Below are 57,671 nucleotides of genomic sequence, written 5' to 3' on the forward strand. Positions count from 1 at the left end.
ATTGGACATTGGAAGTATCTGACATGCAGACGGTGCCGGCGTAGCGGCGATCGTGGTCTTGAGTCAGTATCGATCTCAAAACCCGATTGCCGGTATCGGAAAGGAGTGTTTGCCGACCGCCGTCGATTGAGCGCCTCTTGCGACGAACGAATGGTCGCCTACTGAGCAAGACCCGACAGTCAAATGTCGGACTCACTCTGAGCCAGAACGACGCCTCATGGCCGATTGCGGCGTCCTAATGCCCGATACAGAATACGTTCGACAATAGAGGAGCGCAGGTTCTCCCGCGTTCCGCCATCAGTCTTTCCCGGTAGTCCGACTAGCGAAGCTTTCTACCAAACTTGGCAAAAAATTGTTCGTTCAGAAGGCCAAATGCCTGCAGTTGCGCATGGATATTGTCAGGTGTTGCGAAGAGCGGCCCCTCCTGAGCGACCTTATTCAGGAACTGTACAAGCGCCGTCCCGATCTTTTGACAGTCTTCTCCGGTGACGATCCGTGTCCCTTCCGGGTACAACGCATCATGGTCCAGTTCCGTGACCTTCGCTATGACGACTGGTTGAATTTTGTCAGCGTACTGGGGATAGTGTCGCTTCACCCATTCCACACTGACAAGCATCTGTCCTGCATCCTTCTTGTGAAGCGATTTCTGGTTCTCATTCTTGGCTTCGATGACGTAAGCCGCTCCATTAAGCAGCCAGAGGCAGTCAGGTCCTTCACTGAATTCCGAGTCAGGCGCGCTCGCATCCGCGCCGATCAGCCTCCCCAGTTCGAGGAATCCCGCCTCGACGGTGCGGAAGTTTCCTCCCAAATCGAGCTTGGCGACGATCCGCTGAGCTTCGACGACAGCGGCAGTAAGCGGGTTGAACTGCGAAACCCAGAGCGCCACCTTCTGCGCAGTCGTTTTGCTTCCCGCAGAAAGGACTTGGCGTGGAAGCTCCGGCGGCATCGAAGTGGCGTAGTTTTTGAGACGTGCAGATTGCTGGAGCTTCATCGATTCGCCCGGGTCAATCTGATAGGTAATCCTAGCGAGCCGCTGCAGGTAGATGCCCAGTTCCTCCTCTTGCAGTGCAACGTCGTTCATGGCTTTATGCAGACGGGTCTTGCCATCCATCGCGCGATTGGTTGCCGCCAGAACATATGCGTCGCGCTCCGCCAGCGCCAGCGCAAGGCGTGACTCGTCCGCCTTAAACGGAGCGTGAGCGACATTGCGGATCCTCTGGTTGTAGAATTTTTTCCAACCGTCGTTCCGCTCGACGCATTGCAACACCAGCGAGCGAACCGTCGCGCCTGGATCTGCATGCTCCTTGCGCGCGATTTCCGCCAATTCGACTGAAAGCTTCAGTTGGTTACGCGTGTCGGCCGTCATCGCTTCAAGCGCATCCTGCCGCCCGACGAGCGCTGTAAGATCGGCGCCCGCGAGGAGGACCGCGGCGAAATCCTTGTGTGAGCGCACCGCACGCCCCATCCCTTGCTCAATACGGTAGATGGTCCGGTTTCGCGCACCGCGTGCACTTCCGGTCATGCGGGCATCCATTTTGTCCGCGAGGCTTTCTCCATAAGGCGTTCCATCTATCACAAGAACACGGCACGAATCGTCAGGCAGATCGACGCCATCGTAGCGCTGCGCGAAAACTGCGAAACGCATGCCGGAGCTCTTGCTCTGCAGTTTCTGGACTCCATCCGAAAACTGTTCGTTCGGGAAAAATGTGGCGCCAACGTTAATCCAGTCTTTCGCAAGGCGATCACTGGACGTCAAAACGACCACGTTGTACGACTTGGACAGATCGGCACACAATTTCATTACATAGGCTCGATCCAGGGAGGGATCGACGAGCGAGGGAGCGAGCACCATCCGCTCGCCGAGGCCGCGATCTGATGGCGGCATGATCGGTAGTTGTGCAGCTTTCGCATCCACGCCGATCTCACGCACCAAAACGGAATCGTCCGCAAGCGTTGCGGACATGAAAAGCCGATGCGCGGCCTTGTCGTACGGCCGAACCATATCGACGGGTGGAACTTCTGGAACGATTTCCGCTCCATGGTTTGAGAGAATGCAGCGGCAAAGTGGCAGACGGTCCCGCAAAAACGGCCACACCAGCGCGAACTCGTCTGTGGCGGCAAACGAGCTTAATGCCTCCACGAGTTGCTGCCGTGCATCCGACCAGATCCAATGCGGCACCTCCAGTAGAGCGGGGGTTTCCCCCTGCAAATCAGCCCAGATGCTTTCGTGGTAGGCCTTACACCGGGTCTCAAGGATCCGCTTGAGCTCCACGAAGGCCTTGTCCCTGATCTTCAGGGTGAACTGTTTGCGAATCGCCTCGACACCGGCATGTGCGTCGTCAAGAACAACGGCGTTTGCGACGAGGTTCACGTCCTGACGCATAAATGTAGTTCTGGCATTGAACATCTTTTCATACGTGCATACGATGATCGCATCTCCGCGTACGCACTCAGGCGCAGGGATGGGCGCGCCACCACCGTAATGGCGCGCCTCAATACCAAGACGCTGGGCTTCCGCGAGGACTTGGCTGACGAGTTGAGTCGTCGGGCACAAGTAGACGGAAGGCAACTTCGAAATCTTCATGTGGCCGTAAAGGAACAACAGGCCGACAGTGGTCTTGCCTGCGCCCGTACTGATCTTCAACACGATGTCCCGCTCGGCGTGGCGGATCGTGAGATCCCTCAACGCCTCCCGCTGCGCTGGTCGTGGCTCAGTGTGGGTGCCCTTTGCATCCAGTCCCGCGTAGAACGCCTCTAGATCGAAGTTGATCTCGTCTTCTTTCTTATTCAAATAATCTGTGAAATCAACCATTTTTTTACCTTTTGCTCGGCTCGCGTCACGACGATAGCGCGCGGACAGTCTTGGATGAATGGGAAGCGTGATTCAAATCGACTTGAAGCTCCCCGCCAACAGGCACGAATCTATCAAAACCGAGAGGCTTCGTGTTAGCTGGCTTGTTGTCAAATTAATCTTTAGTTTGCCGGCTGTGGCTCAGTGCTCGCTCGACCGTGACGCAAGTACGCCGCGACGACGGCGCGCCCCGTTAGCCCCGAAGAGGAACGGATGAGCTCGCGAACTCGTGCGCTGGTTGATGGGTTGCCTGCAGCCATTCAAACGGCAGGGTTTCCAGATGGCCGAATGGCGGATTGTGGCCCGGACTGCGCCTGACGGCGGGCGGTCGCCGTCGGTAATCGCGTGGCTGGTTTTGCTGTCGGTGTTACGTCAACCCGGTCAGTACCGGCCTAGCGTACCTGCATAAGCGCCGGCGATCTAAGGTCAACCAGACGTGGTACTTTGAATTGGGTGTGCGGGACTCGAACCCGAACACATCCTTGCTGCATAAGGCCCTGCGGGTGCAGTACGCAAAAAACTGTCATTCGTGGGCATGGGATGGATTACGATTACACTCGCTGCGCCTGATGGGGGGATAGCTCAGACGGGAGAGCTCGGCGTTCGCAACGCCGAGGTCGAGAGTTCGACCATCCTTCCACCACCAAACACGGTTCATGACCATAGGCCCCGAACTGGCTGAAGAACTGCGGCGGATGGCCCTTATCAAAGCCGACCAGCGACGGCAGAAAGCCATCTGGCAGGAGCTGCGCGAGCTGCGTGCCAAGCTGCGCCCGATTGATCGCGCGTGGTCCGATACGCGGCTCGCCCTAAAACAATATGAGTGGGACTACACGCACGTGGTCCCGCAACTTCAGGAGCGAGAGGCCCAGCTGTTGGATGCGATACGCCCGTTCCTCCGGCAGATTGACGCTCTGGAGAAGGAGGCCCGGCGGCTGGACCGCAAGATACGCAAAGCGCAGGCAGGTCCGGCCGGATCGAGCACACATACGCCTGCAAGCCCTTGAGCTTGTCTATTTGCCGTTGGTCATCCGGCAACCCCGAAAACGCGGCTCGCAACCGGTCCGTCGAGGTCTGTATAGGCGGGGGCCATCAGCCACGCCCTGTTTTATCAATAGCTCTCGCGGCGAGAAAGCGAGGCGCACCGGCTACGAAGAACGGGTGCGCCCGTGTCCCTGTGAATCTATTTCATCTTCGGCTTGCTTGACGTCGCGCCCTTACGTTGCACGAGATCAGAGGCGGCGACCTGCTAGTCCAGAAAACGGTGGTTTTCTATACACGTCAAAAATACTCATGCCGGGCTATCGCAACCGCAATCATCTCGTTAATATACTCGTCAACTTTTCAACGTCCCGGTTGTGTCAATGAATCAGCGGATCGGCTACGCGCGGGTCTCAACGGAGGACCAGCATTTAGACCTGCAGCGTGATGCGCTTCAGCAAGCTGGTTGCCGTGTCATTTATGAGGAGGCGGCGAGTGGCAAGAGCGCTGCGCGCCTTGAGCTGGAGCAATGCCGCAAAGCCCTGCGCAGCGGCGACACGCTGGTGGTATGGCGTCTGGATCGGCTCGGGCGCAGCCTGCCTGATCTCGTGCAGATCGTCGCCGAGCTGGAACGTTCGGGAATTGGCTTCGAGAGCCTCACCGAGCAGATTGAAACGAACAGCGCTGCGGGCAAGCTGGTCTTCCACGTCTTCGCAGCTCTTGCAGAGTTCGAGCGCGGTCTGATCCGTGAGCGCACCCATGCCGGGCTTGCGGCAGCGCGTGCCAGAGGCCGCTCAGGCGGTCGCAAGCCCAAGCTAGGGGAGAAGCAGGTGCGCGAGATCAAGGCGCTGCTACGTGACCCGGAAATACATGTTGCCGACGTGGCCCGACGCTACGGCGTTTCCCGTACCACGCTCTACAAGCATGTCGGCGTCGTTGCCCCGCGGCACCCATGACCATCTTTGCGCATAATCACTTGGTAATGGACTGGGGGAAACGTTGGATTCGTTGAACTTCGGTTTCTTGGGACCGCACAATAAACAATTAGTGACCCTCGGTGGCCTTGCGGAGAGCTACTTCCCTAGCGATCCCTCTACAGCGATCGTCAAGCTGCGCCAGTTTGCTGAATTGATGGCGAAGCTAGTCGCTGCCCATCACGCTGTTTATCGTGATGAGCGTGAAACATTCGAAGAAACTTTGCGGCGTTTGTCATATGACCGCCTGATACCAAAAGAAGCCGCTGATATTTTTCATGCCCTGCGGAAGGCCGGCAACAGCGCCGTGCATGAAGCGACGGGCGACCACTCTACCGCTCTTACCACGCTGAAGCTCGCTTGGTCGCTCGGCATCTGGTTTCACCGGACCTATGGCCGCGCTGCGAACTTTCGGTCGGGTGCCTTTGTGCCGCCGCGCCAGCCCGTCGATGCGACGGTTGCGCTGCGCGAAGAGATTGAAAAGCTCAGGCAAAGAGTAGCGGAAACTGAGGGAGATGCGGCTCGCGCTCGCCTTGAAGCCGAGGAACAGGCTCACGCACGTGAGGCGGTAGAAGAGAGATTGGTGCGCGAGGCGGGGGAGCGTGCCGTTTGGGAGAAGATCGCCCAGGACATTGATGCCGAGAAGGCAGAGGTCACAAGCAAGCTCGCCGCACTCCAAGCCGAGGCGGAAACCGCCCCTCGCGCCGAGGTTGCTCAATTGGTGGAACGGGGTGAAAAGGCTGCGGTAAAGATCGACCTCGACGAGGCGGAAACGCGCTCGCTCATAGACCAGCAACTGCGCGACCGCGGATGGGAGGTAGATACTCGCGACCTTCGATACAGCAATGGTGTTCGCCCAGCCAAAGGCCGTAATCTCGGCATCGCGGAATGGCCGACGGTTAATGGTCCAGCTGATTACGCCCTGTTTGTCGGCACCACCCTAGTCGGCGTTGTGGAGGCGAAGCGGCAGCGGAAGAACGTGTCCGCTGCGATCGACCAGGCTGAGCGCTATTCAAACGGTATCAACGACAGCGTCGATTTCAGTTATGCCGGTGGCCCCTGGGATAAGCACAAGGTGCCATTTGTGTTCAGCGCGAATGGACGATCCTATCTCAAGCAGATTGAGACTGAGAGCGGCATCTGGTTTCGCGATACTCGCCGCGCCGCAAACCATCGCCGTGCATTGGTCGACTGGCCGACACCGGAAGGCCTGATCGGTCAGCTTGAAGTCGATCAGGATGCTGCCCACGCCGCCCTGCAAGCTCAGCCATTCGAGTTCGGATTTCCGCTTCGCCATTATCAGGAAAGTGCGATCCGCTCGGTCGAAGCAGCCTTGTCTGCTGAGCAACGCGCTGTCCTGGTCGCGATGGCAACCGGCACCGGAAAGACCAAGCTCGCCATCGCCATGCTGTACCGCTTGCTGTCGGCTAAGCGCTTCCGGCGCATCTGCTTCGTGGTCGATCGCAGCGCCCTTGGCGATCAGACTGAGGGAGAGTTTTCGACTACCAAAGTCGTATCCGGCAAGACGTTCGCGGAAATATTCGGCCTCAAGGGTCTGGGAGACGTGACGCCAGACGTGGAAACCAAAGTCCACATCTGCACGATCCAAGGCCTAGTGAAGCGCGTGCTGTTCGCTGCCGATGGAACATCGGTGCCACCCGTTGACCAATATGACCTGATGGTCATTGATGAATGCCATCGTGGCTATCTACTCGATCGCGAAATGTCCGATGCCGAGCTGAGCTTCCGGGGGCAGGACGATTACGTCTCTAAATATAGGCGTGTGCTGGACTATTTCGACGCGGTAAAGATCGGCCTGACCGCCACTCCCGCGCTCCATACCACCGATATTTTCGGCGATCCGGTGTTCACCTATTCCTATCGCGAGGCAGTGGTCGATGGCTTTCTGATCGACCACGAGCCGCCGATCCGCATCGAAACCGCGCTGGCGCGTGCCGGTATCAAGTTCGAGAAGGACGAGGAGCTGGAGCGGCTCAACACCCGGACGGGCGAAGTCGATCTGGCTCATGCGCCAGACGAAATCCGTTTCGAGGTCGAGGCATTCAACCGGCAGGTCATTACCCCGGAGTTCAATCGCGTCGTCGCGGAGGAGCTGACGCGGCACATTGATCCGGCGCTACCCGGCAAAACGCTGATTTTCGCCGCCACCGATGCCCATGCGGACATGGTGGTCAGCGCCATCAAAACCGCATTCGCCGAGGCCTATGGGGAGATTGACGACGCGGCTGTGAAGAAAATCACTGGCAGCGTGGACAAGGTGAAGAACTGGATTCGCTCGTTCCGCAATGATGCCAATCCGCAAATCGTGGTGACGGTCGATCTGCTCACCACCGGCATCGATGTGCCGAAGATCACAAACCTCGTGTTCCTGCGCCGGGTGAACAGCCGCATCCTGTATGAACAGATGATCGGCCGTGCGACGCGGCAGTGTCCGGAAATAGGCAAAGAGGTCTTCCGGATTTTCGACGCCGTCGATCTCTATCCGCACCTCCAGAACATGACCGACATGAAGCCTGTCGTCGTCAACCCGTCGATCAGCTTCGCCCAGCTTGTCCGGGAAATGACGGAAGCTGAGAACGATGAGCAGCGGGAGGCCATTCGCGAACAGCTCGCCGTGAAGCTGCGGCGCCGGATCAAGAAGCTGGCCGACGAAGCAAGGCAGCAGTTCGAGGCTGAAGCGGGTGAAACGCCAGAGGCTTTGCTACAACGGGTCATGTCCAGCGATACATCGAGCCTTGCCGCCTGGCTGAAGGGCCGCGCCGCGATCGGCCCGATCCTCGATTGGCAGGCTGACAGCGGTTATTCCGGCTATGTCCCGATTTCCAAGCACGCGGATCAGGTCGTCGATGTGTCGCGCGGTTATGGGAGTGCCGCTAAGCCAGAGGATTTTCTGGACAGTTTCGCCGCTTTCGTGCGCGACAATATCAACACTATCGCCGCGCTGAAACTCGTCGTGCAGCGCCCTCGTGATCTGACCCGCACCGATCTGAAGGAATTGCGCCTTGCCCTCGACTCCAAGGGTTTTTCCGACGCCAATTTGCGACGTGCTTGGGCCGATGCGCGCAATGAGGAAATCGCCGCCTCGGTCATCGGCTTCGTCCGGCAGGCCGCGCTGGGGGACGCCCTAATTCCATATGAAGACCGCGTGCGGGACGCGATGCGTGCGATCATGGCGAGCCGCGCATGGACAGATCCGCAGAAACGCTGGCTCAAGCGGATCGGTGAACAGATCGAAAAAGAAATCGTGGTGGACCGGGCCGCCATCGACAAGGAGCCGTTCATCGCCGATGGCGGCTTCAATCGCCTTAATAAAGTGTTCGGCGGCGAGCTGGAAAGCATCCTCGCCGGGATTAATGAACAATTGTGGAAGAAGATCGCGTAAATGAGCACCACCACTGATATTGTCGCCAAGCTCTGGGGCCTGTGCCACGTCCTGCGTGACGATGGTGTCACATATAACGAATATGTGACGGAGCTGACCTACCTGCTGTTCCTCAAGATGCTGGAGGAAACCGGCAAGGAGGAGCGTCTGCCGGAAGGGTGGCGCTGGGGCCTGCTCGCCAAACGCGAGGGCTTGGAACAGCTCGATTACTACAAGGCGATGCTGCTCGAACTCGGCAAGGCGAAGGACAAGCTGGTCAGCGCGATATTCATCGACGCCCAGACCCGTCTGCGCAAGCCGACTAACCTCAAGGCGCTGACGTCGAATATCGATCAGCTCGACTGGTTTTCCGCCCGTGAAGAGGGGCTGGGCAATCTTTATGAAGGCCTGTTAGAAAAGAACGCGGCCGACAAGAAATCCGGTGCGGGGCAGTATTTCACGCCGCGCCCGCTGATCGACTGCATCGTGCGCCTGATGCAGCCGCAGCCGGGCGAAGTGATCCAGGATCCCGCAGGGGGAACGGCGGGGTTCCTCGTCGCCGCCGATCGCTATATCAAGGACCATACCGACGACCTGTACAGGCTGACCGAGCAACAGGCCTTCTTCCAGCGGCACAACGCCTTTTCCGGCGCGGAACTGGTGCCCGACACCCATCGCCTGAGCATGATGAACCTGCTGCTACATGGCATCGAAGGCGGGATGGAGAATATCGACACGCTCTCGCCCGATGGTGAGGCGCTGCCCAAGGCCAATCTGATACTGACTAATCCGCCGTTCGGCACCAAGAAGGGGGGCGGTCGTCCGACCCGTTCCGATTTCTCGATCACGGCTGATACGTCCAACAAGCAGCTTGCCTTCGTCGAACATATCGTGCGCGCATTGGCCCCTGGCGGCCGCGCCGCCGTGGTCATTCCCGATAATGTGCTGTTTGAGGATAACACCGGCCGCCGCCTGCGCACCTGGCTGATGGACCTATGCGACCTACACACCATCCTTCGCCTGCCGACCGGCATTTTCTACGCGCAGGGCGTCAAGACCAACGTGCTGTTCTTTCAGCGCGGCAAGGGTGATAAGGGCAACACCAAGACCGTCTGGGTCTATGACATGCGGGCGAACATGCCCGCCTATGGCAAAACCCGCCCGCTTACGCTTGGGGACTTCGCAGATTTCGAGGCCGCCTATGGCACTGATTTCAATGGCAAAGCCGAGCGGCAGGATCAGGGCGAAGACAGCCGCTGGCGCAAGTTCGACCGTGCGGCTGTTGCCGGTCGCAACGATAATCTGGACATAAGCTGGCTTCGGGATACCGAAGCAGAGGCAGAAGAGGCGCTGACCGAACCGGAGGACATTGCTGCCGCCATCATTGGCCACTTGAAAGCGGCGTTGGAGGAGATCGAAACGGTTTCGGAAGAGTTGGAGCCGGATAGTACCGAAGAGGTTGCTTCAATTGCGGAGACGGCGGAATGAGTTTTTCTGCATCGATCGAAGAATTGGTGACAAATTCCAATTCAGGACTTTTGGGACTAGCCGCTCATTGGTCGCGTATCGCATTAGAAGATGTAGCAGCTATTCTAAATGGTTATCCGTGGAAATCTTCCGGGTTCAACACGGAAATTGGCGAGCCCGTCATCCGTATCAGGGATGTAACCGCAGGGCAAACCAAGACCCGTTACCTCGGTGACGTAGTCAAAGGCTACTGGATCGAGAATGGTGACTTTTTAGTCGGCATGGATGGCGACTTCAACTGCCGCATTTGGGCGGGTGGTCGTGCTCTGCTAAATCAGCGAGTGTGCCGCATCTCGCCAGATGAGCGGTATTATCTAAAGTCATTTCTTTCCTATGCCCTGCCTGGCTACCTTAAGCTCATCAACGATGAGACACACTCAATCACTGTCAAACATCTCTCGTCACGCACTCTGGGAGAAATTCCGCTCCCGCTGCCATCGCTCCCTGAACAGCGGCGGATCGTGGCGAAGATCGACAGTCTCACCGGTAAATCCGGACGCGCCCGCGACCACCTCGAGCACATCCCCCGCCTCGTCGAGAAATACAAACAGGCCATTCTCGCCGCCGCCTTCCAGGGCGATTTGACGCGTGAATGGCGAGAGGAACAAGGTTTGCCAGAGCCACGCAGTATCATGCTTGGCGACGTGGCCGAGGGGTTCAACTATGGCTCAGCCGCGAAATCTGCAAAAGTGGGGCGCGTGCCGGTTCTCCGCATGGGGAACATTCAGGACGGCAAACTCGACTGGGCGGACCTCGTTTTCACTGACGACGCTGCCGAGATCACGAAATACAGGCTGAAAGAAGGCGATGTGCTGTTCAATCGCACCAATAGCCCGGCGCTGGTCGGCAAAACCGCGCTATTTAGCGGTGAACGCGAGGCCATATATGCTGGCTATCTCATCAAGGTGCGGTGTAAGTCGGAACTGCTACCAGCGTTCCTGACATATTGCCTCAATGCGCCAAACGGCCGCGCCTATAGCTGGGAGGTCAAAACTGACGGCGTGAGTCAATCGAATATCAATGCCAAGAAGTTGGCCGCATTCCGCTTCGATCTTCCCTCAACGGAAGAGCAGGCGGAAATCGTTCGGCGTATCGAAGTAGCCTTGTCTTGGGTCAGTCGCATCACGGTTGACGCTACGAGCGCCCGCAAGCTAGTCGATCGCCTCGACCAAGCGTTGTTGGCTAAGGCCTTTAAGGGCGAACTGGTTCCGCAAAACCCAACCGACGAACCCGCTAGCGCTTTGCTCGAACGCGTACGGGCAAAACGTGCTGCTGCGCCGAAAGCCAAGCGCGGCCGCAAGGAGTCCGCCTGATTCCATGGCCATTCCCGATTACCAGACCTTGATGCTGCCGGTGCTGCGCCTCGCTGCCATTAGTGAACAGCGTGTGGCCGATGCCGCCGAACGTATTGCTGAAGATATCGGCCTCACTGCCGCCGAACGCGAAGAAATGCTGCCCAGTGGGCGGCAACGCCTGCTCCACAACCGCATCCATTGGGCAAAATTCTACATGTCCAAGGCGGGCCTTGTTGCCTCGCCGAAACGCGGACGCTTCATCGCGACCGATGCGGGCCGGGCGCTCCTCGCATCCAATCCTGCGCGGATCGGTGTGAACGAGCTGAAGGACTATGAGCGCTTCCGCGAATTTTACGGCGCGCAGAAATCGGCCGATGACGATGCCCCGCCTGCTGCCATCGTCCCGTCAGCCGAAACCGGGACGCCTGAGGAGCAGATTGAGGCGGCCCATCAGGCCGTGCAATCAGCCCTTCGCGCTGAACTGCTGGAACGCATCGTCCAGAACAGCCCGGAGTTTTTTTAGCAACTGATCGTCGATCTGCTGATCGCCATGGGCTATGGAGGATCCCATAAAAATGCGGCCACCCAGCTCGGCCGTTCTGGCGATGGCGGCGTGGACGGCGTCATCAACGAGGACAGGCTGGGGCTTGACCGGGTCTATGTGCAGGCCAAACGCTATGCCGACGCGACAGTTGGCCGCCCCGATGTGCAGGCCTTCGTCGGCAGCCTTGTCGGCCACGGCGCCACTAAGGGCGTGTTCGTCACCACCTCCACCTTCAGCAGCCAGGCGCGCGACTATGTCAAACATCTCGCTCAGGGCTTGATCCTGATCGACGGGGAGCGGTTGACCGATCTGATGATCGAATATGGGGTTGGCGTCCGCGTCAGCCGTAGGATCGAGTTCAAGCGGCTAGACGAGTATTTCTTCGCGGAAGAATAGCCCGGCAGTACACATTCGAAAGAGCTTCCGAAAGTGAGGCCCAATGAGCAATGACGCCATGGAAGCTGCTGTTGCGGTTACGATAGTTTCTTTGCTAGATCCTCGGCTCGCGGATGGTAGTAACGCATCAACATGCGTGGGTCTTTGTGACCAGTTATCTTCGTTAGTTCGTGCATGGGGAAGATCGACGCCAAGCGGGAAGTCGCCTCGTGTCGCAGGTCGTGAAAGCGAAGGTCGGTCAAAAACTTGCCATCCGGCTTTAGTTTGGCCGTCCGGCACTCATCAACGTAAATTTTGCGGGCGCGTGTCACTGCGCGCTCGAAGGCTCTGGTAACGGCGTCGCTTCGAATCTCGAACACCCGGTCGGCGTCGCTTCCGCCGTCTTCGGTGGAATTATCCTTGGTGTCGTAAGAGCCTTTCAATGCTTGGAGCACTCCAATGGCGCGCGAAGACAGCGGCACGTCGCGCGCGTTCCCGTTCTTCGTTGACGGTAGATGCACAACACAGCGATTGAGGTCGACGTGCATCCACAACAGCGACACAATCTCGCCTCGGCGCATCGCAGTTTCGACGGCTAGCCAAATGATGAGCGGTAGCAGCGCCGAGCCACTAGCCCTCGCCACGCGTTCAAGCTCACCGTCTTGCGCGCCGCGTTCCGACTCAGGCTGCTCCCCGCTAGGTGCAACAGCAAGCGGGCCGTCGGCAGCGATGCGGCGAGTGCGCGCGTTGTTAGGCTGTGGCTTTCGCACGAGCTCGACCGGATTCGATAGGCTTTCCATGCCCCATTCCTTTCGGGCGATGTTGAACACATGAGACAGGACCGCTAAGCGGCGTAGCGCGGTCGCGGGCTTGTAGTTCTTCAGCCATTCGTCGCGCAGCTTCGCTATGTCTGCGCTCCGGACCGTGGCTAGCGGCCGCTTCGCTAGATCAATTGCCTGGCAGGCCTTGATAATGGAAGATTCCTGCGCAGCGCCCTTCTTTAGTAGCGAGACTTCTTCCTCATAGCGTTTCAAGGCCTCGAACAGCGTCGTCGCCTCAGCCTCGCTGCGGCTGACCCATATACCGCGCGACATTTCCGATTCGATCATGTTGGCCCAGGCTTCCGCCTCGGCTTTGGTATTGAAGGTCTTGCTTTGCGCCGGGTAGCCGCGTCGGCGTACTTGCGCCTCCCATTGGTATTGCCCGCGCTTTCGGATAGTCGGCATTTTTCGATGCTCGCTCAAATGATCTGTGGCAAGATTGTGGCAAATAATCAAATTGAATGCTAGAAGCCTTTTGTTTTATGATCATATTTTTACATTCGCAATGCGAAGGTCGGGAGTTCGATCCTCCTCCTCCCACCACCGCACAAACCCAAAACCGGCCTAGCGCCGGTTTTGTCTTTTTCCACGCCCCGCCACAACACAACACCCCCCAAAAAAAGAACAGCGGGTCCATGTCTTTCAACACGGCCCGCTGGTTTTATTATGGACATTTACCCACTGTCCTTCGCTCCCTGCTGCTACGACCCCCGGTGCCGTCCTTTCGGACATCATGCGAAGCGGGCCATCTGAAGCGCGATTTCTCACGCTTGCAACCAGACCGCCTCATTCGTCGCCGCCTCAAACCCCATCAACCCCAAACCCCTCAAAACCGATCCCACCCATCATCGCTAGCGCCCACTCCGGCTCCAGCGTGAACCATCGACGTGCCCACCTCGTGCCCCATCGCAGGCCGCTTCAACACCGGCTTCTGCGCAGACTTCGGCGCCGCCTTCAAAGCCGGCCTAACCCCACCCGCAACCCCCGCAACCCCCGCAACCCCCGCGACCTTCACAGCACGCGCACCAACTGCCTCAACCCCACCCTTCGACTCAACCACAAAAAACCCAACCACCTCGTTCAGCTGATACCCCTGTTCCTCCATCGAGCGCGACGCCGCCGCCGCTTCCTCGACCAGCGCCGCATTCTGCTGCGTCACCGTATCCATCTGCGCGACGGCCAGGTTGATCTGGTCGATGCCGCGACTTTGCTCCGTAGATGCCGCCGCGATCTGCTCCATGATTCCGGTCACGCGTGACACCGCCTGCGTGACTTCGGCCATCGTCTTGCCCGCTTCGCCTGCGAGCGACGAGCCGTCCTGAATCTTCTGCACCGACGACGCGATCAGGTCCTTGATCTCCTTCGCCGCGCTCGACGAGCGTTGCGCCAGCGACCGCACTTCGCTCGCCACCACCGCAAAGCCGCGTCCCTGTTCGCCCGCACGCGCCGCTTCGACCGCTGCATTCAGCGCGAGAATATTGGTCTGGAAAGCAATGCCTTCGATGATGCCGGTGATCTCGGCGATCTTGCCCGAGCTGTCGCTGATGTCCTGCATCGTGTGGACGACCTGGCCCACCACCGTGCTGCCCTTGTCGGCAACCGCGGAGGCGTTCGCCGCCAGCATGCTGCCCTGATGCGCGTTCTCGGCGTTCTGGCGAACCGTCGAGGTCAGCTCTTCCATGCTCGCGGCCGTCTGTTGCAACGACGCCGCCTGCTGTTCGGTGCGCTGGCTCAGATCCATGTTGCCAGTCGCGATTTCGCGTGCGGCGCCGCCGATGCTCGCGCTGCTGTCGCGCACCCGTCCGACGATCGACGTCAACCGGTCGTTCATGTCGCGCAATGCGGCTAGCAGCTTGCTGGTTTCATCATGTCCATCGACGACGATGCGTGTGCGCAAATCGCCGTTCGACACGGTGCGCGCAACGTCGATTGCGAATTCCAGCGGCTTCGTCACCGAGCGCGTAATCAACCAGCACGCGCCGATCGCCAGCACCATCGCGGCGAGACAGATCGCGATCAGCACGTTGCGCTCGAACTCGTAATGCGCGGCGTAGCTCTCGATCATCGCTTCCTGACGGCTGCGCGTGTAGTCGGCATACGCGTCGGTGGCGCGGATCAGCGCGGCCAGCAACGGACGGCACTGATCGTCCATTTTCACGATCGCTTCGTCGCGATGATTCGTCAGCAAGAGGTTCACGATATCGGTGGCGACCACACCGTAAGACTGTTCGATGCGATCGATATCGCCGACCAGTTGACGGGCTTTGTCGCTGGTGTCGGTCGCGCTGGCAATCGCGTCCTTCAGCTTTTTCAGATTCGTTTGAACGTCCTCGTGCGCGCGGAGAACATCGGCCTTTTCCAGATCGATATCGGACTGTTTGGTCACGAGCACGAGATTGCGGGCGGCGATCGCGCGACGGTCAACCGAACTTCGCACCGACGCGGCCAGTTCGCCGCGCGCGGCGATGCCGTGGACGTAATGCGAAAAGCCGTCGGTCGAGTCGCTCAGCGACTTCAACGACATCGCGGACACGCCGACCACGATCAGCGCGAGCGTGCCAAAGCCGGCGATCAGCTTGTTCTTGATAGTCAACTTATTAAAGCTCAAGGTTTTCTCCCAGAGTGCGCGCGGAGTTCCCAACGCCCGCCACGTTTCGGAAATCTCCACTCCCGGATGGGCAACGGCTGCATCTTTCTGCCGTGCCCTCGGATAAGGCGGCGCGCGCATGCTCGTCGTCGTGCGATGCAGTGACATGCCCTCGGCATGCCGGTTTAATGGGCTGCATCCACGAAACTGGTTTCCTATCCCCTGGTTATCGGACGGCACAGTTAATCTCTGAAGGTTTTTTTAATCGCGTCAGGGTATTTCCTCCACTGGGGGGGTGGGATCGGCACAATTCGGAACAAATAACCGGAAGGGCCGTCCTGTAAGGCTTTCGGAAAGTAAGCGGACAATGAATTTATTTTCAGCTTCAGCGTGCCGTTAATAAAAAAACATTCTGCGAACGGTGACATTCGATTTTCCGATCCGGAATAAAAGACCGATTCCGGAGCAAACGTTCGTGCTAAAAAATCAACGTGTCGACGGGCTCCGATCCCGAAAAACGCGGCCGGATCACGCCCGTGACGCGCAATCCTGAGTAAGCTGTGTCATATGAGGAATCGATGACAGGTATCGCTAACACGCAAATCGATTCGTCCCCGTATCTGCTACGCTGTGCTCACAGATGCGTGCTGCGCCCGGGTCGTCTGCCTGAACCGGCTGACTGCCGGACCGCGCGCATGCCGTCACAACCGTGTTCGTCTGCACGACCGGAGACTTGCCGTTGCTGCGCCGTCTAAACCCTGTGATTGCCGTCAGCCTCGTGCTTGCCGGCGCGATCCTAGCGATTGCGGTCTGGCTGCTCGCGCAGATGCGCGACGACGCGCTGCGGCGCGCGCAGGACGCGGCGAACAACGTCACCTTGCTCGCGCAACGCGACGTCACGCGTAATCTCGAACTCTACGACCTGTCGCTGCGCGCGGTGATCGACGGCTTGAACCAGCCCGGCGTCATGCAACTGCCGCCGGTGCTGCGTCAGATGCTGCTGTTCGACGGCTCGGCGAGCGGCCGCGATCTCGGCTCGATCTTCGTGCTCGACGCAACCGGCAACGTGATCCTCGAATCGCGTTCCGCCAACGCGCGCCACATCTACCTCGGCGATCGCGATTACTTCACGGTCCATCGTCAATCCGCGGATCGCGGGCTGTTCGTCAGCGGGCCGTTCGTCCCTACGCAAACCGGCCGCGATGTCAGCATCGCGCTCAGCCGGCGCCTGTCGAACCCCGACGGCAGCTTCGCGGGCGTGGTGGTCGGTATGTTGCGGGTGTCCTACTTCGAGCGTCTGTTCGCCGGGATGAACCTCGGCGCGAGCGGATCGATGGCGCTGTTGCTGACCGACGGCACGCTGATCATGCGTCGCCCGTTCGATCCCAAACTGATCGGCATGAACCTGAAAGGCACCGCGAATTACACGCGTTTTCTCGATGGCGACAGCGGTGAGTTTTACGGGAAGGCGGCAATCGACGGCGTGTCGCGCTGGTACACGTTCCGGCATATCGACGGCTTTCCGATGATCGTCGATGTGGCCTTGTCCACGCGTGACATTTACTCCGGCTGGCGGCATCGCGCGTGGATCATCGGTTCGCTGATTTCCGCGCTCGATGCGGCGATTATCGCGTTGGCGATCCTGTTTGCCGGGCAATTGCGTCGGCGGATCGCGGTCGAAGCCGAATTGCGTGAACTGGCCCGGACCGACGGTCTGACCGGGCTGAATAACCGGCGCAGCTTCGAAGCGACCGCCGAAGTGGAATGGCAACGCGCCCGGCGTTTCGCGGACGGCTCGCGGCCCTTGTCGCTGCTATTGATCGACGTCGACAGCTTCAAGGGCTTCAACGATCTTTACGGACATTCGGCGGGCGACGAAGCCTTGATTGCGGTCGCGCGATGTATCGACGGCAACGTCCGGCGCCCGACCGATACGGCGGCGCGATATGGCGGCGAGGAGTTTGCGGTGCTGTTGCCCGACACCGATCTCAGCGGCGCAATGCAGATGGCCGAGCAGATTCGGGCCGCCGTGCAGGCGTTGCAGGTCAGACATATCGCGAGCGGCCATCATGTGCTGACCATCAGCGTCGGCGTGGCGTGTTCGGGGAATCACGGCGTGACGGCCTGGCGGGCCTTCGTCAATGCCGCCGACGCGGCGTTGTACGAGGCGAAGGATGCCGGCAGGAATCGGTGCCTGAGTTTTCCGGTGCGGGAAAAGGCGCTCGACCCGGCGGCGATGGTAAAGCCACCGGCTTGAGCGGTCGATGCAGCGCGTCGTGACCGTCGGTTCCGACCGGTCGGATATTTTACCCGGGTAATATTGCGTTTCTTTATTTTACCCGGATATAATTCGCTCGTTCTCACGTTTGCCGGAGCCGAGCATGTCCATGCCGTCCACACCATCTTCATCGTCTTCCATCACCGCCTTTAGCGGCGCGCGCCGCATCGCGACGGGTTCGCGCACCGACGTCGCGCTCGCCGTCAAACGCACGATCGAGCAAAACCCGGCGGCGGTCGTCCTCGTGTTCGACGACGAAACCAGTCAGCCGGTCGAATTCGATCTGCGTGGCTCGAACGACGACGTGCTGCGTCGTTTGTCGGCGGCGGATACGCACGCCGAACACGGACACGAACCGGCACCGGAACCCGCCGACGAATCGCCGCGCGGTCGCGGGCGGCCGAAGCTCGGTGTCGTCGCGCGTGAGGTGACCTTGCTGCCGCGTCATTGGGAATGGCTCAATGCGCAACCGGGCGGGGCGTCGGTGGCGCTGCGCAAGCTGGTCGAAACCGCGCGCCTGTCCGGCGATGACAAAGCCCGCGTGCGACGCGTTCAGGAGTCGGTGTATCGCTTCATCACGGCGATGGCGGGCAATCTGCCCGGCTACGAAGACGTCACCCGCGCACTGTTCGCCAACGATCGACCCGCGTTCGACGCGCTTATCGCCACATGGCCCGACGATATTCGCGACCACGCCGGTCGTCTCGCGCAATCCGCTTTTGCGGCGGTCGCGTAACCGCTGCGAGCAGGCAAAACGCAGGCAAAAAAAATCCCGCTCGCACCGGGGAAGTACGAGCGGGGAATCGGAGAGTTACAACATCGCATGCGTTCACATGGGGTCACGCAGCAAGAAAAAGCTTAGCGGCGGTGTCGTCGATATTTAATCGGACGAATCCCAATCATTCGTTCACGGCCTTGCTGGGTCGATGTTTCGACGTTTTCCGACTGTCCCGTGTAACTCGGGCCCCGATTTATCCTGCTTACATCGCATCAAGTCCGACAGACGCGCGCCGTAAAACACACAGGTGGCTGCATGGCACAGCCGGATTGCGCATGCGCGTGCGGCATGGGCGTTTGAACGAAGGGTGACGAGATGAAGTGGTTCGACCGGATGACGGTGTTCAAGAAGTTGCTGGTTGCGTTCGGCGTCGTGATCGGGTTTTGCATGGTGGTCGGGGTGACGGGCCTTGCGACCTTGTCGACGATGTACGACACCACGGAAACGATCGCGAACGACCACATGAAAGGTCTGTACTGGCTTCAGGAAGCCAACCGCAACAAGTTGACGACCGACCTCGCCGCCGCGAACCTCGGTTACGCCGACGACGCGCGTCGCGAGTTGCTGAAAAACAATATCGTGCAGGCGTTGAAAGACGTCCGCACGGCCTACGACCGCTACGCGCAAACCATCGTGTCGGAGAAAGGCCGCACGATGTTTGCCGAGGTCGTGCGCAAATCGGATGCGTGGGAAGCCATCGTCCAGCAGGAAACCGGTGTGTCGCCGACGCCCGCAGGCGTCGATCACGCTGAACTGGTACGGCGCGCGATCGCTTCCAGCGAAGCGCTGCGCGACACGATCACGTCGCTGATCGACTATCGGCGCGGTCTTGCGGTCGACGCGCAGCGCGCCGCGGAAGCCACCTATCACCGGATGCGTGTGGTGATGTTGGCGTTGATGATCGGCTCGGTGGTGGCGGGCGCGGTGCTCGCGTCGCTGATCGCGCGGCGTCTGTCGCGTCAACTCGGCGGCGAGCCCGACTATGCGGCGGACATCGCCAACCGGATCGCGAACGGCGATCTCGGCGTGCGCGTGCAAACCCGCGCCGGCGACCGCGAGAGCATGCTGTACGCGCTCGGCGATATGCGCGAACGGCTGGCGGGCATCGTGTCGGGCATCAGCGAATCGAGCGAATCGATCCTGACGGCGTCGAGCGAAATCGCGCAGGGCAACACCGATCTGTCGCAACGTACCGAAGAACAGGCCGCGTCGCTCGAAGAAACCGCGTCGAGCATGGAGCAACTCACCGCGACCGTGAAACAGAACGCGGAGAACGCGCAGCAGGCGGGCGGCATGGCGCAAAGCGCGTCGGAAGTCGCGTTGCGCGGCAGCGAACTGGTCGGCGACGTGGTCGGCACGATGCGCGAACTGGCGGCCGGTTCCAAACGGATGACGGACATCATCGCCGTGATCGAAGGCATCGCGTTCCAGACCAATATCCTCGCGCTCAACGCGGCCGTCGAAGCGGCGCGCGCGGGCGAGGAGGGACGCGGCTTTGCGGTGGTAGCGGGCGAAGTGCGCTCGCTCGCGCAACGCAGCGCGACATCGGCGAAGGAAATCAAGGAACTGATCGAACAGTCCACCACGCGCGTTGGCAGCGGCGCCGAACTCGCCGAAAAAGCCGGTGCGACGATGGCCGAGGTCACGCAGGCGGTGCGTCGCGTGACCGACATCATGGGCGAGATTTCGGCGGCATCGCATGAACAGAGCACCGGCATCGAGCAGGTCAACCGGGCCGTCTCGCAGATGGATCAGGTCACCCAGCAAAACGCCGCGCTGGTCGAACAGGCCGCAGCCGCAGCCGCGTCGATGGCCGATCAGGCGCGTCATTTGAAGGGCGCGGTCGCCGTGTTTACATTCGGCGCACGAACGGTCTGATCGTGTCGTTTTTTGGGGGCGCGCGGGCGGGGCAACCCCGCTAAAGCCCCGCTTGTCAGCGCAATCGCCTCTCCGTACACTCGCGCCTAATTCAAGACGGCGTTGCATTTTGCAGCGCCGCATCTGACCGAACGCCGAAAGAGAGGAGAACCCCCACATGGCCGATTCCTATTTCCCACGCTGGCGCCAGCAGCCGGCTGCGACCGAAGGCAGTGTCGTCGGTCCGGACGAACGTCTCGCCTGGCCGCAAATGATCGCGATGGGCGTGCAGCACGTCGTCGCGATGTTTGGCTCCACGGTGCTCGCGCCGTTGTTGATGGGCTTCGATCCGAACCTGTGCATTTTCATGTCGGGGATCGGCACCTTGCTGTTCTTCGTGCTGGTCGGCGGCCGCGTGCCGAGCTATCTCGGTTCGAGCTTCGCGTTTATCGGTCTCGTGATCGCGGTGACGGGTTACGGCGGACACGGTCCGAACCTGAACGTCCCGGTCGCGCTCGGCGGCATCATCGCGTGCGGCGTGGTGTACGCGTTGATCGGCGTGCTGGTCTCGGTGATCGGCACGAAGTGGATCGAGACGCTGATGCCGCCCGTCGTCACGGGGGCGATCGTCTGCGTGATCGGGCTGAATCTCGCGCCGATCGCCGTGCACGGCGTCAGCGGCAGCAATTTCGATTCGTGGATGGCGCTCGTGACCGTGCTGTGCGTCGGCGCGGTGGCGGTGTTTGCGCGCGGCATGATGCAGCGCCTGCTGATCCTGATCGGCTTGCTGGTCGCGTATGCGATCTATGCAGTCGTCACGAACGGGATGGGCATGGGCAAACCGATCGACTTCGCGATCGTCGCGAATGCCGCCTGGTTCGGCTTGCCGCATTTCACCGCACCGGTTTTCAACGCGCAGGCGATGGCCTTGCTCGCGCCGATCGCGGTGATTCTCGTCGCGGAAAATCTCGGCCACATCAAGGCGGTCAGCGCGATGACCGGTCATAACCTCGACCGTTACGTCGGTCGCGCGTTTATCGGCGACGGGCTGGCTACCATCGTGTCGGGCTTTGCCGGCGGCACGGGCGTGACGACGTACGCGGAAAATATCGGCGTGATGGCCGTCACCAAAATCTACTCGACGCTGGTGTTCGTGATCGCCGCGGTGATCGCGCTGATTCTCGGCTTCTCGCCGAAGTTCGGCGCGGTGATCCAGACGATTCCGGGTCCGGTGCTGGGCGGCGTGTCGATCGTCGTGTTCGGGCTGATCGCAGTCACGGGCGCGCGCATCTGGGTCGTCAATAAGGTCGATTTCTCCGACAACCGCAACCTGATCGTCGCCGCCGTCACGCTGGTGCTCGGCGCGGGCGATTTCTCGCTGAAGCTCGGCGGTTTCGGTCTGGGCGGGATCGGTACGGCGACGTTCGGCGCGATCATTCTGTACGCGCTGTTGCGTCGCAAGCCGTCGCAGCCGTCGGCGGTCTGAGCGTCACGGCGACCTTGCGCGTGACGTGAGTCACGCAAATCGCGTCACGTCAATGAGGTCGCAAAAAAAGGGCGTTTCTCCGCGAGGAGAAACGCCCTTTTTGCATCTGGCGGATAGCACGTCGTCACACGTTAGACCGGCACGCTCAAGCGCGGCTTTTGCCGCGCGTCGTCAGTGCCGTTTCGGACAGATCGACTTCGCGCATCAGCTTGCTCAATGTCGTGTCGTTGATCTTCTGCGCGTGACGCAACGCGAGCAACGCGGTGCGCTCCGCGCGCATCGCCGCGAGCTTCATCTTGAACTCCAGCGCTTCGGCGCGTCGCGCTTCCTGTGCAGGTTCGGCGTCGTCGGTCAGCGTGGCGAGGCGGCGGCGATACAGATCCATCACGCGCGCGGTGACGTCGGCTGCATGCGCTTCGGCGGCTTCGTCGAGTTCTTCGGTGGCGGCCTGATGCACGTCGTCGATCGCGCGGATCGCGGCTTGCGCAGCGGCGCGCCGGGCAAGCCGTTCCTCGCGCGCGTGCGGATCGCGTCCGCGCAGACTGTCGCTGAGCAGCATCGGCAGCGCAATCACCGCGACGATCAACGACAGCAGAATCACGCCCGATGCGATGAAGATCGCCATATCGCGTCCACCGACGGCAACCGGCAACGACAGCACGCCGGCCAGCGTCACCGCGCCGCGCACGCCAGCGACGGTCGTGATCGACACCATCCGCACGCCGGGCACCGCATTCGATACGCCGTGCCTCGCCGCGCCGCGACTGGCGAACCAGCGCAGCAGCCAGACCCAGACGAAACGCATCGCATACAACGACGCGCCGACCGCCGCGATATAGCCGATCAGCAGCATCATCTGCGCGTCGCTGGTGTGATGCGCGTCGAGCAGTGCGCGGCCGAGGATATGCGGGAACTGGAAGCCGAGCAGGATAAACACCATCCCGTTGAAGACGAATTCGATCATCGTCCACGTACTCGCCGCACGCACCCGCGACGCCACCGGACCGGCGTGCGCGAGGCTCGTGTAGTTCATCATCATCCCGGCGCTGACGGCGGCCAGAATGCCCGAGCATTCGAAGTGTTCGGCGAACAGATACGCGGCGAACGGAATCAGCAAGGTCATCACGACGCCCGGCGCAGGGTCGCCTTCGCCGATCACATTGAGAAAGCGCGCCGACACGATGCTGAACACCCACGCGACCGCCGCGCCCATCGCGAGACCGCCGGCGGCGATGATCACGAAACTGATCGACGCGTCGCGCAGCGAGAACACGCCGGTCAACGCGGCGGCGATCGCGAACTTCAGCGCGACGAGGCCGGACGCGTCGTTCATCAGCGCTTCGCCTTCGAGAATATGCATCAGGTTCGCGGGCAAACGGTTCTTACCCGCGATGCCCGACAGCGCGACCGCGTCCGTGGGCGACAGCACGGCGGCCAGCGCGAATGCGACCGGCAGCGGAATCGACGGCACCAGCCAGTGCACGAAATAGCCGACCGCTACCACCGTCATGAACACCAGGCCGAGCGCCAGCATCACGATCGCGCGACGCGCCATGAAGAACTCACGCTTCGGAATCCGCCAGCCGTCCGCGAACAGCAACGGCGGGATAAACAGCAGCATGAAGATATCGGGATCGAACGTGACGTGCAGACCGAGGCGCGGCCACGCGAGCAACGCGCCGCAGCCGATCTGGATCAGCGGCAACGGCAACGCGAACGGCAGCGCGCGGGTGGCGATGCCGGACACAGCGACCGCGAGCAACAGGATCAAAACGGTAAAAACAATTTCCATCAGACGATTTTTTTCTACGGGATAGAGGGGGATGACTGTGCAACCGGTGCACGCGATAACGCACGACGACGCGGCGCGATTCGGCGGCCGCAGACGCGGCGCGCGAGGGTGAAGCGAAGAAGAACCACGCCGAAGTTTAGCCCGACACGCGTTTGACCGTCGCGAAGCCCGCAATGGCCGATCTGATCGATGACGGCATCGAAACGGCGATGCGTCGCATCGACGCACCGCGCGACGACGGCGCGTTGCACCGTCGCAGTGCATCGCGCACCTGGACGCATCGCGCGAAAGTGCGCGCGGTGCAAGCTTCCATGCAAACTTCGGTTGTACGTGCGCTAACGTGCGCATGGACCTTGCTTATGCAGTATCGATGACGCAAATTTCGAGAATCGGTGCTGGAGCCGCTCCGTCGAGCGAGACCGCACCGGGCTCTCGCGTGAGAGGACTGCATGACCATTGCGCAACTAGAAAGGGCGACCGTGCCGCACGGATTCGAACTCAGCGTGACTTCGGGGTTGGAGCGGTTTTCCGTCCAGCATAACGAGCTGACGCTCACGAGCGTGTTCCAGCCGATCTTCAGCCTGTCGCACATGCGCGCGGTCGGGTATGAAGGTCTGCTGCGCGCGCACGACGCGCTCGACCGGCCAGTGTCGGCCGTGGACGTATTCGGCCAGGCGGCACGCCTGGGCGAGCTGCTTCAGGTGGATCGCCTCGCCCAGGCGCTTCACCTTGAGAACTTCAGGATGCTCGGTTCCGAGCGTGAATGGCTGTTTCTGAACGTGCATCCGGGCGCGCTGACCGATCCGTATCACGCGGCGGCGTTGCTCGCCAATCTGCGACGTCTCGACCTGCCGCCGCGCCGCATCGTGCTCGAAGTACTGGAACAGCGCGCGGAAGATCTTGAACGGCTCGCCGACGCCGTGCGGCAATTCCGCGAACGTGGCTTCCTGATCGCGCTCGACGATTTCGGCGCGGGACATTCGAACGTCGAACGGATCTGGCAGTTGAACCCGGATATCGTGAAACTCGACCGCATCATGCTGTCGCAAGCCGCGCATCGCGCCGATATGGCGACGATCCTGCCGGGACTCGTTTCGCTGCTGCACGAAGCGGGCAAGCTGGTACTGATCGAAGGCGTCGAAACCGAGCACGAAGCGCAGATGGCGCTCGCCTGCGACGCCGACTTCGTACAAGGCTTCTTCTTTGGACGGCCGCATCCGGGCGCGGCCGACAGCGTGCACGCGACCTGCGTAATCAGCGAAGTCACCGAGCGTTATCGCAACCAGACCGAGGCGCGCGAGCGGCGTCGAACCAGCCGTCTTGCGCCGTATGTGCGCGCATTCGAACGGGCCGCGGAACGGCTCGCCGCCGGTGAGCCGCTCGACGAAGTGTGCTGGAATTTCCTCGGTCTCGATCACGCTGCGCGCTGCTTTCTGCTGGACGCGCAAGGCAAGCAGGCCGGGCGCAACGTCGTGTTGCGCGCGGACCGTGCGGCGATCGAAACGCGCTATTTGCCGCTGGCCGACGCGCAGGGCGCGAACTGGTTGCGCCGCCCGTATTTTCGCGAGGCGATCAGCGCGCCCGAACGCGTGCACGTGACGCGGCCGTATCTGTCGATCAACGAGGCGATGCCGTGCGTGACCTTGTCGGTGGCGACGCGGGTGGGCGGGCAGACCTGCGTGCTGTGCGCCGATATCGACTGGGTCGACGAGGAGCGGGGCTGACGGGTTGCATCGGGCGGGCGCGTCTGCTCGCTCGCGCGTCGCAACGTGCCGCGACGCTTCTGGGATGATGTCGGTTTTCAATCGATGGAGCCGATGTGATGGCGTCGCACATTTCTTCTTCGTTACGTACTCCGGTATTGCTCGAGGTCATCGCCACGACCGTCGATGACGCGCGGCTGGCCGAGCGCGGCGGCGCGGACCGGATCGAACTGATTACCGCATTCGGCGAGGGCGGATTGACGCCGAGCGTCGGCTTGATCGAAGCCGTGGTGAATGCGGTGTCGATTCCCGTCAACGTGATGGTGCGCCCGCATAGCCGGTCCTTCGTGTACGGTCAGGATGACTACCGGGTGATGACCCGCGACGTTCACGCGGTTGTCGCGGCAGGCGCGAACGGCGTGGTGACGGGCATGCTGGACGCCGCCGGTGAAGTCGATGCCGAAGGCTTGCGTCGCCTGATCGATGCCGCCGAGGGACGCGACGTGACCTTTCATCGCGCGTTCGACGAGGCGGCGGATTTGCCGCGTGCGCTGGACGTGCTGATGTCGGTCGACGGCGTGTCGAGCGTGCTGACGTCCGGCGGCGCGTCGTCGGTGTTGATGGCGGTCGAGATGATGCGCACGCTCATGTCGCGCGCCGAAGGTTCCGGTGTGACGGTACTGGCCGGAGCCGGCTTGACCATCGATGCCGTCGGTGCATTCGTGGATGCGGCCGGCGTGCGGGCCGTGCATTTCGGGTCGGGCGTTCGGGGCGGCGCGGGCGCGGGCGTCGATGCCGACAAGGTCAAACTGGTGCGCGCGGCGCTGGATCTGCGAGGCCGTCACTGAGCGCGACCGTGCTTCAGGTTGCGCGTTGAATGTCGAATGTTGCATCTCGAAGGCGCGACGCCGGATTGCCCGGCGCCGCGCCTTCAACCTTCGGTCACATTACTTCACCACGACCACCGGAATGCCCTTCAGGCTGCCCGCACCTTTCATCTCTTCGAGCGCCCGTTCCACCGCGCGTCCGGTCGCGGCGTCGATACCGAGTCGCATGGCGATATCCCGTTCTCCCCGTTTGACGCCGGCCAGATTGGCGAGCTTCACGTGTCCGTAGCCGCGCACCTTCTGATGCAGTTCCGCGAGCTTCACCACATCGTCCAGCGTCGTGACAGACAGCCGCTTCAACGCCTGACCGAGCGTCGCCTCGTAGTCGTCCGCCAGTTGCCGCTCCATCCGGCGCTCGACGGTGCGGCCGAACGGATCGATCGCCGTGCCGCGCAATGAACGGCATTTCGCCATCACGCCCATCACCGGCCACATCCACTGGCCGAACGTCTTTTTGCGCGGCGACTGGCCGCTTTGCGCGCCGAGCAGCGTCGGCGGCGCGAGGTTGAACTTCACGCCGAAGTCCTTGCCGGCCACGCCTTCGAATTGCGCTTCCAGCGACGCGCGGAACGCCGGGTCGGCGTGCAGTCGCGCGACTTCGTATTCGTCCTTGACCGCCAGCAAGCGATAGAACGTGGTCGCTACCGCACGCGTCAACCGCTCGCCGGACGCGCTGTCGCCCGACACCGACCGCTCGGCCCGGCGCGCGCCGTCCACCAGCGCGCGAAAGCGCGTCACATACCGTTCGCCGCCGTAGGCCAGCAAGCGCGCCTCGCGATGCGCAATCAGTTCGTCCAGCGTCTGCACGACGGCGGTTTCCTTCGACGTCGCGCTATGACGCCCTTGCCACAACGCTTCGAGTGCAGCCGGATCGGCGGCGGCCAGGCGGCCCACCGAAAACGCCAGTTGATTCATCGGCACGGCGACATTGTTCAACTCGATCGCGCGCATCATCGCGCCGAACGAAACCGGCACCAGACCCAGTTGCCATGCATAACCGAGCATCAGGATGTTCGCGCCGATGGTGTCGCCGAGAAAACGCGTCGCCAGCGATTGCGCATCGCAGCGCGACATCCGCTCGTCGCCGGCGGCGTGGCGCATCTTGTCGAGCAATGCGTCCGCATGCAGCGTGGCGTCCGGGTTCTGCACGAAGCTCGCGTTCGGGATCGCGTGCGTGTTGACGACGATCCGCGTACGGCCATGCCGCACCGTCTGCAACGCGTCGGCGCTCGCGCCGACCACCATGTCGCAGGCCAGCACCACGTCGGCTTGCTGCGTGTCGATCCGCACCTGATTCAGCCATTCGTCACGTGCGGCGAATCGCACGAACGACAATACCGAGCCGCCTTTCTGCGCGAAGCCCATGAAGTCGAGCACCGACGCGCTCTTGCCTTCCAGATGCGCGGCCATGCTGATCAACGCGCCCACTGTCACGACGCCGGTGCCGCCCACGCCGGTCACGAGGATGTCGTACGGCGCGGCGTCGAGATGCGTGGACGGCTTTTGCAGCGCATCGACGCGTGCGGCCAGCGCGGCGACGTCGAATGCCGCGCCTGCGGCCTTCTTCAGCTTGCCGCCTTCGATCGTCACGAAGCTCGGGCAAAAGCCGTTCACGCACGAGTAATCCTTGTTGCACGACGATTGATCGATCCGGCGTTTGCGGCCGAGCGCCGTTTCAAGCGGTTCCACCGACAGGCAGTTCGACTGCACGCCGCAATCGCCGCAGCCTTCGCACACTTCCTCGTTGATGAACAGACGCTTGTCCGGGTCGGGAAACTCGCCTTTCTTGCGGCGGCGACGTTTTTCCGCCGCGCAGGTCTGGTCGTAAATCAGCACGGTGACACCGGCGGTGTCGCGCAAGTCGCGCTGCACCGCATCCATTTCGCTACGGTGATGGAACGTGGTGCCGGGCGGAAACAGCGTGTGATGACCGTCGTATTTTTCCGGCTCGTCGCTGACGACGACGAAGCGCGATACGCCTTCCGCTTCGACCTGACGCGCGATCTGCGGCACCGAAATGCTGCCGTCGACCGGTTGGCCGCCCGTCATCGCGACGGCGTCGTTGTACAGAATCTTGTAGGTGATGGTCGCCTTTGCCGCGACCGCCTGGCGAATCGCGAGGATGCCGGAGTGGAAGTACGTGCCGTCGCCGAGATTCTGGAACACGTGGCGCGTTTTCGTGAACATCGAGTGCGACGCCCAATCGACACCTTCGCCGCCCATCTGGATCAACCCGGTGGTGTCGCGCTCCATCCACGACGCCATGAAGTGACAGCCGATTCCCGCATGCGCGACCGAACCTTCCGGCACTTTCGTCGAGGTGTTGTGCGGGCAACCGGAGCAGAAATACGGCGTGCGTTTAACCGAATCCGCCGCGTTCGACAGAATTTGCGGCGCGACCAGATCGACCACGCGTTCGCTGCGATCGAGCGCGGGCTTGTGACGCGCGAGCCATGTGGCGAACACCGGCAAGATTCGCGACGGCCGCAACTCGCCCAGCGACGACAGCAGCAAGGTGCCGTCCTGCGCGTTCTTGCCGATCACGACCGGCCGCGCGCCGTCCTGGCGGTTGTACAGGTAGTCCTTGATCTGCTGCTCGATCACCGGACCTTTCTCTTCGATCACCAGCACTTCGCTCAAGCCCGATACGAACGCGTCGACACGCGTCATTTCGAGCGGGAACGACAGACCGACCTTGTAGATCCGCACGCCCGCCGCGTCGAGATCGGCGACGGTGAGATCGAGGCGGCGCAGCGCTTCCATCAGATCCAGATGCGCCTTGCCGCAGGTGACGATGCCCACGTTCGCGTGCGGGCTCGGCGCGATCCATTTGTCGATGCTGTTCACGCGCGCGAAGTGCCGCACGGCGTCGAGCTTGGCGTGCAGACGTTGCTCGATCGTGAGACTCGGCAGATCGGGCCACCGGTTGTGCAGACCGCCCGACGGCACGACGTAATCCTGCGGCGCGGTCCATTCGGTTTGCAGCGCGTCGAGATCGACGGTCGAACCGGATTCGACGGTTTCCGAAATCGCTTTGTAGCCGACCCACGCGCCCGAGAAACGCGACAGCGCCCAGCCGTACAGGCCGAATTCGAGCATGTCGGCGATATTCGACGGATTCACGACCGGCATATGCCAGGACATCAGCGCGAAGTCGCTTTGATGCGGCATCGACGACGATACGCAGCCGTGGTCGTCGCCGGCCACGACCAGCACGCCGCCATGTTCCGACGAACCGTACGCGTTGCCGTGCTTCAGCGCATCGCCCGCACGATCGACGCCGGGGCCTTTGCCGTACCACATCGCGAACACGCCATCGACGGTGCGCTCCGGATCGGATTCGACGCGTTGGGTGCCGAGCACGGCGGTGCCGCCGAGTTCTTCGTTGATCGCGGGCAGGAACCGGACGTCGTTCGCTTCGAGCAGCTTTTTCGCCTTCCACAATTGCTGATCGACCATGCCGAGCGGCGAGCCGCGATAGCCGCTGATGAAGCCCGCTGTGTTCAGCGCCCGTTTTTTGTCCGCAGCGCGCTGCATCAGGACGAGGCGCACCAGCGCCTGGGTACCGGTGAGGAAGATTCTTCCTCGGGTCGCGGTGAGGTTGTCCGTCAGCTTGTAGTCGGCCAGGGCCGGCGTGCCGTCGAGCGGATGGCGGGCTGTCATCGATGAGTCTCCGTTTTCTTATGTCTCGCTCACGTGTGGGGTCACGCGGTGCGGCGAGAGAAGACTCTATTTTTTAACGGCAATTGGAGTGGATTATTTCTATGTTGCCGGGATGTACGCCGCGCGTGAGTGCGCTTCAGCCCTTTTGCCGCGTTTTGAGGGAGAGTTTTCTGCGCCCAGGGTTGTTACTTAGGGTTTGGCGTGGTGGTTTTGACCCGACGAACCGGGGGGCGACGGCCTATGCAGAGGTTTGGGTTTCGCTGTGGCTGCGTGGCGGAAGCAAACCTTCCAATGGCGGCGCGGGGCGCGCGGGATCGAGCGGCACGACGTCGTCGAACGATGAGTAGTCGATGTGGCGCACGCCGTCTTCTTCGTGGATCAGATCGACGTACGCGTGCTGCCATCTGATGTCCGTCGATGGCCAGTCGTGGCGGGCTTGCATCGTCTGTGCGGTGGTTTCGTCGAAACCTTCGATAGTGATCATCAGCGACGCGTCGCGCGCGGCCAGGGTGTCGGCGGTCTCGCCGAACAATGGGCTGGCCTCGTCGATCACGTGCATCAGGTTCCAGCCGAGCAGAAACGCGGGATGCTGCTCGCGCACGAGCGGCAGATCGTGAATCTTCAATAACGAATACCCTTCGGGCGAGGTTTCGATCCGCATCATCCGCATTTTGGCGTGCGCTTCGGCGATCACGTTCTGGCGCGCGTTCGCGGCGCGAACCATCAAGGTCATCCTGCCTTCCAGCGGACGGACGATCGCATAGCGCGCGAACATGATCTTCGCGCGTGGCCGCGAGAAGCGCGTGAAGATCAAACCGGTTGCCAGCGCGAGGCCCGACATGCCGACGAAAATCTCCAGCGTTGCGATGGCGTGCGCGTAGACGGTGCGTGGATGCATGTCGCCGTAACCGACGGTCGCCAGCGTTTCCACGCTGAAGAAAAACGCGCCGAGAAATCCGGGCGGCGCCTGGTTCGCGATCGATCTGTCGCCCAGCTGGAACAGGCACGCGAAGCACATGTTCAGCAGGAAAAACAGCACGGCGAGCGCGCCGAAAAAGGTCGGCCAGCGAATCACCAGCGCGCGGTGATAGAGGTCGTGCCAGAAGGGAACCGGAATGCCGTGCGCGATCACCATCCGCGACCCGATCATCACCGGCCGTCCCGGCCAGCGATAACGCTTCGATGATCCTGACGCGCGGCCGTCATGCGGAGAGTGATCGGACTCGGGGAGATTCATCGCGTGCTTTCGTCTGGCTGTCGGTTGCGTGAGTGAGCCGTCCGTACGACGACGGGCGCGCCAAGCCTAGCATGCACGCCGGCTCACCGCGCCGCTGGCGTGCAAGCCGCAAAACGCCTCTTTTGCGTCAGCGCAAACGCGTGACATGCAGGTGACGAGAGCGCGATCCGGGCACGGCAATGCAGGCCGCGAGGGTCAGGATTGGAAGCGGCAAACGCGTTGGCAAATTAGCCTTCGAAAAACGCTTCGGCGAACGCGTCGGTCAGCGTGCGGCAACACGCAGGGCTGACGTCATGGAAATGTGCGCGGCTTGGGAATGCCCGCGCCATGATCGATGTCGGAGACCGCGCGCAGATGGGCGGCTTCGATCGCTTCGCCTGCACCGTCGTAACCGGTGTCGCCACCGATCGTCGTCCATGACTGGACTGCGTGATCGCGATGACGGATTTCGTATTCGGCGTCCCAGCGCGCGCCCTGGAGTTCGAGCGGTCGAACGTGGATTTCGTAGACGCCGTAGAGGAAGAGTTGCTCGGCCATCGTAACCTCCAGCCGGTCAGGTTCAGGAGAGGCGCGACGCGAAAGGCCGCACCGGTTCGCTACAGTTCGATCTTGCCGAGAATGCGGTGCGCCAGCGCCTTCGCTTCTTCCAGCGCTTCTTCGGGTGTGGACGAGGTGGCGTCGACGTCGTAGTCGGTACGTTCGGGTGAATCGCCTTCGTCGCGGACCAGCAATACGTGGCCCTGAAACTGTTGCCCGGCTTCGACCGGATGCACACTGGCGGTGGCCGTGTACAAACCCTTCGTGTAGGTGACGTCGTCCATGATGGCGCTCTCCCGCGAGGTGAATGACCATCCTAGCACGGCGTCCGAAGGCTTTCAGGCGCCGTGTGCAAACTGCGGAAAGCGGCCGCAACCACGCCGCGAGATCGAAAAAAAGGCCCGCGAGCGCGGGCCTTGTCGGGTGGTCGCGATGCGCTCAGCCGAGCAATGCGACCACTTCGTCGAGCGTCGGCGAATGCGCGCCCGCGTGGCCGCACGCGGCGGCGCCCGCGGCGAGCGCGAACTCCAGATGTTCGGGCCACGTGCGTTGCGGCGCGGTCATCTGGCTGAACAGAAATCCGCCGATCGATGCATCGCCCGCACCGACGGTATCGACCACCTGAACGCGCGGCGGTCGCGCTTCGATCACGGTGTCGCCATCGATCAGCGTTGCGGTGTCCGGTCCGCGCGTGACCAGCACTTTCGCAGCCGGATTCATCGCGCGCAATTGCGCCAGCGACGCGGTTTCGTCGTCGGTGCCGAAGAGTTGTCGCAAGTCTTCGTCGGAGACCTTGATCAGATCGGCGAGCGCGGCCATCTTGCGCAACGTCGGCGCGTAGCCGTGCGCCATCAGATTCCGGTAATTCGGATCGAAACTGATCTTCACGCCGCGCGCGCGCAGCGTCGCGGCGAGTGCTGCCAGCGTGTCGCCGAGCGGCTGACGCACGAGGCTGATACAGCCGAAGTGCGCCCACTTCACGTGACTCATCCAGCCTTCGGGCAGCCGGGCCGGGTCGAATGCGAGATCGGCGCTGTTGTCGCCCATGAAGAAATACGCAGGCGGATGCGTCTGATGAACGATCGCCAGCAGCGGCGCACGCTCGACACGCTGCATGAAGCGCATGTCGAGACCGGCGGCGATGCTCGCGTTCCACAGTTCGTCGGAGAAATTGTCGGTGCCGAGCGAACCGGCGCACGCGGTCGGCAAGCCGAGCCGCGCGACCGCGCGCGCGACGTTCCAGCCTGCGCCGCCGGGCTTCGATACCCATTGCGAATCGCCGGTGCGCACGAGGTCGGTCAGGATGTCGCCCGCCGATACGAAGTGAGGCAGTTCAGCGTGTGAAGTCGTCATCGCGTTCACCGTTTATTGGGTCGAGTCGTTTGCTGTGTCGTCAGCCGGAAGGGCGTGCGCGAGCACTTCGTAGCACGCGCCCATCGTGTGATAGTCGGTCTTGCCCGCCGGGCTTTTTTCGTCGCTGTACTTGCGGTTGTCGCAGGTGAGGATGCGATACCACGCGCCGTACTGGTGATCGACGAAATGCGACCAGCTATAGCGCCATAGCTCGTCGTACCAGTCCCAGAAACGTTCGTTGCCGGTGCGCTTGCCGAGCAGCGCGGCGGTCGCGAAGGTTTCCGCCTGGACCCAGAAGTATTTGTCGTGATCGCAAACGGTGCCGTCCGGGCCGAAGCCGTAATACAGCCCGCCGTGATCGTCGTCCCATGCGCGCGTCATCGCGGCGTCGAACAGTTCGATCGCGCGCGGCAACAGCCACGGCAACGGACGATGCCGCTCCAGAATCAGCAGCAGCTTCGCCCATTCGGTCTGGTGACCCGGCTGGAAACCCCACGGACGGAAGATGTTCGAACTGTCTTCCTCGTTGTAATGCCAGTCCACCGACCAGTCCGCGTGGAAGTGTTCCCACACCAGACCTTGCGACAGTTTTGCCTGACGCAGCGTGATGTTCGACGCGACCCGTTCCGCGCGATCCAGATACACCAGATGGCCGGTCGCTTCATGCGCGGCGAGCAGCGCTTCGGTGGTGTGCATGTTCGCGTTCTGGCCGCGATACGAACTGACGTGCCACGCGGCCGTCGCTTCGTCGGCGTAGAGACCGGCGGCCGCGTCCCAGAATCGGTGTTCCATCAGTTCGAAGGTCGCGGCGATCATCGGCCGGGCTTCTTCGATGCCCGCCATCAACGCGTGCGAATACGCGAGCAGCACGAACGCGAGGCCGTAGCAATGGCGCGTGGCGTCGAGCACGCGCTTGCGGCCGTCGCGCCATTCGAGTTCCCAGTCGTAGCCTTCGTGCTGCGAATCCCAGTGCGCGTCGCGCAGGAAGCGCAGGCCGTGGCGTGCGTATTCGAGATGTTGCGGATCGCCGGATTCGCGATACGCCATCGCGTAATTGAATACGAAGCGGCAGCTGCTGACGAGGTGACGCGTGGTGTGATCGTAGATCGAACCGTCGTCGCGGAAAAAGTGGAAGAAGCCGCCGCTCGTGTCGAGCACGTTGGGCGCGTAGAAGCGCAGCGTGTCCTGAATGTGCGACCGCAGGAATTCGCGGCTGCGGAAGCTGGCGACGGCGGGCACGGCGTGCGTGCCGACGGCGGGCGCGGCTTTCGGCTTCGACGGCGCGGACTGTGTGTTGGGCGTAGCGGATGGGCTCATGATTTTTTCACCGAGGTGCTGGCGCGGGCAATCAGATGGACGGGCACACGGACTTCGAGTTCGGCGGGCGATTCTTCGAGCAGCAGTTCGACGCCGCGCCGGCCGAGCGCTTCCTTGTCGACGGCGATCGTCGACAGCGGCGGCGTGGCGTGGGCAGCGGCGGGAATATCGTCGAAACCGATGATCGCGATGTCCTCCGGAACGCGCAAGCCGCGCGCGAGGCAGACGCGCAGCGCGGCGAGCGCAGCGGCGTCGTTGTAGGCAAAAACCGCGTCGGGATGCGGACCCGGCGCATCGAGCAACCGATGCATCGCATGTGCGGCGGCGGCATCGGCGGGCATCGCGGCGTCGAGCGTCACTTCGAGCGACGGATCGAACAGCAAGCCCGCTTCGAAGAACGCACGACGATAACCGAGCGCGCGCTGCGCAATGCTGAAGTGCGCCAGTGACCCGCCGATGAACGCGACGCGCTTGCGATCCTGCGCGAACAGATGCTGCATCGCGAGCGCGGCGCCGGCGGCATTGTCCAGATTCACCGACCGCAAGCCGGGCGACCACAGATCGATCAGCACCAGCGGACGCTGCATCGCGACGAGCGTGGCGAGCGTTTCCGGCTCGACGAATCCGGCGATCGCGACGGCGTCGGGCGCATGCAGGCGCATCTGCTGGATCACGTCTTCGGTCGGTCCGGCGGTCAGCACGGATGGCACGATGCCGCGTTCGCGGCACGCATCTTCGACGCCGTGCAACACATGCGAAAAGAACGGGCTGACCGCGAAGTTGTTGTGCTGACGATGCAGCAGGAACGTCAGACGACGGATACGCGGACGCAATTGCGCGGCGTCATAGCCGAGCTGCCGGGCCGTTTCGACGACGCGCAGACGGGTGGCGTCGGACAGGCCGGGCTGATTTTTCAGCGCCCGCGAAACGGTGCCGATCGACACGCTGGCGGCGCGCGCAATGTCGCGGATGGTGGTGGCCATCGAAGGGCGTTGGGGTCGTAATGGAGTGTCGGGATTGTATAGTAAAACATCCCGAAAAACGCCCGCCAGCGGCCCCAGCGCACCCGGAAAAACCCTTATATCAAGGGCTGTTGGTGACCTAATCCAGTGTTTAGTAAAACATCTAAACAAGCCGGATTTCCGTGGTCAGGTCGCGCCGCTTCGGGGCGCGTCGTGCTCACGTGTGGGCGAGGTGCGATGCGTCGGTGTGGCCGCGCAGCAAGCGGTCGCTCTCGTCCACGTCGATCAGCGCGAAGCCGGACGCTTCCTGCTTCGCGCGACGCTTCGCAATCGCCGCCACCGACGCAATCTCCTCGCTGGTGTGGGTCGGCGGGCCGCCGTCGGGTTGCACGCGCACGCAGCCGATCGCCATCGTCACGAAACCGAAAAAGGTCGGATTGCCGCGCCGGTCTTCACCGTGGATACCGCCCGCGAGCCGGTCCTCCGGCGCGTAAAAACGTTGTGCGCCTTCGTTGAACAGGTGAATGGCGCGTTGCACGCGTTCGAGCCAGTCGTCGCTCTGGAACAGGATCAGGAAATCGTCGCCGCCCACATGGCCGAGGAAGTCGCGGGTCGGATCGCACACGTCGGCGAGCACGGCAGCCGCGAACTTCAGCACTTCGTCGCCTTGCCAGTAACCGTATTGATCGTTGAACGGCTTGAAGTGGTTCAGGTCCACGTAGCTCGCGTAGAACACGGCGTCGTGACCGAGCAGCCGCGTGATGTGCGAGCTGATCGGAATATTGCCGGGCAGGAAGGTCAGCGGATTCGCATAGCGCGCGGCTTCGATCCGGACTTCGGTGACGGCGCGCACCAGGCTCTCGCCGGTGCCGAGGCCCGCGTACTTGCCTTCGTCGGTGATGACGAAGCCGTCGGCGAGATAGCGCTGGTCGTCGCTGGCGAGCAGCTTCGCCATCTGTTCGACCGTCATCGATTTTTCGATCACGACCGGCGACGCGTTCGCAAATTGCAGGCACGGCCGCTTGCCGAACAGTTCGCGGTGATACGGCAGCGCGTAGCGGTCCATGAAGCTGCGCCGGTTGATCAACGCGACCGGCGCATCGCGTTCCACCACGGCGACCGCGTGCAGATCGGGCAGCCGGTTGAAGAGGGCGAGCACATCGTTATTGGTGGCCTGGCGCGGCAGCGCGGGCGCGTGGACCAGCATTTTCGCGGATGCCATGCCGCCCGAAGGCGATGCGCCGACTGTGCGCGTGGCTTCCGGAAACACGGCGATATGGCCGGCGCGCAGCGCTTCGCGTGCGTCGTCGGTGACCTGACGCAGCGGTTGCGCGTGCGGTCGTCCGAAGAAATACCCTTGACCGCAGCCGATCCCCATATCGCGCACGACGATCAGATCCACTTCGTTTTCGATCCCTTCCGCGACCAGTTGCGCGCCGCTGGCATTTGCGAAATGCTGCATCGCGCGCACGGCCTCGAACTTCAGCGGGTCGCTGGCGATGTCGTGGATAAAGAAGCGGTCGATCTTCACGACGTCCGGCTGCAGGCGCACCCACAGATTCATGCTGGCGTTCGCGGTGCCGTAATCGTCGAGCGCGAACATCGCGCCGGCTGCGCGCAGCGCCGCGATCACCGGCAAAAAGCTGGCGATGTCGGCGATCGCGCTTTGCTCGGTCAACTCGACCACGAGGCGGCCCGGCTCGAACGCGCGGTTGCGCAACAGCGCGAGCGTGTCGTCCGACGCGTCGGCGATCTGGCGCATCGCGCCTGCGCTGAAGTTGAGGAACAGCTTGCCGTCGTAACCCATCCGCGCGAACGCGTCGATGCAGACTTTCGCGGCCGCGCGTTCCAGCTCGATCGACGCGCCTTCGGCGTTGGCCTGCGCGAACAGCGCGAGCGGCGATTCGAGCGGCGTGCCCGCCGGTCCACGGATCAGGCCTTCATAACCGAGAATCGCGCCGTCGTCGAAGTTCACGATTGGCTGGAACACTGCGGACAATTCGCTCCGCGCGATCAGGTCGGCGATGCGAGGTGCAGTCAATCGAACAGGCGTGATAAAGGGCATAGCGTTGGGCCGTAGCGGTGGACCTACGGTTTATCGGCTATCCGGGCTTCGCGTTAAGTGAATTTTTAATGAATCGTTGCACTGAAATGGTGCTAATCGGCGTGCTGTGCGACGCGCCTTATGACTTCCGGCCGAGGCGACACCGTCGGCGTTTCCGCGTGAAATAACAAAAAAGCCGCCGGGCTGAACCGGCGGCTTTCATGGGTCACGTTTAACGGAGGCGTTTTATGCGTGTGTCGTATGAATCGGGGTGTCGGCGCATCGGCGGGGTGAGCGCCGCGTGCGCGCTGTCAGTGACGCGCGGGAGCGGGCGTGCTGCGTTCGCGCGAGGCGGCGCGGGTCTCCGCGCTCATGTCGCGCGCGCCCCAGCGTTGGGCCAGCGCCGCGCAGACCATCAACTGGATCTGATGGAACAACATCAGCGGCAACACCACCGCGCCGACCGTTTGCGACGCGAAGATCACCTTCGCCATCGGCACGCCGGCCGCGAGACTCTTCTTCGAGCCGCAGAAAATGATGGTGATCTGATCCGCGCGGCTGAAGCCGAGCCGCTTGCTGACGAAGATCGTCAGACCGAGCGCCAGCGCCAGCAGCACGATATTGATCACCACCAGCCCGCCCAGTGCGGCGAGCGGAATGTGATGCCACAGGCCTTCGTTGACGGCTTCGCTGAACGCGCCGTACACCACGAACAGGATCGAGCCTTGATCGACGTACTTCAGCACCGCGCGATTGCGCTCGATCCATTTGCCGATCAGCGGCCGCAGCAACTGGCCGGCCACGAACGGCACCAGCAGTTGCAGCACGATATTGCCGACGGTGTGCCACGCGGAACCGCCGCTGCCGGCCGCCTGGCTCGTCACGACGACGCTCACCAGCGCGGGCGTGATGAAGATGCCGAGCAGGCTCGACGCCGACGCGCTACAGACGGCGGCGGGCACGTTGCCCTTGGCGATCGACGTAAACGCGATGGACGATTGAACCGTGGAAGGCAGCGTGCAGAGGAAGAGGATGCCGGTGTAGAGCGCGGGCGTGACCAGTGGCGACAGGAGCGGCTTGAGCGCAAGCCCAAGCAGCGGAAACAGCGCGAACGTGCTGAGCAGGACGACGATATGCAGACGCCAGTGCGTCGCGCCCGCCACGATCGCTTCGCGTGACAGCTTGGCGCCGTGCAGGAAGAACAGCAGTCCGACCGCGAAATTGGTCAGCCAGTTGAACCCGACCGCCGCTTGCCCATGAACCGGGACGAGACTGGCGAAGATCACGGTGCCGACGAGGCAGAACGTGAAGTTGTCGGGAAGGTATTTAGGGCGGGCCATTTCAGAAGTCTCGTTACACGGAACCATGCACAGCATGCAGTAAGCGCGCCAGCTTGGGGTCGGCACTGCAAAGGGAACGGCTATTGTCCCCAGGAAGCGATTGAAAATGCAAATTCATTTACCGAATTGATTCATGCAATCAACGCATTAAGCGTGCTCCGCGCGGCGTCGTCGTTGCATTGTTTAAAACGCAGTTTGCGAATATTTATCAGCGTCGCAGGCGCATCCAAAGGGCGTTTAAAAAGAACGCAAAAAGCGGAAAAAGCCCGAAGTAACATAGTGTTACAAGCACATTGTAGGGCTAACACTTTTTGGCTCGACACCCTTTCGAGGCGCCCATAAATTACTGCCAAAGGCCGTTGGGACGCCATCGCCGCGATTGGTTTCGCGACGTACCGGCATTCCAGCACAAGCTTCGCCGAGCTCGAACGGCAAGCTTCAGGCGCGACTTCGGGCGGGTGATCGAACGGTGGAAGCAGGGTTGGCGAAAACGAGGCTCTGGATGCTCGGTGCGGTGATGACCGCACTGTGTTCGCTCGTCTACGCTCATGGTGTGCCATCGTTTGTCGCACATGCACAACAATCCGGCTTTTTCCGCATCGGCGGCGACGCGCACCAGCCGCGCTTCGAATCGCATCGGGTGGACGGCGTCGGGCGAAACGGCGGCGCGACCGTTCAAACGACGCGTGCGAACGGAATCGGTCACGGCGAGCGCAATGCTCGCGTGAATGGCGGCGGCGGAAACGGAAACGGAAAGGCAAACGGTGCAGGTGGCCCCGACCGGCAGGTGCGCGGCGATTATCCGTATCCGGGCATGTATAGCGTGGGTATCAAGCAGGTCAGCGCCGAGACGCGCAGCGTGCCGCGTCCGCCGGAAAATCCGAATATGGTCCGCGCCGGCTCGATCCGCGCCGACGTCGCGCGCTATAACGAAGAACGCTCGGTGCCGCGCAACCTCGCGCGTCCGCCTGGCGATATGTCCCGGCCGCCGGAGCCGTCGCCCTATCGCAACTAGGTTTGCCGTCTGTCTCCCCGCTGCTTCATCGAGTGCGTTGATTTCATTTACGGCGTCGAAGCCTCCGCGCATTTGACGACGCTTGCGCGTTCGCTCAAGCCGTTCGCGATTCCCCCTTCCCCTGCTGCTATTCATCGGCGCTACCCGGATTAATCGCGGTAGCGCCATTCAGCCTGCGTTTTTTCGTCGTGATTACCGGTTCAATTCGCGGTTTTTCAATGCGTCGCGCATTCCCGACATGCTGAATCCGGTATTCGACGCAATTCGGCCGCACTTGATCGTCACTAATGTGATGTATGCGCGCCACACATTTTTGAAAAGACTCGTCAGACAAGGGCTCGCCGTCGTCCAATTTTGGGCATGCTTCCGCGCCGCGTCATCCAGTGGCGGTTTTCACCGTTGTTCGAGGCGACCGTGCCCGGCAATGCGGCCCTGAGCGGCGCAGTACGTGATTTGCTGCGTTGCGGCAGGCCGACTCGGACGTGGCGGCGGGAAGCACGGGAGGCGATCGAGCGGTCGCGGTTATCAGGTTGATCGCCGATGAAACTAATCAGACAGATATACCGGCAATAACCGCAGATATTTTTGTCCATAAAAATGGTCCGCAAAGATGGTCTCCGCCCAGAGATTGGCTCGCCGATCGAAGCAACACAAAAACGAATCGCGGGCCCCCCGCCGCACAGCCATACCCCTTTGACAAAGACTGGAGAACCCATGAAAACAAGCATCAGCCGTGCGCTGAAGACCACCCTCAAAGCAAGCGTGATCGCCGGCCTGATGGCAGGCGCATCGGCAGCATTCGCGCAATCGAGCGTACAGCTGTACGGTCAGGTCGACGAATGGATCGGCGCGCAAAAGCTGCCGGGCGGCCATACGGCGACGGTCGTGTCGGGCGGCGGTATGTCCACGTCCTACTGGGGTTTGAAGGGCTCGGAAGATCTTGGCGGCGGCTACAAGGCGATCTTCGCGCTGGAAGGGTTCTTCCTCGCGCAGAACGGTCAGTACGGCCGCTTCACCGGCGACACGATGTTCTCGCGGAACGCGTATGTCGGTATGGAGTCGCCGTACGGTACGGTCACGGCCGGCCGTCTGACGACCGAACTGTTCGTGTCGACGATTCTGTTCAACCCGTTCTCGGATTCGTACGAGTTCTCGCCGATGATCTGGCAAACGTACCTGGGCTTCGGTACGTTCCCGTCGTACAGCACGGACCAGGGCGTGACCGGCGACTCCGGCTGGAGCAACGCGATCCAGTACTCGTCGCCGAACTTCAACGGCCTGAGCGCGAGCGGCATGTACGCGCTCGGCAACACGACGCAAAACGGCGCGAAGAAGTGGTCCGGCCAGGTGCTGTACTTCCACGGCCCGTTCGCGGCGACGGCGGTGTATCAGTACGTGAACTTCAACAACACGCCGAGCGACCTGAGCAGCCTCGCGCTGTCGGGCATGCCGGGTCTGAAGAGCCAGAGCGTCGCGCAAGTGGGCGTGTCGTACGATCTGAAGTACGTGAAGATGTTCGCGCAGTACATGTACACGTACAACAACCAGGACATCACCAGCTGGCACGTGAACACGGGACAAGGCGGCGTGACGGTGCCGGTCGGCCCGGGTTCGGTGATGGCGTCGTACGCGTACTCGCGTGACGGCGGCGGCTACAACCAGACCCGTTCGACCGCGGCAGTCGGCTACGACTACCCGCTGTCGAAGCGCACGGACGTCTACGCCGCGTACATGTACGACCACATCAGCAACCAGTCGAGCGGCAACACGTACGGCGTCGGTTTGCGCGCGAAGTTCTAAGCGCACCGCGCCTGGCGCTCGATGCGCCTTGTACAGAAAGCGCCCGCGGCAACGCGGGCGCTTTTTTATTGGGCGCCCGATGGGCGAGCGCGCGGGTCCATGCACGCCGGATGCGTCGTTTGCACCCGTCCTGTTGATAAAAGCCGCAAAATAGCGCTCATTGATTCTTGGTGAGCGCGAACGGTATGGACACCCTCGTCAGCATGAAAGTGTTTCGTCACGTCGTCGAAGCGGGCAGCTTCGTCGGCGCGGCGGACCGGATGGAAATGTCGGCGGCAATGGCGAGCAAGCATGTGATGCATCTCGAACAGCAACTCGGCGCGCGTCTGTTGAACCGGACCACACGTCGGGTCGCCCCGACTGAAGCCGGTCGGGAATACTACGAGCGCGTCAGTCAGGTGCTGTCGGAGCTTGAAGAAGCAGGGCAGGCGGTCGGTGCGGCGAGCATCGTGCCGCAAGGTCGGTTGCGGGTGTCGTCGTTGTCGGCGTTCGGGCTGAGTCACGTGATGAGCGCCGTCGCCGATTACGCCGCGCAATATCCGCAAGTCACCGTCGAAATGACGCTGTCGGACCGGCTGGTGGATCTGATCGACGAAGGTTTCGACGTGGCGATCCGCGCGTCGCCGTCGGGGCTGAAGTCGTCGTCGCTGATTGCGCGGCAGATTGCGACCGCGCATCTGGTGTTGTGCGCGTCGCCGGATTATCTGCATCGGCGCGGCACGCCGAAAACGCTCGCCGATCTCGCCCGTCACAATTTTCTGCAATACGCGGGCGTCGGACCGCCCGAACTCGCGCCGTCAGCCGCCAATGCCGGTAACGCGGACGGCGCGACTGCCGCGCCGCGCGTGAAGCTGTCGGGCAATCTGATCGTGAATCATCTGGAGGCGCAACGCGTGCTGGTGTTGCAGGGCGCGGGAATCGCGCAACTCGGCACCGAGGTGATCGGCGCGGATCTGGCCGAAGGGCGCGTCGTGCCGATCATGCTCGACGAAGTGCCGCCGCGCGAGCTACCTATTCATCTGGTTTACGCGAGCCGCCGTCATTTGTCCGCGAAAGTGCGGTCGTTCGTTGATTTTCTGGCGCTGCGGTTCAGCAGCGAGACCTTGTGGCCGTCGCTGAAGCAGATCGAGGCGATGGCGGTGCGGTGACATGCGCGTAATGCACGCATCGTGTGCACGTGAAGCAGTGGCCGGGCGAAAGGCGCGTGCACATGGATTGGGGAAGCTCGGCAAACCCGCGTATACGTGAGACAGCGCAATTGCCGGATCCCGTGTGCACGTGGCTCTGCCGCTTTACGCCAACCCGCGTGCACACGACTTCGTTCACCACCGCCAACCCGTGTGCACGTGGAACCAACTAGCGCTCCAGCAGCATGTGCACACAAGAAATCCCGTAGCGCGAACCGGGTGTATCAGCGCCCGATTCCCAGACGCGCCTTCGCCGCGTCGTATTCGCCCTTCAGACGCTCGACCAGTTCGGCCACGCTCGGCACGTCGTCCATCAGGCCGACGCCCTGGCCCGCGCCCCAGATATCTTTCCACGCCTTCGCCTTGTCGCCGCCGAAGTTCATCGCGGTCTTGTCGGATTCGGGCAGCGCGTCCGGATCGAGCCCGGCATTCAGGATGCTCTCGCGGATGTAGTTGCCGTGCACGCCAGTGAACAGGTTCGTGTAGATGATGTCGGCCGCGCTCGAATTGACGATCGAGGTCTTGTAGCTGTCCACCGCGTGCGCTTCTTTCGTCGCGATAAAGCGCGTGCCCATGTACGCGAGGTCAGCGCCCATGGCTTGCGCGGCGAGGATCGAGCCGCCGTTGGCGATCGCGCCGGACAGCACGATCGGGCCGTCGAACATCTTCCGCACTTCGCCGACCAGCGCGAACGGCGAAATCGTGCCCGCGTGGCCGCCCGCGCCCGCCGCAACCAGGATCAGCCCGTCCACGCCCGCTTCCAGCGCCTTCTGCGCGTGGCGGAGATTGATCACGTCGTGCAATACGATGCCGCCGTAGCTGTGCACCGCATCGACGATCTCGCGGGCAGGCGCGCGCAGGCTCGTGATGAAGATCGGCACCTTGTGTTCGACGCACACGCGGACGTCGTGTTCGAGTCGCGCATTCGACTGATGGACGATCTGGTTGACGGCGATCGGCCCGATGATCGCATCCGGATTCGTCGCCTTGTGCTCGGCCAGCGACGTCTGAATCTGCGTCAGCCATTCGTCGAGCAATTCGGCCGGGCGCGCGTTGAGCGCCGGAAACGACCCGACGATCCCGGCCTTGCACTGCGCGAGCACGAGCTCCGGATAGCTGACGATGAACATCGGCGATGAGATGACGGGAAGCGCGAGGTGCTGCAGGACGGCGGGCAATGCCATGATGCGTGTCTCCTGATCGGGCCGGCCGGACGGTTCTGGGCGCCCGGCAAAGTGTGGAAGGCGTGCGTGAAATCAGTGAAGCGAGTGTACCGGCACGCGCCAGGCGGCGCGCGGCCGCGTCTCGCATCCATCGTGACGGACGATGCCGAGTTAAAGCACGGTCGTTCGATTATAGGCGAAGCATGAAACGATCGGCGGCACGCTCGGTGCTAAGGGTTCGAATGAGTGTTCAGTTTCTACGGTTGCGTGGTCCAACTCACGCGTGCGGACTGCGCGCCCTTCTACAATGCGGTGACTGAGCAGACAACGAGACGAGAGAAGCCGACATGCCATTCGAGGACTTCACACCCTTTCACGTCGTCGCGGGCGACGTCGATATTTTCGGGGTCAAGGGCGGGGCGGGGCCGCCGCTTCTGCTGCTGCACGGTCATCCGCAGACGCATCTGATCTGGCAGCGATGCGCGACCGAACTCGCCGCGCATTTCACCGTGATCGCCACCGACCTGCGCGGCTATGGCGCATCCGGCAAACCGCTCAGCGACGAACATCACACGCCGTATTCGAAACGTGCGATGGCCGCCGATCAGGTCGCGGTGATGCGCGAACTCGGCTACGAGCGGTTTCTCGTCTGCGCGCACGATCGCGGCGCGCGGGTCGCGCACCGGATGGCGCTCGACCATCCGGACGCCGTCGAACGTCTGATGCTGCTCGACATCGCGCCGACGCTGGCGATGTACGACGCCACCGACCGCGATTTCGCCACCCGCTACTTCCACTGGTTCTTCCTGATCCAGCCCGAGCCGTTGCCCGAAACCTTGATCGAAGCGAATCCCGACGCGTATATCGCCGGAGTGATGGGCAGCCGGTACGCCGGCCTCGCGCCGTTCGCGCCGGAATCGCTAGCGGCGTACCGCAATGCGCTGAGTCAGCCGGGCGCGGTGCATGCGATGTGCGAGGACTATCGCGCGTCGGCGTCAATCGATCTGGAGCACGATCGCGAGGATGTCGAACGCGGTCATAAGATCGGTTGTCCGGTGCGCGTGCTGTGGGGCGAGCACGGCACCATCGAAGCGTGTTTCGATCCGCTCGCGTTGTGGAAAGAGGTCGCGCGCGACGTCAGCGGGCGCAGCGTGCCGTGCGGCCATTACATCCCGGAAGAAGCACCGGCCGAACTCGTCGCCGAAATGCTGTCGTTCTTCGAAGCCGTCGAGCTTTGAACCCATGACGCTCGACGCCGTGAGCCCACGGCGTCGCGTCAGTCCAACGGCGGCAACCTGCGCGCAACCGGCGTCGATTTGACGATGGCCGTGCTGGTTTCCGCGCGCTCGGTCACTTTCGACAAAATTTCGTCGAGCTGTTCGATCGAATGCAGATAGAGCCGGCAGATAAAGCAATCGTCGCCCGTCACCTTGTCGCATTCGACGAACTGCGGAATCCGCCGGATCACTTCCTCCACCAGATGCAACTGCCCCGGCAGCGGCTTCACGCGCACGATGGCCTGAAGCGTATAGCCCAGCGCGCGCGGATCGATCGCGACGGTAAAGCGCTCGATCACGCGTTGCGCTTCGAGCCGGCGCAAGCGTTCCGCCGTGCTCGGCGCGGACAACCCCACCCGTTTCGCCAGTTCACTGACCGGCTGGCGCGCGTCGTCGGCGAGCGCGGCGATCAGCGCACGGTCGGTGTCATCGAGCGCGACCACGGCAGGCGGCGTGACAGGACTTAAGCGTTTCATCGTATCGACCTTCGTTTGGCAGGCGATTTTACGCTATCACCTTGGTTTCGCCATGTATCGGACGACGCGATTTAAATACACTTGAGGTTTGAAAAGCAGCGAAAGACTCGCGAGTGGAGATCGAAACATGGCTACATCGGAAGTGCGGCGCGGCGCGGCGGAAATGACGGCGGCGATGCTGATGTCGGGGACGATCGGATGGCTGGTCGTCTCGTCGCAGCAATCGTCGGAGAACGTGGTGTTTCTGCGTTGTGTGTTCGGCGGCGGCACGCTCGCGCTGGTCTGCGCGGCGCTCGGTCTGTTCCGGCGCGCGCTGTTTTCGTGGCGAATGATCGGACTGGCGACGCTCGGCGGCGCGGCGATCGTCGCGAACTGGGTGCTGCTGTTCGCGTCGTATTCGCGCGCGTCGATTTCGATGGCGACCGCCGTGTACAACACGCAGCCGTTCATGCTGGTCGCGCTCGGCGCGATCGTGTTTCGCGAGCGGATCACCGCGTCGATCGTCGCGTGGTTGGTGGTCGCATTCGTCGGACTGGTGTTTGTCGTGAAGGTCGAGCCTGCGGTGCTCGCGGTGCCGGGGCAATATCTGCAAGGCGTCGCGCTGGCGGTCGGCGCGGCCGCGATGTACGCGGTGTCGTCGATCATCACCAAGCATCTGAAGGGCACACCGCCGCATTTGCTGGCGCTGCTTCAGGTCGGGCTCGGCGTGGTGTTGCTCGCACCGTTCGTGCACTGGAATGCGTTGCCGGATTCGCCTGCGCATTGGGCGGAAGTCGTGACGCTCGGCGTGGTGAATACCGGCGTGATGTATGTGCTGCTGTATGGCGCAATCCAGAAGCTGCCCACCGCAATGACCGGCGCGTTGTCGTTCATCTATCCGGTGGTGGCGATCATCGTGGACCGGGTCGCATTCGGGCAGAAGCTCGCGTGGATTCAGGTGCTCGGCGCGATGCTGATTCTGCTCGCGGCGGCAGGCGTGAATCTGGGTTGGCGTGTCGTGCCGGGCAAGCGCTTACGATCCGTTTAAACGTCGTAATAATGATGAATGCGGCGTTGAAAGCCGACGTCAAACTTCTGTAGGGAAATCACCGATGCTTGCCGGCGTTCGCGTGCGTATGATCGTTTGTGACGAATGATCACGTCATCAGTTGTTCCGCCGCTCGCCCTTCAAAAGGTGAGCGGTTTTCTTTTGTGCGACCGATTCCCGCGATGCGTCGATGTTCGTATGCGATTTATTCCGCGCGAGCGGACAGCGTGACGCCGTCGAACGTCAGCGCACCCTTGCTTCCCGATAATCCTTCCAGCGTCTCGCGCAACAACGCGACCCATACGCCGCGCGGCGCCAGCATGCTGGCGGCGGCGCGCATCGCTTGTGCGCTGTCGACCAGTTCGAGCAACGCGTCGAACGACATCGTCCGGACGTCGAGCAGCTTGAACACGATCAACACCTTCAGCGCGTTTCTCGCATTGCGCGTCGGATCGGCGCGCAGCCACGCGAGCCGTGAATTCGCGCGTTCGAGCGCGGCGTCGATGTCGTCGAACGGCGCACCGTGACCCGGGATCACGACGCGCACATCGCGGCTGGCAATCGTGTCGAGCACCGCCTGCTGTTCCGCGAAACCGCTGTCGCCGTCCAGTTCCGGAAAGATCACGCCGAAGCCGTTTTGCCATAGTGCGTCTGCGCTGATCAGCACGCGTTCTTCCGCGCAATACAGCATCAGCGAATGCGGATCGTGACCGGGCGCGCCGATCGCTTCCCAATCCAGCGCGCCGAGTCGCAGATGCATGCCGGGCCTGAGCGTCCCGGTAAAGTCGAAGCGGGCGCACTGCTGACCGGTTGCGCGAAACGACAGACGCGTTTCGTCCCACCCGCCGACGGCATCGGCTTCCGAATCCGGAATCAGCGTGCCGCACGACGGCCACGCGGATTGCAGCTGCGCATTGCCGCCGCAATGGTCCGAATGAAGATGCGTGTTGACGATCAGATCGAGCGAGCGCTCACCGAGCGCGCTTTCAACCAGCGCGACGGTTTGCGCGGCGTGGGTCGCGTAACCCGTATCCACCAGCGCGGCGCACGCCTCGTCGATCAGCAATACGTTATTCGACGACAACCAGCCGCGTTCGAACACCTGGATCGACGCGGGCAAGTCGATCATTCGACGTTCACCAGCTTGCCGCCCTTCGGCATCACCAGCACCGTGGCGGAACCGAGCACGACCGTTTGTCCGCGCTGGTTCATGATGCTGCCGTCGAGTTGCACCAGATCGCCATTCAGACTCGGCTTCCAGTACGCCTCGCGGATATGCCAGGTCATCGTCAGCGTGTCGCCGGAATGCGCGGCCTTCTTCAGCTTCATGTCGAATTCGAGGCCGAGCGGTTGCGCGAACTGCGAAAAATGCGACGCGAGCAGCGCCATGAAATGCGCGGTCGGTTGCGTGCCGGATGCGATCAGTCCGCCGAACCGGCTTTGCGCCGCGTAGTCGTCGTCGTGATGCAGCGGGTTATCGTCTTTGACGAACGACGCGAAAGTCTTGATCGACTCCGACGTGAGCGCGAGTGTTGCACCGAAGTTTTCGCCAATCGTGACGATGCGGGGTGCGGCGTTCATGGTGTTATGCGATCCGTTTCAGCTTGAGGTTGTGTTTCGGGTTGTGCTTCGGGTTGTACGCCGGGTGCTGCCGCGCCCGCCGTGACCTGCTTCGCCGTCATGTCGGCGGCGACGCTCGCGTGACGCGCTTCGAGTGCGCCCCACAGCGCCAGCTTGGTCGCGTCGTCGTATTTCGACCAGCCGCGAATCTCGTCGATGGTGCGCAGACAGCCGCCGCACCAGCCTTTCGCGCGATCCATCTTGCAGATGTTGATGCACGGCGACGGCACCGTCGTGACGTTGCCGGCCGCGCCCGATTCCGTGCCGGCCGTTGCCTGGACGCTCATACGGACTCGCGCAATGCGACATCGACAACCGGCGCGCCGGTCAGCGACGCAAGTTCTTGCGGCGTCAGATTGAACACGGCGTGCGGATGACCGGCTGCGGCCCACAGGCTGTCGAGTTCGAACAGATCGGCGTCGATCAGCGTGACGGGACGCGTCGCGTGACCGATCGGGCAGACGCCGCCGATCGCATAGCCGGTCATTTCGCGGACGAACTTCGCGTCCGCACGACCGATCTCACCGACGTGCGCCGCGACTTTGGTTTCATCGACGCGATTCGCGCCGCTCGCGACGACCAGAATCGGCGCGTCGTCCTTGCGGCGACGGAACAGGATCGACTTGGCGATCTGCGCGACCGCGCAGCCGAGTCCGGCCGCGGCTTCGGCCGACGTCTTGCCGGTTTCCGGCAGCATCACTACGTTGCCCGCGTGGCCGCGTTCGCGCAGCAGCAACGCGACGCGACGCGCCGAATCGGGCAATGCGTCGAGATCGGTGGGAGAGGGAGAAACGTGGTCCGTCATGTATGGGCTGATCCGTAGCGGGTTAGGGGTGCAAGTGAGTCGGTCGATGCGGTTCGCGAGCGCAGCATCATGCGCAGGCCGCATCATTGCGCGTTTTCGCGAACAGCGCTTTCCCGGCGCGCGACACGTTCGGCTTGCCCGTCGCGTTCGAAATGAAATCGCCGATCGCGACGACTTCCGCGAGGTCGATGCCGGTTTCGATATCGAGGCCGTGCATCAGGTACAGCACGTCTTCGGTCGCGACATTGCCTGTTGCGCCTTTCGCATACGGACAACCGCCGAGTCCCGCCACCGACGCATGAAAAATCTCGATGCCTTCGAGCAGCGCTGCATAAATGTTGGCCAGCGCTTGCCCGTACGTGTCGTGAAAATGACCGGACAGATGCTCGCGCGGAAACACATCGCTGACTGCCTGAAAGATTTCGCGCGTGCGCTTCGGCGTGCCGACGCCGATCGTATCGGCAATATCGATATCATCGCAGCCGAGCGCCGAGAAGCGCTGCACGACGTCGATCACCGATTCGATCGGCACGTCGCCCTGATACGGGCAACCGAGCGCGCACGACACGCTGCCGCGAATGCGCAGGCCCGCGTCTTTGGCCGCTTTCACGACCGGCGCGAATCGCTCGATGCTTTCCGCGATGCTGCAATTGATGTTCTTCTGCGAGAACGCTTCGCTGGCCGCACCGAAGATCACGATTTCGTCGGCTTTGGCCGCGAGCGCGCCTTCGAAGCCGCGCATGTTCGGCGTCAACACCGAGTAGATCGTGCCCGGCCGTCGCTCGATGCCCGCCATCACGTCGGCGCCGTCGGCCATCTGCGGCACCCATTTCGGCGACACGAACGACGCGGCCTCGACGTTGCGGATACCCGCTGCGGCGAGCCGGTTCACGAGGTCGATCTTGATCGCGGTCGGCACGAAATTCTTTTCGTTTTGCAAACCGTCGCGCGGACCGACTTCGACAATCTTGACTGCTTTGGGAATGGCCATATTCGTCTCCTGCCGCGTTGGCGCGGCGACTTCGCCTCGCTCAATAACCGCGTGTCGGATCGACGACACCGCTGAGCGGCTCGCCTCGCGACAACGCGTCGATCTTGCGCGCGATCTGTTGAACGGCTTGCGCACGCAGGGTTCGCGCCGAACTGTGCGGCGTGACCGTGATGTGCGGGTGTTGCCAGAACGGATGCGTTGCGGGCAGCGGCTCCTGATGGAATACATCGAGTGTCGCGGCGGCCAGCTGACCGCTCGCCAGCGCATCGAGCAGATCCTGTTCGACCAGATGCGCACCGCGCGCGACGTTGATCAGATACGCGCCGTTCGCGAGCGCCGAGAAGGTCTGCGCATTCAGCACGCCGCGCGTGTCGGGCGTATGCGGCAACAGGTTCACCAGCACCTTGACGCCGTCGAGGAACGCGTTGAATTGCGCTTCGCCATGGAACGTCTCGATGCCTTCGATCTCGCGTGCGCTGCGGCTGAAACCGCGCACCGGCATGCCGAACTGCGCCAGCGCTTTCGCGACCTGCGCGCCGAGCACGCCCATGCCGAGCACACCGACGGTGAACGTCGCGCTCGGCCACGCATCGACGACTTGCCAGCGGCTTTCTGTCTGCTGCGCGTCATATCGATCGAAACGACGCATATAGCGCAGTACCGCATACGTCACGTATTCGATCATCTGCGCGCCCATGCCGCTGTCTTCGAGGCGCACCAGTTGCGCGTGGCGCGGTAGCGTGCCCGGATGCGCGCGTTCCAGCGCGAGGATCGCATCGACGCCCGCACCGAGATTGAACACCGCGCGCAGATCGTCGCGACCGGCGAATACGTCCGGCACCGGTTGCCAGACGATCGCGATATCGGCGTGCGCGGTGTCGCCCGGATGCCACTCGCGGAATTGCGCGTCGGGCAGTGCGTTCGACAGATCGCGCAGGTAATCGGCGGCGTCGTCTTGCGGTGAGTAAAAGAGGATTTTCATCGGCGCTTCGGATGGAGGGGCAAACGGCTCACTTCGCGAACAACTGGCCGATATCGCCGAAAGCCTTGAACTCCAGCGCGTTGCCGCACGGGTCGAGGAAGAACATGGTGGCCTGTTCGCCCACTTCGCCCTTGAAGCGGATATGCGGCTCGATGATGAAATCCGTGTCGGCCGCTTTCAGCCTGTCGGCGAGCGTGTGCCAGTCGTCCATCGTCAGCACGACGCCGAAGTGACGCACCGGCACCGCGTCGCCGTCCACCGCATTGGTTTTCGCGCGACCGGTTTCTTCCGGCGCCAGATGCGCGACCAGTTGATGACCGAAGAAATCGAAATCGACCCATTCCGGCGAGCTTCGGCCTTCCGGGCAACCGAGCAGGCCGCCGTAGAAGCGACGCGCGTTGTCGAGGCTCGTGACCGGAAACGCCAGATGGAACGGCTGGATCGTTCGGGACGGGGTCTGATTGGGCGACGCGTGCTGCATAGGGCCTCCTCATTGTCGGGATGGCCTTCATTTTACGTTTTCGACGTGGATTGCGCGCGACGGGTCATAAATCGGCGCATGTCGGCGGTGGCAGGGCGGATTGGGCGAGTTCGGGCGGCTCGCGTGCACACGCGTCCGCGTCGCGAGGATATGCAAAGCATAAAAACTTGGTTCGATTCTTCAGAATGGCGCATGAGAATGGGTTTCCCCGGAATCCGTCAGCGAGAATCCCATGTTCACTTGCAGCAATTCGGTGTGGCCGCCGCGGCTCGTGACCGTGCCCGGTCTGCACGGCAGCGAAGGCGCGCATTGGCAGACGTGGCTCGAACGGCAGTTCGCGCGGTCGCTGCGCGTCGAGCAGGCCGATTGGGATGCCCCCGATCTCGCCGTGTGGTCGCAAGCCGTGCGCGATCTGCTCGATCGCGAGCGTGGGCCGTTCGTGCTGGCCGCGCATAGTTTCGGATGTCTCGCGGCCGCGCACGCGTTGCAGAACGGCGCGTATGCGTCGGACGTGGTCGGCGTGCTGTTCGTCGCGCCGGCGAGCCCGCAGAAGTTCGCGTTCGCGGGCGCGTTCGAAGCGAAGCGCGTCGGCGTACCGTCGATCCTGGTCGGCAGCGAAACGGATCCGTGGATGTCCGCCGATGGCGCGCGCGATCTCGCGCAACGACTGGGCAGCGCGTTCGTCAATTACGGCGACGCCGGACATATCAACACGGCGGCGGGTTACGGACCGTGGCCGCGCGCGCGGCACTTCGTCGATACGCTGATTCATTGCGCAGCGCCGCTGCGGTTTCACGATGACGCCACGCTCGACGCGGTCGCGCACGTGACGGCCTGATCGCCGCTGATGTCGATGGGGCGACGATGGCGTCACGCTTTCATATCGAAAGCGATCCGATAGAATCCCCGCAACATCCACTCATCTGACGGGGACATCATGGCAGGCAAAGGACATACGACGCGCTGGCTCGCGGGCGGACTGACGGCATTGGCGCTCGGCTTGAGCGGCGTGCCGCTCGCGCACGCGGACACGTCGTTGCTGAACGTGTCGTACGACGTGACGCGCGAACTCTACAAGGACATCAACACGGCCTTCGTCGCGGATTACAAGAAGAAGACCGGCGAGACGATCACGATCAAGCAGTCGCACGGCGCATCGAGCGCGCAGGCGTTGTCGGTCACGCAGGGCTTGCAGGCCGACGTGGTGACGATGAACCAGCCGAACGATATCGACCTGCTCGCCGAGCGCGGTCAACTGGTGCCCGCCAACTGGCGCACGCGTCTGCCGGACGACAGCGCACCGTACACGACGACGATGGTCTTCCTCGTGCGCAAGGGTAATCCGAAGCACATTCAGGATTGGGACGATCTCGCGAAGCCGGGCATGCAGGTGGTGATCGCGAATCCGAAGACGTCGGGAAATGGCCGCTATGCGTATCTGGCGGCGTGGGGCTACCGCAAGCAGCACGGCGGCACCGACGCGCAGGCGATGGATTTCGAGAAAGCCATTTTCAAGAACGTGCCGGTGCTCGATGCGGGCGGCCGGGGCGCGACGACGACCTTTACACAGCGCGGTATCGGCGATGTGCTGGTGACGTTCGAGAACGAGGTGTCGTTGATCGATTCGGGCGTGGGCGGCGGCGGTTTCGACGCGGTGTATCCGTCCGTGAGTTTGCTGGCTGCGCCGCCGGTGACGATTGTGGATAAGGTTGTGGATAAGCGCGGTACAAGAAAGCAGGCGCAGGCTTATCTGGACTTCCTGTACTCGCCGGAAGGGCAGGAGATCATTGCGCAGCATCATTTGCGGCCCCGTGACAAAACGGTGCTGGCGAAGCATGCAGCGGAGTTCAAGCCGATCAAGACATTCACGGTCGAGCAGATGTTCGGCGGCTGGCAGAAGGCGCAACAGACGCACTTTTCCGATGGCGGTACGTTCGATCAGGTGGTGGTCGGACGGGAGTGACGTAGCGGCAAACTGAGACGCACGGTCAAGCGGGCGAATCGTTCGTCGATAAGATTGCACGCTAAGTCATCGCGGATCGCGGCCACCCGGTCGCAGTCCGCCCGACTGTCCGGCGCGCGCACGGGGTGAGGGCCAACCTGCCGCGTGAGTTTGTGACTCCGCATCGCGAGGCGCCATGCTTCGCATCGCGATCCGCATTCATGCCTACGCAGTTCATGCTGCCCGATTCAGATCACGCGTACTCAGATAAGCGGATCCGGAATCGCGGGAATATCCCGCCGTGCATGGCGAACGCCGGACGTTTCACATGGTTTCAGCAGCAAACAATCGCTACGGGAACGCAAAAAAGAAAACGGGTCGGCGGCGCGTGTGCCGCGGCCCGTTTATAACAATCGGGCTCGACGCCAAACCTATTGCGTCACCGTTTCGGTTCTGGCCTGTCGGGCCTGTCTAGTCACCCCTCGCTTCTTCTTCTTCTTCTTCCGTAATCCGCGTGCGTCGTCGACGACGATGCTGAACATTTCCGCTTCGATTTGCGCGGACGCCTGATATTCGTCGGCGAGTCGTGCGAGCAGTTGCGCGAGTTTGTGCTGCGCGTCTGTGGCTTCGGGATTCAGCGTCACCGCCGATTGCAGCGTTTGTGCAAGCGCCGACAGATCGCCGAGTTGCGACGCATAGCGGAAGCCTGCGTCAACGGCAGCAAGCGAGATACGTTCGAATTGAGCGACGCTGGGCGTGAGGGACGGTTGATTCATGGCGCGATTTCCTGTCGATGCGTGAAATCGCCCGGACACTCGCTGGCGAGAGGGTGAGCGGGCACATGGCAAGGTTGGAAGACCGGGACAGTAACAAACCGGCGAGCTTTTCAGCTCCCTCGCCAAGGCCCGCCCATTGAGACTGGACGTGCAAAGGCTAGCGCACTGCCTGCTTGCGCAGGCGCGTGCGGTTACTGTCAACTCAGGCTTCCAAACCTGTCCGTCGTTGTCTTGACGGCCTGTTCAGTATAGAGAAACGCGCACGCACAACAACTCGTCCGAACGGCATAGGACGGTGGCGCACGGGGTCGCGCGCGCTTAACGAATCCAGCTTTGCGTCAGCGGGATCATAAGCGTTCCGGAGTAACGTGGAAAAGTGTTTCGGCGCGGGGGGGAACTGCCGCGTATCGAACGCATACGCAGATCGCCGGGAGTAGGTCGATGCGTTGACTGGCGCCGCGAGCACTCGCGGCGCGTCGTCAGATGGGTTGTCGATCGTGACTACCCGAGATCCAGCTTTGCGGAATGGGCGCATGCAAACTGATTGGGCGCGGAAGTCCCGCAACGATCCCGCGCGATCGGGCCTCGGCGATGCGCTGTGCACACGCGGCATCGTCGGTTGCGAAGTGGGTGATGTCTCTCAGCACGCACTGACCCAGCAGCTTTGCGTCGTCTTTAACCGCATCCCGTTCCTCGCCACGTTGCCTTGCGGCGTGCATGGCCGCGAACACTTTGGCGGTCGCGATGGCCTCGTCGAATTGAAAGGCGTGACGATAAAGTTAGACAGCCCGAGATCGCGCACGCGCTGTCGCTTCGCTCAGCTCACCGATATCGATATCGAGCTTGGCGTGGACGGAGACTGCTCAGACAAATCCAAAACTGTCGAGCAGCACGGATGTCAATCTGACATGCCTCGGAGATGGCGCACCCATCCGGCCGGATCATCGACGTCTTTCCATGCCTGCTCGCCGTTTGCCGTGAGCCGCTCGAAAGCCGCAGGATCAAAACGCGGCGCGTAGGCGAGGATTCCACGGGTTCACCGGTATCGATATCGAGCTTGGCGTGGATGTGAAGAAGGACTTCGTCGTCGAGATTGTCCCTCTCTCCGCGGATATAGTGTTCCACGTTCACGAGTTGTGGCGAGTGATCGTGACTGATTGCATGACCCGGGAAGGTGTCGTTCGGCGGGAGGGTGGTGTGGTTCGTATTCATCTGGATTCCTTGCTGTCGTCGTCAGTGACGGGAAGCCCATTTTCCGGCGAACGGCGTACGAAAACCACTCGGTCCAACATCATAGGACGAAGCCAGCAGGCGAAAACGGTTGCACGAAAGATAAACGCCGCCGCGTGCGATCGCGAGCAACGTGAAAAAACGTGTCCAACCCGTCCGCCTCCATTCGCCGCGCTGCACACACCCCGAAAAAACAAAAAGACCGCAAGCGCCGTCACCGGCACTTACGGTCTTTCAGCACGACCGCCTTACACAGCGGCAGCGATTTCGCTTAATTCGTCGCGTGTCCGTCGCAGCCCTTCGAGCACTCGGCTTTGTCGCTTGCCATCTGATTCGCGGCCTCGGCCTTGATGCCCAGACGCGACAGCAGCTTGCGGTCCGCTTCGGCCTGCGGATTGCTCGTCGTCAGCAATTGATCGCCGTAGAAAATCGAGTTCGCGCCCGCGAGGAAACACAGCGCCTGCAACGCCTCGTCCATCTGCTCACGGCCCGCCGACAGACGCACCATCGCCGTCGGCATCGCGATGCGCGCCACCGCAATGGTTCGCACGAACTCGAACGGATCGATGGCTTCGGTGCCCGACAGCGGCGTGCCTTCGACCTGCACGAGATTGTTGATCGGCACCGATTCCGGATACGGGTCCATATTCGCCAGCTGCGAAATCAGTCCCGCACGCTCGCGACGCGATTCGCCCAGACCGACGATCCCGCCGCAACACACGTTGATCCCGGCATCGCGCACACGCTCCAGCGTATCGAGACGATCCTGATACGTGCGCGTCGAAATGATCTGGCCGTAAAACTCCGGCGACGTATCCAGATTGTGGTTGTAGTAATCGAGCCCGGCATCGCGCAACGCCTGCGCCTGATGCGTCTCCAGCATGCCCAGCGTCACGCAGGTTTCGAGGCCCATCGCCTTCACGCCGCGAATCATGTCCTTGATCGGTTCGAGGTGACGATCTTTCGGATTGCGCCACGCCGCGCCCATGCAGAAGCGCGTCGCGCCGTTCTCTTTCGCGACCTTCGCCGCGGCCAGCACTTCATCCACCGGCATCAGTTTATCTGCGGCCAGACCGGTATCGTGATGAACCGATTGCGGGCAGTACGCGCAATCCTCCTCGCAGCCACCGGTCTTGATCGACAGCAGCGTCGACAGTTGCACCGTATTCGCATCGAAATGCTCGCGGTGCGTCTGCTGCGCACGGAACATCAGGTCGTTGAACGGCAGTTCGTACAGCGCGACGACGTCCGCGACACGCCAGCGTGCAACGGGAACCGCGGGCGCGGCTGCGGCGTGATCGGTGACGGCGGAAGCGGTTTGAAGTTGGGTCATGTAACGATCCTCATCAAGAAGAGAGTGAGTTCATTGCGATGCGCGCAGCGCATGCATGAGCAAAGGCATGTTCAGTTGATCCGCCGCCACGTCGGGCGAGGCGGGGCTCAGATGCGGGACGATTCCGAGCAGCGGCGCATCGTATCGACTGGCGAAGCGCGCACGGATCGTTGCGATATTTTCGTCGGGGAAACTCATGTCCGGATCGACGCGATTCGCGACCCAGCCGACCAGTTGCAGTCCGCGCGCGACGATCGCTTCGGCGGTCAGCAATGCGTGGCTGATACAGCCCAGCCGCATGCCGACGACCAGCACCACCGGCAGGTTCAGCGCGACCGCGAGATCGGCGGTGTCGTGCGTGTCGGTGAGCGGTACGCAAAAAGCCACCGACGCCTTCCACCACCACGACGTCCGCGCACTGCATCGCTTGCGCGTGACACTCGACGATCGGCGCGATCTCCAGTTCGACGTTTTCGAGCGCGGCGGCGATATGTGGCGCGGCGGCTTCGTTCAACAGATACGGCGTGCGCATCGCCGCCAGCAGCACGACGCTCGACGCCGCATCGAGCACGTCGGTGTCTTCGTTGCGCGTGACGCCTTCGGCCTCATACGTGCCGGCCGCGATCGGCTTCATCGCGGCCGCGCGCAGTCCTTCGCGCGCGAAGCCGCGCAGCAGCGCCGCGCTGACGAGCGTCTTGCCGATCTCGGTATCGGTGCCGGTGACGAACAGCGATAGCGGCGCGCTCATTGCGTACCACCGGCGCATGCGCGCAAACCGGCTTCGAGCCGATCCAGATCGTCGTGCGAATGGGCGGCGGACAAGGACACGCGCAGCCGCGACGTGCCGACCGGAACGGTCGGCGGACGGATCGCGGGAACCCACAGGCCCGCGCGATCCAGCGCGCCGGCCATGTCGAGCGCCGCGTCGTTCGCACCGATGATCAGCGGCTGCACGGCGGTATGGGAATCGACCGGAATCCACGGCGTCGCCTTGA

At 62.2% G+C, this 57,671-nt stretch carries 46 protein-coding genes and 2 pseudogenes (1 of these 48 cut by a window edge); 21 read left to right on the forward strand and 27 right to left on the reverse strand.

Annotated elements, in window-relative coordinates; genetic code table 11:
* Positions 1–319: 319 nt before the first annotated feature.
* Entirely contained in the window at positions 320–2,812 is a 2,493-nt protein-coding gene (locus PW947_RS13730; protein WP_299632868.1) for a DEAD/DEAH box helicase, read from the reverse strand.
* 695 nt (positions 2,813–3,507) lie between these two features.
* On the opposite strand from PW947_RS13730, the gene PW947_RS13735 reads away from it, so the two are divergent.
* From PW947_RS13735 to PW947_RS13765, 7 genes are all read left to right on the forward strand, one after another.
* Positions 3,508–3,858, forward strand: a complete 351-nt coding sequence (locus PW947_RS13735) for a hypothetical protein (RefSeq protein ID WP_299632869.1) — start codon at positions 3,508–3,510, stop codon at positions 3,856–3,858.
* A gap of 357 nt (positions 3,859–4,215) precedes the next feature.
* Entirely contained in the window at positions 4,216–4,788 is a 573-nt protein-coding gene (locus PW947_RS13740; RefSeq protein WP_299632870.1) for a recombinase family protein, read from the forward strand.
* 43 nt (positions 4,789–4,831) lie between these two features.
* The gene (gene hsdR, locus PW947_RS13745) at positions 4,832–8,209 is read left to right on the forward strand and encodes a type I restriction-modification system endonuclease (protein WP_299632871.1); all 3,378 of its coding nucleotides are present in this window, start codon (positions 4,832–4,834) and stop codon (positions 8,207–8,209) included.
* Positions 8,210–9,676, forward strand: coding sequence for an N-6 DNA methylase (locus PW947_RS13750; RefSeq protein WP_299632872.1), 1,467 nt, complete (start codon positions 8,210–8,212; stop codon positions 9,674–9,676). It abuts the gene before it with no gap.
* Positions 9,673–11,028, forward strand: a complete 1,356-nt coding sequence (locus tag PW947_RS13755; RefSeq protein WP_299632873.1) for a restriction endonuclease subunit S — start codon at positions 9,673–9,675, stop codon at positions 11,026–11,028. Before PW947_RS13750 ends, PW947_RS13755 begins: the two co-directional genes overlap by 4 nt.
* Before the next feature lie 4 nt (positions 11,029–11,032).
* Positions 11,033–11,533, forward strand: a complete 501-nt coding sequence (locus PW947_RS13760) for a winged helix-turn-helix domain-containing protein (protein ID WP_299632874.1) — start codon at positions 11,033–11,035, stop codon at positions 11,531–11,533.
* A gap of 6 nt (positions 11,534–11,539) precedes the next feature.
* Entirely contained in the window at positions 11,540–11,950 is a 411-nt protein-coding gene (locus PW947_RS13765; protein WP_299632945.1) for a restriction endonuclease, read from the forward strand.
* A 77-nt stretch (positions 11,951–12,027) separates the two neighbouring features.
* Here PW947_RS13765 and PW947_RS13770 read toward each other — a convergent pair whose 3' ends face one another.
* Both PW947_RS13770 and PW947_RS13775 read right to left on the reverse strand, forming a co-directional pair.
* Positions 12,028–13,155: a site-specific integrase gene (locus PW947_RS13770; protein WP_299632875.1), complete on the reverse strand. Its 1,128-nt coding sequence runs from the start codon at positions 13,153–13,155 to the stop codon at positions 12,028–12,030.
* Positions 13,156–13,576: 421 nt separating this feature from the next.
* Complete coding sequence (locus PW947_RS13775; RefSeq protein ID WP_299632876.1) at positions 13,577–15,358, reverse strand: methyl-accepting chemotaxis protein; 1,782 nt, start codon at positions 15,356–15,358, stop codon at positions 13,577–13,579.
* A 718-nt stretch (positions 15,359–16,076) separates the two neighbouring features.
* Between PW947_RS13775 and PW947_RS13780 the strand changes: the two genes are divergently transcribed.
* The 4 genes from PW947_RS13780 to PW947_RS13795 all read left to right on the forward strand — a co-directional run bounded on the left by PW947_RS13780 (position 16,077) and on the right by PW947_RS13795 (position 21,736).
* Positions 16,077–17,594 (forward strand): sensor domain-containing diguanylate cyclase, encoded by a 1,518-nt coding sequence (locus PW947_RS13780; protein ID WP_299632877.1) that lies wholly within the window; start codon positions 16,077–16,079, stop codon positions 17,592–17,594.
* A 130-nt stretch (positions 17,595–17,724) separates the two neighbouring features.
* Positions 17,725–18,351, forward strand: a complete 627-nt coding sequence (locus PW947_RS13785; protein WP_299632946.1) for a DUF2239 family protein — start codon at positions 17,725–17,727, stop codon at positions 18,349–18,351.
* Between the two features lie 357 nt (positions 18,352–18,708).
* Entirely contained in the window at positions 18,709–20,271 is a 1,563-nt protein-coding gene (locus PW947_RS13790; protein WP_299632878.1) for a methyl-accepting chemotaxis protein, read from the forward strand.
* 157 nt (positions 20,272–20,428) lie between these two features.
* The gene (locus tag PW947_RS13795; RefSeq protein WP_299632879.1) at positions 20,429–21,736 is read left to right on the forward strand and encodes a solute carrier family 23 protein; all 1,308 of its coding nucleotides are present in this window, start codon (positions 20,429–20,431) and stop codon (positions 21,734–21,736) included.
* Between the two features lie 145 nt (positions 21,737–21,881).
* On the opposite strand, the gene PW947_RS13800 is transcribed toward PW947_RS13795, so the two are convergent.
* Positions 21,882–23,528, reverse strand: a complete 1,647-nt coding sequence (locus PW947_RS13800; protein ID WP_299632880.1) for a Na+/H+ antiporter — start codon at positions 23,526–23,528, stop codon at positions 21,882–21,884.
* A 449-nt stretch (positions 23,529–23,977) separates the two neighbouring features.
* Here PW947_RS13800 and PW947_RS13805 point away from each other — a divergent pair, with 449 nt between their 5' ends.
* Both PW947_RS13805 and PW947_RS13810 read left to right on the forward strand, forming a co-directional pair.
* Positions 23,978–25,252 carry an EAL domain-containing protein gene (locus PW947_RS13805; RefSeq protein ID WP_299632881.1) on the forward strand — a complete coding sequence of 425 codons (1,275 nt, stop codon included), beginning with the start codon at positions 23,978–23,980 and terminating at the stop codon, positions 25,250–25,252.
* 98 nt (positions 25,253–25,350) lie between these two features.
* A complete protein-coding gene (locus PW947_RS13810) occupies positions 25,351–26,079 on the forward strand; it encodes a copper homeostasis protein CutC (RefSeq protein ID WP_299632882.1) in 729 nt (242 codons plus the stop codon).
* 99 nt (positions 26,080–26,178) lie between these two features.
* Here PW947_RS13810 and PW947_RS13815 read toward each other — a convergent pair whose 3' ends face one another.
* The 9 genes from PW947_RS13815 to PW947_RS13855 all read right to left on the reverse strand — a co-directional run bounded on the left by PW947_RS13815 (position 26,179) and on the right by PW947_RS13855 (position 38,571).
* Complete coding sequence (locus PW947_RS13815; protein ID WP_299632883.1) at positions 26,179–29,781, reverse strand: indolepyruvate ferredoxin oxidoreductase family protein; 3,603 nt, start codon at positions 29,779–29,781, stop codon at positions 26,179–26,181.
* Positions 29,782–30,019: 238 nt separating this feature from the next.
* The gene (locus PW947_RS13820; protein ID WP_299632947.1) at positions 30,020–30,931 is read right to left on the reverse strand and encodes an ion channel; all 912 of its coding nucleotides are present in this window, start codon (positions 30,929–30,931) and stop codon (positions 30,020–30,022) included.
* 378 nt (positions 30,932–31,309) lie between these two features.
* Positions 31,310–31,555, reverse strand: coding sequence for a hypothetical protein (locus tag PW947_RS13825; protein WP_299632884.1), 246 nt, complete (start codon positions 31,553–31,555; stop codon positions 31,310–31,312).
* 59 nt (positions 31,556–31,614) lie between these two features.
* On the reverse strand, positions 31,615–31,839 hold the full coding sequence (locus PW947_RS13830; RefSeq protein WP_299632885.1) for a hypothetical protein: 225 nt from the start codon (positions 31,837–31,839) through the stop codon (positions 31,615–31,617).
* 154 nt (positions 31,840–31,993) lie between these two features.
* Positions 31,994–32,908 (reverse strand): carbohydrate kinase, encoded by a 915-nt coding sequence (locus PW947_RS13835; RefSeq protein WP_299632886.1) that lies wholly within the window; start codon positions 32,906–32,908, stop codon positions 31,994–31,996.
* A gap of 12 nt (positions 32,909–32,920) precedes the next feature.
* A complete protein-coding gene (locus PW947_RS13840; RefSeq protein ID WP_299632887.1) occupies positions 32,921–34,225 on the reverse strand; it encodes an AGE family epimerase/isomerase in 1,305 nt (434 codons plus the stop codon).
* Positions 34,222–35,208 (reverse strand): LacI family DNA-binding transcriptional regulator, encoded by a 987-nt coding sequence (locus tag PW947_RS13845; protein WP_299632888.1) that lies wholly within the window; start codon positions 35,206–35,208, stop codon positions 34,222–34,224. Before PW947_RS13845 ends, PW947_RS13840 begins: the two co-directional genes overlap by 4 nt.
* Before the next feature lie 196 nt (positions 35,209–35,404).
* Positions 35,405–37,228, reverse strand: coding sequence for an EAL domain-containing protein (locus PW947_RS13850; protein ID WP_299632889.1), 1,824 nt, complete (start codon positions 37,226–37,228; stop codon positions 35,405–35,407).
* Positions 37,229–37,542: 314 nt separating this feature from the next.
* Positions 37,543–38,571, reverse strand: coding sequence for a bile acid:sodium symporter family protein (locus PW947_RS13855; RefSeq protein WP_299632890.1), 1,029 nt, complete (start codon positions 38,569–38,571; stop codon positions 37,543–37,545).
* Between the two features lie 481 nt (positions 38,572–39,052).
* Between PW947_RS13855 and PW947_RS13860 the strand changes: the two genes are divergently transcribed.
* On the forward strand, positions 39,053–39,586 hold the full coding sequence (locus tag PW947_RS13860; protein WP_299632891.1) for a hypothetical protein: 534 nt from the start codon (positions 39,053–39,055) through the stop codon (positions 39,584–39,586).
* 326 nt (positions 39,587–39,912) lie between these two features.
* Here PW947_RS13860 and PW947_RS13865 read toward each other — a convergent pair whose 3' ends face one another.
* On the reverse strand, positions 39,913–40,179 hold the full coding sequence (locus PW947_RS13865; protein ID WP_299632892.1) for a hypothetical protein: 267 nt from the start codon (positions 40,177–40,179) through the stop codon (positions 39,913–39,915).
* A gap of 121 nt (positions 40,180–40,300) precedes the next feature.
* Here PW947_RS13865 and PW947_RS13870 point away from each other — a divergent pair, with 121 nt between their 5' ends.
* Positions 40,301–41,386, forward strand: coding sequence for a porin (locus PW947_RS13870; RefSeq protein ID WP_299632893.1), 1,086 nt, complete (start codon positions 40,301–40,303; stop codon positions 41,384–41,386).
* A gap of 185 nt (positions 41,387–41,571) precedes the next feature.
* Positions 41,572–42,534 (forward strand): LysR family transcriptional regulator, encoded by a 963-nt coding sequence (locus tag PW947_RS13875; protein WP_299632894.1) that lies wholly within the window; start codon positions 41,572–41,574, stop codon positions 42,532–42,534.
* Between the two features lie 263 nt (positions 42,535–42,797).
* Here PW947_RS13875 and PW947_RS13880 read toward each other — a convergent pair whose 3' ends face one another.
* Positions 42,798–43,757: a nitronate monooxygenase family protein gene (locus PW947_RS13880; RefSeq protein WP_299632895.1), complete on the reverse strand. Its 960-nt coding sequence runs from the start codon at positions 43,755–43,757 to the stop codon at positions 42,798–42,800.
* A gap of 326 nt (positions 43,758–44,083) precedes the next feature.
* Between PW947_RS13880 and PW947_RS13885 the strand changes: the two genes are divergently transcribed.
* Positions 44,084–44,974, forward strand: a complete 891-nt coding sequence (locus PW947_RS13885; RefSeq protein ID WP_299632896.1) for an alpha/beta hydrolase — start codon at positions 44,084–44,086, stop codon at positions 44,972–44,974.
* A 38-nt stretch (positions 44,975–45,012) separates the two neighbouring features.
* Here the strand turns inward: PW947_RS13885 and PW947_RS13890 are convergent, their stop codons facing one another.
* The gene (locus tag PW947_RS13890; RefSeq protein ID WP_299632897.1) at positions 45,013–45,489 is read right to left on the reverse strand and encodes an Lrp/AsnC family transcriptional regulator; all 477 of its coding nucleotides are present in this window, start codon (positions 45,487–45,489) and stop codon (positions 45,013–45,015) included.
* 127 nt (positions 45,490–45,616) lie between these two features.
* Here PW947_RS13890 and PW947_RS13895 point away from each other — a divergent pair, with 127 nt between their 5' ends.
* The gene (locus tag PW947_RS13895; RefSeq protein ID WP_299632898.1) at positions 45,617–46,516 is read left to right on the forward strand and encodes a DMT family transporter; all 900 of its coding nucleotides are present in this window, start codon (positions 45,617–45,619) and stop codon (positions 46,514–46,516) included.
* Positions 46,517–46,721: 205 nt separating this feature from the next.
* Here the strand turns inward: PW947_RS13895 and PW947_RS13900 are convergent, their stop codons facing one another.
* From PW947_RS13900 to PW947_RS13930, 7 genes are all read right to left on the reverse strand, one after another.
* Positions 46,722–47,645, reverse strand: coding sequence for an MBL fold metallo-hydrolase (locus PW947_RS13900; protein WP_299632899.1), 924 nt, complete (start codon positions 47,643–47,645; stop codon positions 46,722–46,724).
* A complete protein-coding gene (locus tag PW947_RS13905) occupies positions 47,642–48,097 on the reverse strand; it encodes a MaoC family dehydratase (RefSeq protein ID WP_299632900.1) in 456 nt (151 codons plus the stop codon). The genes PW947_RS13900 and PW947_RS13905 overlap by 4 nt, the downstream gene beginning before the upstream one ends.
* Complete coding sequence (locus PW947_RS13910; RefSeq protein WP_299632901.1) at positions 48,094–48,423, reverse strand: DUF1289 domain-containing protein; 330 nt, start codon at positions 48,421–48,423, stop codon at positions 48,094–48,096. The genes PW947_RS13905 and PW947_RS13910 overlap by 4 nt, the downstream gene beginning before the upstream one ends.
* Complete coding sequence (locus PW947_RS13915) at positions 48,420–48,941, reverse strand: YbaK/EbsC family protein (protein ID WP_299632902.1); 522 nt, start codon at positions 48,939–48,941, stop codon at positions 48,420–48,422. The genes PW947_RS13910 and PW947_RS13915 overlap by 4 nt, the downstream gene beginning before the upstream one ends.
* 67 nt (positions 48,942–49,008) lie before the next feature.
* Positions 49,009–49,932: a hydroxymethylglutaryl-CoA lyase gene (locus PW947_RS13920; protein WP_299632903.1), complete on the reverse strand. Its 924-nt coding sequence runs from the start codon at positions 49,930–49,932 to the stop codon at positions 49,009–49,011.
* A 40-nt stretch (positions 49,933–49,972) separates the two neighbouring features.
* Positions 49,973–50,914 carry a glyoxylate/hydroxypyruvate reductase A gene (locus PW947_RS13925; RefSeq protein ID WP_299632904.1) on the reverse strand — a complete coding sequence of 314 codons (942 nt, stop codon included), beginning with the start codon at positions 50,912–50,914 and terminating at the stop codon, positions 49,973–49,975.
* 28 nt (positions 50,915–50,942) lie between these two features.
* Positions 50,943–51,395: a VOC family protein gene (locus PW947_RS13930; RefSeq protein WP_299632905.1), complete on the reverse strand. Its 453-nt coding sequence runs from the start codon at positions 51,393–51,395 to the stop codon at positions 50,943–50,945.
* 232 nt (positions 51,396–51,627) lie between these two features.
* On the opposite strand from PW947_RS13930, the gene PW947_RS13935 reads away from it, so the two are divergent.
* Both PW947_RS13935 and PW947_RS13940 read left to right on the forward strand, forming a co-directional pair.
* Entirely contained in the window at positions 51,628–52,233 is a 606-nt protein-coding gene (locus PW947_RS13935; protein WP_299632906.1) for an alpha/beta hydrolase, read from the forward strand.
* Between the two features lie 99 nt (positions 52,234–52,332).
* Complete coding sequence (locus tag PW947_RS13940) at positions 52,333–53,358, forward strand: sulfate ABC transporter substrate-binding protein (RefSeq protein ID WP_299632907.1); 1,026 nt, start codon at positions 52,333–52,335, stop codon at positions 53,356–53,358.
* A 410-nt stretch (positions 53,359–53,768) separates the two neighbouring features.
* On the opposite strand, the gene PW947_RS13945 is transcribed toward PW947_RS13940, so the two are convergent.
* Entirely contained in the window at positions 53,769–54,113 is a 345-nt protein-coding gene (locus tag PW947_RS13945) for a hypothetical protein (protein WP_299632908.1), read from the reverse strand.
* 533 nt (positions 54,114–54,646) lie between these two features.
* Between PW947_RS13945 and PW947_RS13950 the strand changes: the two genes are divergently transcribed.
* On the forward strand, positions 54,647–55,132 hold the full coding sequence (locus tag PW947_RS13950) for a hypothetical protein (protein WP_299632909.1): 486 nt from the start codon (positions 54,647–54,649) through the stop codon (positions 55,130–55,132).
* A gap of 482 nt (positions 55,133–55,614) precedes the next feature.
* Here the strand turns inward: PW947_RS13950 and bioB are convergent, their stop codons facing one another.
* From bioB to PW947_RS13965, 3 genes and pseudogenes are all read right to left on the reverse strand, one after another.
* The gene (gene bioB / locus PW947_RS13955) at positions 55,615–56,676 is read right to left on the reverse strand and encodes a biotin synthase BioB (RefSeq protein ID WP_299632910.1); all 1,062 of its coding nucleotides are present in this window, start codon (positions 56,674–56,676) and stop codon (positions 55,615–55,617) included.
* A gap of 30 nt (positions 56,677–56,706) precedes the next feature.
* Positions 56,707–57,424, reverse strand: a pseudogene (gene bioD / locus PW947_RS13960) (dethiobiotin synthase).
* Positions 57,421–57,671: pseudogene (locus tag PW947_RS13965) on the reverse strand (aminotransferase class I/II-fold pyridoxal phosphate-dependent enzyme) (its annotated part continues 550 nt past the right edge of the window); the annotation flags it as partial. The pseudogenes PW947_RS13965 and bioD, both read right to left, overlap by 4 nt.

This window comes from Paraburkholderia sp., from assembly GCF_028283785.1.
GTDB lineage: Bacteria > Pseudomonadota > Gammaproteobacteria > Burkholderiales > Burkholderiaceae > Paraburkholderia.

Bases quoted from the DNA above. Each gene is read 5' to 3' on its own strand.
- PW947_RS13735 (WP_299632869.1), top strand. From the start codon at position 3,508: ATGACCATAGGCCCCGAACTGGCTGAAGAACTGCGGCGGATGGCCCTT.
- PW947_RS13855 (WP_299632890.1), bottom strand. From the start codon at position 38,571: ATGGCCCGCCCTAAATACCTTCCCGACAACTTCACGTTCTGCCTCGTC.
- PW947_RS13840 (WP_299632887.1), bottom strand. From the start codon at position 34,225: ATGAGCCCATCCGCTACGCCCAACACACAGTCCGCGCCGTCGAAGCCG.
- PW947_RS13945 (WP_299632908.1), bottom strand. From the start codon at position 54,113: ATGAATCAACCGTCCCTCACGCCCAGCGTCGCTCAATTCGAACGTATC.
- PW947_RS13865 (WP_299632892.1), bottom strand. From the start codon at position 40,179: ATGGACAAAAATATCTGCGGTTATTGCCGGTATATCTGTCTGATTAGT.
- PW947_RS13795 (WP_299632879.1), top strand. From the start codon at position 20,429: ATGGCCGATTCCTATTTCCCACGCTGGCGCCAGCAGCCGGCTGCGACC.
- PW947_RS13800 (WP_299632880.1), bottom strand. From the start codon at position 23,528: ATGGAAATTGTTTTTACCGTTTTGATCCTGTTGCTCGCGGTCGCTGTG.
- PW947_RS13770 (WP_299632875.1), bottom strand. From the start codon at position 13,155: ATGCCGACTATCCGAAAGCGCGGGCAATACCAATGGGAGGCGCAAGTA.
- PW947_RS13905 (WP_299632900.1), bottom strand. From the start codon at position 48,097: ATGAACGCCGCACCCCGCATCGTCACGATTGGCGAAAACTTCGGTGCA.
- PW947_RS13760 (WP_299632874.1), top strand. From the start codon at position 11,033: ATGGCCATTCCCGATTACCAGACCTTGATGCTGCCGGTGCTGCGCCTC.
- PW947_RS13875 (WP_299632894.1), top strand. From the start codon at position 41,572: ATGGACACCCTCGTCAGCATGAAAGTGTTTCGTCACGTCGTCGAAGCG.
- PW947_RS13785 (WP_299632946.1), top strand. From the start codon at position 17,725: ATGCCGTCCACACCATCTTCATCGTCTTCCATCACCGCCTTTAGCGGC.
- PW947_RS13870 (WP_299632893.1), top strand. From the start codon at position 40,301: ATGAAAACAAGCATCAGCCGTGCGCTGAAGACCACCCTCAAAGCAAGC.
- PW947_RS13910 (WP_299632901.1), bottom strand. From the start codon at position 48,423: ATGAGCGTCCAGGCAACGGCCGGCACGGAATCGGGCGCGGCCGGCAAC.
- PW947_RS13755 (WP_299632873.1), top strand. From the start codon at position 9,673: ATGAGTTTTTCTGCATCGATCGAAGAATTGGTGACAAATTCCAATTCA.
- PW947_RS13830 (WP_299632885.1), bottom strand. From the start codon at position 31,839: ATGGACGACGTCACCTACACGAAGGGTTTGTACACGGCCACCGCCAGT.
- PW947_RS13930 (WP_299632905.1), bottom strand. From the start codon at position 51,395: ATGCAGCACGCGTCGCCCAATCAGACCCCGTCCCGAACGATCCAGCCG.
- PW947_RS13730 (WP_299632868.1), bottom strand. From the start codon at position 2,812: ATGGTTGATTTCACAGATTATTTGAATAAGAAAGAAGACGAGATCAAC.
- PW947_RS13805 (WP_299632881.1), top strand. From the start codon at position 23,978: ATGACCATTGCGCAACTAGAAAGGGCGACCGTGCCGCACGGATTCGAA.
- PW947_RS13825 (WP_299632884.1), bottom strand. From the start codon at position 31,555: ATGGCCGAGCAACTCTTCCTCTACGGCGTCTACGAAATCCACGTTCGA.
- PW947_RS13935 (WP_299632906.1), top strand. From the start codon at position 51,628: ATGTTCACTTGCAGCAATTCGGTGTGGCCGCCGCGGCTCGTGACCGTG.
- PW947_RS13820 (WP_299632947.1), bottom strand. From the start codon at position 30,931: ATGATCGGGTCGCGGATGGTGATCGCGCACGGCATTCCGGTTCCCTTC.
- PW947_RS13885 (WP_299632896.1), top strand. From the start codon at position 44,084: ATGCCATTCGAGGACTTCACACCCTTTCACGTCGTCGCGGGCGACGTC.
- PW947_RS13950 (WP_299632909.1), top strand. From the start codon at position 54,647: ATGCAAACTGATTGGGCGCGGAAGTCCCGCAACGATCCCGCGCGATCG.
- PW947_RS13895 (WP_299632898.1), top strand. From the start codon at position 45,617: ATGGCTACATCGGAAGTGCGGCGCGGCGCGGCGGAAATGACGGCGGCG.
- PW947_RS13790 (WP_299632878.1), top strand. From the start codon at position 18,709: ATGAAGTGGTTCGACCGGATGACGGTGTTCAAGAAGTTGCTGGTTGCG.
- PW947_RS13810 (WP_299632882.1), top strand. From the start codon at position 25,351: ATGGCGTCGCACATTTCTTCTTCGTTACGTACTCCGGTATTGCTCGAG.
- PW947_RS13940 (WP_299632907.1), top strand. From the start codon at position 52,333: ATGGCAGGCAAAGGACATACGACGCGCTGGCTCGCGGGCGGACTGACG.
- PW947_RS13900 (WP_299632899.1), bottom strand. From the start codon at position 47,645: ATGATCGACTTGCCCGCGTCGATCCAGGTGTTCGAACGCGGCTGGTTG.
- PW947_RS13880 (WP_299632895.1), bottom strand. From the start codon at position 43,757: ATGGCATTGCCCGCCGTCCTGCAGCACCTCGCGCTTCCCGTCATCTCA.
- bioB (WP_299632910.1), bottom strand. From the start codon at position 56,676: ATGACCCAACTTCAAACCGCTTCCGCCGTCACCGATCACGCCGCAGCC.
- PW947_RS13740 (WP_299632870.1), top strand. From the start codon at position 4,216: ATGAATCAGCGGATCGGCTACGCGCGGGTCTCAACGGAGGACCAGCAT.
- PW947_RS13835 (WP_299632886.1), bottom strand. From the start codon at position 32,908: ATGACGACTTCACACGCTGAACTGCCTCACTTCGTATCGGCGGGCGAC.
- PW947_RS13920 (WP_299632903.1), bottom strand. From the start codon at position 49,932: ATGGCCATTCCCAAAGCAGTCAAGATTGTCGAAGTCGGTCCGCGCGAC.
- PW947_RS13815 (WP_299632883.1), bottom strand. From the start codon at position 29,781: ATGACAGCCCGCCATCCGCTCGACGGCACGCCGGCCCTGGCCGACTAC.
- PW947_RS13750 (WP_299632872.1), top strand. From the start codon at position 8,210: ATGAGCACCACCACTGATATTGTCGCCAAGCTCTGGGGCCTGTGCCAC.
- PW947_RS13925 (WP_299632904.1), bottom strand. From the start codon at position 50,914: ATGAAAATCCTCTTTTACTCACCGCAAGACGACGCCGCCGATTACCTG.
- PW947_RS13845 (WP_299632888.1), bottom strand. From the start codon at position 35,208: ATGGCCACCACCATCCGCGACATTGCGCGCGCCGCCAGCGTGTCGATC.
- PW947_RS13890 (WP_299632897.1), bottom strand. From the start codon at position 45,489: ATGAAACGCTTAAGTCCTGTCACGCCGCCTGCCGTGGTCGCGCTCGAT.
- PW947_RS13915 (WP_299632902.1), bottom strand. From the start codon at position 48,941: ATGACGGACCACGTTTCTCCCTCTCCCACCGATCTCGACGCATTGCCC.